Below are 55818 nucleotides of genomic sequence, written 5' to 3' on the forward strand. Positions count from 1 at the left end.
GACCGGACGTACGTCGGCGGCCAGCAGTACGCGCGCCTTCTGGAGTGCCAGGATTACGCGCGCCCCATCACCTGCCGCGAGGACCAGTTCTGGACCGCCGCCCGCAACACCGGCGTGTTCGTCGTCCTGCAGGTGACGACGATGGTCGTCGTCTCGCTGATCACCGCGCTGATCCTGAACCGCGAGATCCGCGGCCGGGGGTTCTTTCGCGCCGTGTTCTTCTTCCCGGTGCTGCTGTCGCCGGTTGTCGTCGGCCTGATCTGGCGCTGGATTCTCCAGCGGCAGGGCCTCCTCAACCTCATCATGGTGAACCTCGGGCTGGAACCCGAGGTCTGGCTGAACGACCGCACCTACGCCTTCGGCGCCGCCATCGGCGTGTCGGTCTGGGCGCACATGGGGTTCTACACGCTGATCCTGCTGGCCGGGCTGCAGGCGATCCCGAAGGACCTCTACGAGGCCGCTCAGATGGACGGGACCGGCCCGGCGCGGGTCTTCCGGCGGATCACGCTGCCGCTGCTGATGCCGAACCTCGCCGTGGTGCTGGTGCTGGCGCTGATCCGGGGGGTGCAGATCTTCGACGAGGTCTACGTGCTGACCGGCGGCGGGCCCGGCACGTCGACGATGTTCCTGACGCAGTACATCTACGAGACCGGTTTCGCGTCGGTCCTGCGCAACCCGGGACTGGCGGCGGCGGCGTCGATCCTGATGGGTCTGGTTCTGGTGGTGCTGACGCTGGCGCAGCTGTGGCTGAGCCGCCGGGCCGAGGGGAGGGGAGTGCGATGATCGCAGCGCTCCGCGCCCCGGCCGCGAGCCGGGGCCCCGCGTCGATCGGGGCGCCTGCGCCCAGCCTCGCGGGGCCCCGGGTCAGGCCCGGGGCGGGGAGCTCCGTCCGCCGCTCGTCTCCACCGGCCGCGAGCCGGCGGGCCCGGCACGTCGACGATGTTCCTCACGCAGTACATCTACGAGACCGGATTCGCGTCGGTCCTGCGCAACCCGGGACTGGCGGCGGCGGCGTCGATCCTGATGGGGCTGGTGGTGCTGATGCTGGCGCAGCTGTGGCTGAGCCGCCGGGCCGAGGGGAGGGGGACGCGATGATCGGAGCGCTTCCCGCCCCGGCCGCGAGCCGGGGCCTCGCGCCGATCGGGGCGCCTGCGCCCAGCCTCCCGGGGCCCCGGGTCAGGCCCGGGGCGGGGAGCTCCGTCCGCCGCTCGTCTCCACCGGTCGCGAGCCGGGGCCTCGCGGAGGTCAGAGAGACGGCCAACAGCCGCGCGAGGCCCCGGGTCGAGCCCGGGGCGGGTGTTCCCGGATCATCGGCGCCGGCGCTTCGCGCCCCGGCCGTGAGCCGGGGCCATGCGGGGACGGGAGGGGTCGCGCCTCGTTCGGCGAGGTCCCGGGTCAGGCCCGGGGCGGGGGGCTCCATCCGCCGCTCGTCTCCACCCGCCCCGGCCCCGAGCCGGGGCCTCGCGGAGGTCAGAGTGACGGCGCACGGCCCGGCGGGGCTCCGGGTCAGGCCCGGGGCGAGGTCGCCAGCAATTCGCCGGGCCGCGCTGCCTGCCGGCGCAGCGTCGTGCCGCGCCGTGGGCTCCGCCCGATGAACCGCCTGACCTTCCTCCTCGCCCGCCGCGGCCGCACCGGCGCCGGCCGTGGCTGGCACTGGACCGACGTCGTCACCTGGGTCTGGCTGATCGGCGGCACGGTCCTGATGTTCGGCCCGGCGCTCTGGCTCGTCTCGTCCTCGCTGAAAGGCCCCGCCCAGCTGGCGGAGTTCCCGCCGACGCTGCTGCCCTACGTGCAGGAGACGGCTCAGGTGGAGGGCTACGACGCCCCCCTCCCGCTCTACCGCGCCACCGCCGAGGACGGCGAGACCCGCGTCCTGGCCGAGATCCGCCGCGTCGGGACGAACGCCCAGATGATCGACCCCGCCGCCCCGGACGAGCGGCTGAACGTGAACATCGCCGACCGGGAGCCGCTCCGCCGTCTCGGCATCGCGGCGGACAACTACGTCGCGCCGCTCGTGGCGAACGACTTCCTGCGCTACCTCTGGAACTCTGTCTTCGTCACCGTGATGGCGACGCTGATCACGCTGGTCACCAATTCCATGGCCGCCTTCGCGCTGTCCAAGTACCGCTTCCGCGGCCGCGACGCGGTGATGCTGCTGATCGTGGCCACGCTGATGGTGCCGCTGTCGGTGATCCTCGTGCCGCTGTACTCGGTCGTGAACGCCACCGGCCTTCTCGGCTCGCTCTGGGGCGTCATCCTGCCCACGGTGGCGACGCCCACGGGCGTGTTTCTCCTGCGCCAGTACATGCTGACGATTCCCGACGAGCTGCTCGAGGCGGCGCGGATGGATCACGCCAGCGAGTGGCAGATCTACTGGCGCATCGTCCTGCCGCTGGCCGCGCCGGCGCTGGCGGTTCTGGCGATCTTCTCGGTCGTGTGGCGCTGGAACGATTTCCTGTGGCCGCTCATCGTGCTCAGCCGGCGCGAGACCTACACCCTGCAGGTCGGCCTCAACACCTATGCCGGTGAGCTCAACGTGCAGTGGCACTACATCCTGGCGATGACGGTGGTGACGATGATCCCGGTGGTGCTGGTCTTCGTGTTCCTGCAGCGCTTCATCACCACGGGGATCGCGGGAGCGGGGATCAAGTAGATGGGACGGATCCAGCTTCACGGCATCACCAGGAGCTTCGCGGGGACGGAAGTGATCCACGGCGTCGACCTCGCGGTCGAGGACGGCGAGCTGGTCGTCTTCGTCGGGCCGTCCGGCTGCGGCAAGTCCACGCTGCTGCGGCTGATCGCCGGCCTCGACCGGCCGACGACGGGCCGGGTGGAGATCGACGGGCGGGACGTCACCCGCGTCAGCGCCGCCGACCGGGGGCTGGCGATGGTGTTCCAGTCCTACGCCCTCTACCCGCACATGACGGTGCGCCAGAACCTCTCCTTCGGCCTGGAGAACACCCGCATGCCGAAGGCCGAGATCGCCGCCCGCGTGGACGAGGCGGCGCGGATGCTGGAGATCGGCGAGCTGCTCTCGCGGCGGCCGACGCAGCTGTCCGGCGGCCAGCGCCAGCGCGTCGCCATCGGCCGCGCCATCGTGCGCGAGCCTCTCGCGTTCCTGCTGGACGAGCCGCTGTCGAACCTCGACGCCGAGCTTCGCGTCTCCATGCGCGCGGAACTGGCGGCGCTGCACGACCGCCTCGGCACCACGATGATTTACGTCACCCACGACCAGGTCGAGGCGATGACGCTCGCCGACCGGATCGTCGTCCTCCGCGCCGGCCGGGTGGAGCAGGTGGACACGCCCCTCGGCCTCTTCAACCGGCCCGGCAACCTGTTCGTCGCCGGCTTCATCGGCGCGCCGAACATGAACCTGTTCCGCACCCGGGCGGAGGGCGGTGTGGCGGAGCTCCCGGGCGGGCTGAAGGTCGACGCCCGCGGGGCAGGAGAGGTGACGGTCGGCATCCGGCCGCAGCACCTGCATCTGGCCGACGGCGGCGAGGCGGCGCTGGAGGGGACGGTGCGGCTGGTCGAGGCGCTGGGGACCGAGACGGTCGTCCATGCCGCGGCGGCGGACGGCACGGCGCTCGTCACGGTCCTCCCCGGTCAGGCCGCCGTCCGGCCCGGCGAGACGATCCGCCTCGCCCCCGACCGCGCGGCGCTGCACCTCTTCGACGCGGACGGGCGGCGCATGGAGTAGACGCCATGTTCGGCCCGCCGCAGGCGGCGGGCCGACCGGGGGACCGGTCCCCCGGACCCCCTGGGATATTTATGGCTCGATGAGAGGGAGGGGCGGTCGACGGCCGGCAAGTCTTGCGACGTCAGCCGAGGCGCGTGCGCCAGCCTGCCAGCCGGTCGCGCACGCCTCGGCCGAGGATCGCGCTGTCGATGTCGACGCCGGTGAAGAGGCTGCCCGCCTCGACCATCTCGGCGACCGCGTCCTGGTCGGCCGACAGGTAGCCGGCGGGCTTGCCCGCCGCCCGGATCCGGCGCATCGCCTCGGCGCAGGTCCTGCGGACCTCGGGATGGCTCGGCTGGCCCGGGTAGCCCATGCTGGCGGCGAGATCGGCGGGCCCGATGAAGAGGGCGTCGATTCCCGGCACCGCCGCGATGTCCTCCAGTACGTCGAGCGCCTGCACCGTCTCGATCTGCACCATCAGCAGGATCTCCTCCCGCGCGCGGGCGACGTAGTCGGCGACCTGACCGTAGCGGTTGGCGCGGGTGTTGGCGGCGACGCCGCGGATGCCTCGGGTCGGGTAGTCCACGGCCGCCGCCGCCAGCTCGGCTTCCCCGACGGTCTGGACATAGGGGATCAGCAGCGACTGCGCGCCGAAGTCGAGCAGGCGCTTGATCTCGGCGACGTCCAGCGAGGTCGGCCGCACGACGGTGGAGACCGGGTAGGGGGCGGCGGCCTGCAGGAGCGACAGGACGGTGAGCGTGTCGACGGCGGAATGCTCGGTGTCGAAGAGGATCCAGTCGTAGCCGGCCCCGGCATACATCTCGGCCGTGGTGACGTCGTTGATCGTGCTCCAGAGGCCGATCTGCTGGCGGCCCGCCAGAAGGGCGGCCTTGAGGGCGTTGCGGGGAAGGTCCATCGGGCAGGCTCCGGGAAATGAGGTCAGTCGGCGCGGGCGAGGCTCAGCAGACGACGGACCGCCGCCTCGTAGCCGTACGTGCCGAGGCCGGCGATCACGGCGTCGGCGCGGGCGGAGACGTAGGAGTGATGCCGGAAGGCCTCACGCTTGTGGATGTTGGAGATGTGCACCTCCATCACCGGGCCGTCGAAGGCGTTCAGCGCGTCGAGGATCGCGATCGAGGTGTGCGACAGGGCGCCGGGGTTGATGACGATGCCGGCGGCCGTCTCGCGCGCCTCGTGGATCCAGTCGACGATCTGGCCCTCCCAGTTCGACTGGAGCGCGCGCAGATCCCACCCGTCCGGCAGCAGCGCCCGGCAGGCCGTCTCGACGTCCGCCAGCGTCTCGCGGCCGTAGATGTCGGGCTGCCGCTGGCCGAGGAGGTTCAGGTTCGGCCCGTTCAGCAGGTAGATCGTCGGCATCCGTCCGGTTCCCCCCGTCGTCCCCGGGATCTGTAACCCGGCCGGCGGGGCGGAGGCGAGCGGAAACCGGGCAGGTCGGCGAGGCGCGTGCTTGGGAGGGGCGTGCTTGGGAGGGGCGTCCGGGGGCTGATGGTAGGTCAGGCCCGCCGCACGCGACCGCCGCCCCGGCCCTGGGCCGGGGCCTCGCCGAGCCGGGCGCTCCATCCCGTCTGGGCCCCGGCTCAAGGCCGGGGCGGGGTCTCTTGACGGCCGGGGCAGCTCAAGGCCGGGGCGGGGTCTCTTGACGGCCGGGGCGGCTCAGGCCGAGGCGGGTTCCTTTTGAAAGCCGGGCCTCCGCCGCCCTCACCCCGGCCGGTAGACCCGGTCCGCCTCGGGGTCGCGGTCGGACGCCGGCAGCGCCAGCAGCTCGTCCCACGCCGCCTGCGGGATCTCCGCCGCGGCCCAGTCCAGCGTCTGCGTCACCCGCTCGGGCCGGGAGACGCCGATGACGGTCGAGGCGATCCGGGGATCGCGCATCGAGAACTGCAGCGCGGCGGCGCCGGGGTCGATGCCGTGGCGGGCGCAGATTTCCTCGATCCGGCGCACCGGCTTCAGCGCCTCCTCGCTGGCCTCCTGGTAGGTCACGCGCTTCATCCGGTCGGCGCCCTTGGCGAGGACGCCGCCGGCGAAGGGCGCGGCGTTCAGGACGGCCATGCCGCGGGCGCGGGCGTCGTCGAACAGCGCCTCGGAGGCACGGTTCAGCAGGGTGAAGCGGTTGTGGTTCAGGATGACGTCGAACGGCCGCTCGCGCACCAGCGGCTCCATGATGTCGAGGCGGCCCATGGCGAGGCCGACGGCCGTCGCCAGCCCCTCCTCCTTCAGCCGGAACAGTTCGTCCAGCGCGCCACCCGTGCGCGTTATCTCGTTCAGATCGCGGGCATGTTCGGGATCGTGCAGGTGCAGCAGGTCGATCCGTTCCACCCCCAGCGCCGTCAGGCTCTCCTCCAGCGACCGGCGCACGCGATCCGCGTCGAAGCGCCCCGTCTCCATGTCGCGGTCGAGCTTGGTGGCCAGCACGAACCCCTCCGGCAGGCCGCGGTCGCGGATCACCGCGCCGATCCGCTCTTCCGAGCGGCCGAGGCCGTAGTTGCGCGAGGTGTCGAGGAAGTTCACCGGGCCGTCGAGGATGGCCTCCACCGTCGCGCGGGCGCGCGCCTCGTCCACGTCGTAGCCATAGGTGCCCGGCATCCCGCCGAGGGCGGAGCCCCCGAAGCAGATGGGCGTGACCTGAAGGCCGGTCCGGCCGAGCGGGTGCTTGTTCATCTCGTCTCCTCCAGTCGGTAGACCTCTGCCGCCGTGCCGCCGAACAGGCGGGCGCGGTCCTGGTCGTCCAGGTGCGACGTCAGCGCCTCGGCCGCCGTCAGCCAGTCGGCGTACTCGCAGCGCAGGCGGACCACGGGCCAGTCCGAGCCCCACATGGTCCGCCGGGGGCCGAACACCTTCAGCAGGTGGTCGACGTAGGGGCGCAGGTCCTCGACCGACCAGTCCGGCCCGGCTTCGGTGACGAGGCCCGACAGCTTCACGGCCGCGTCCGTCTGCTCCGCCAGTCGGGTCATCCCCGCCGCCCAGTCGTCGAAGCCTCCGGAACCGGCGGCGATCTGCGGCTTCAGGCCGTGGTCAAGGACGCAGTGCAGTTCGGGCGTAGCGCGAAGAATGATCAGGAAGTTGACGATATGGATCGGAAATCCCAGTGCGTCGAAGGCGAGATCAGCCTCGGCGACCGCCTCGATCCCGCGCCGCACGTCTGGCCGCAGCATCCAGTCCCGGTCGGGAATGTCCTGGATCATCGGCCGGATGCCGACGAGCTTCGGGTGCGGCGCGAGCCGGTGCAGGTCGCTCAGGTCGCCCTCCAGGTCCACCCAGCCGACCACGCCCGCGACCCACGGCGTCGCGTCGGCGATGCCAAGGAGGTACTCCGTCTCGGCCACCGTGGGCGCGGCCTGCACCAGCACGGTCCGGTCGATCCCGGCGGCCTGCAGCAGCGGCGCCAGGTCCGTCGGTCCGTAGGGTCGCGACAGCACGGGATCGTCCGGCGGCAGCCAGCCGTAGTCGCCGCGCGCGGGGTGCCAGAAGTGCTGATGCGCGTCGATCCGCTCCATCCCGGCATCCTGACCGGCGGTGCGGGCGGGCGCAATCACTCGCGCCAGTGCTCGGCGATCCAGGGGGTCGGGCGGACGTAGTGGCGCAGATGCTTGTCGAGCCGTTCGGTCCGCTCGCCGCGCAGGCCTGCCGCGACATGGGCGAGGGCGCCGCGCACCGGCCCGTCCCCGTTCCACCGTCCGGCCAGCGCGTCGGGCGGATTGAGGCCGCCGGGGAAGATCACGACGCGGGTGGCGGCGGGCAGGCGGGGCGGGCGCATCAGGTTCACCGGGAACGGCGGCACCAGGTGGTGGCGGAAGTGCGCGACCCAGCCCTTCGGCCAGAACGACACGCCGCCCGGCGCGGTGCGGGTCACGTAGCGCTGCTCCCACCGATAGCGGTCGGCGGTGCCCTGCGGGTCGGCGAGGAAGGCGGCCCGCAGGGGCGCCAGCTTGCCGATCGGAAAGCGGAAGATCGAGGTCTGGCCCAGCTTCTCGAACGGGGTATTGGGGTTGCGGGCGAGGATCACGTCGTCCGGCGCGCCCACCTCGAAGAAGGCGTCCAGCGAGCCGGTCACGACGAGGTCGAGGTCGAGGAACAGGACCGGCCCCGACAGGCCGCCGAGCTCCTCCGCCCAGAGGCGCGACTTGCCCCAGATGCCGGGCGTGTTCCTCGGCATCTCGCAGCCGAGGGGCGGCAGCGGGATCACCTCGATCTCCGGCCGCAGGCCGCCCGTGTCGTCCGTCACGCAGTGGAACGAGAAGGGCGGCGTCAGGTGGCGCGCGACCATGCCGTAGAGGCGGTTCACGTACTCGGCGCCGTACTTGGTGCCCCACCGGATGCACAGGACCTGCTTCATGCGCCGCCCCTGACAGACCCGCGCACCCCCCGCAAGTCAGGCCAGGAGGCCGCGCCCCGCGAGGTTGCGCATCAGCGCGCCGGCGCCGAACGTCCATTCCGGCGCTTCGGTCGACAGCCGCACCACGTTGCTGAGTTCGCCCAGCGACGCCTCGCGGATTCGCACCACGTCGCCGACCTTGTGGGTGAAGCCCTGGCCCGGCGCGTCCCGGTCCTGCACCGGCGCGAAGAGCGTGCCGAGGAACAGGACGAGGCCGTCCGGATACTGGTGATGCCGCCCGATCGCCTGGGTAATCAGGTCCGCCGGGTCGCGGCTGATCCGGCTCATCGACGAGCGGCCGTCGAGGACGAAACCGTCCTCGCCCTCGACCCGCAGCGTCAGTTCGGCGCGCCGCACGTCGTCCAGCCCCCAGTCGCCGTCGAACAGGCGCAGGAACGGTCCGATCGCGCCGGAGGCGTTGTTGTCCTTCGCCTTGCCGAGGAGGAGGGCGGAGCGCCCCTCGACGTCGCGCAGGTTGACGTCGTTCCCGAGGGTGGCGCCGAGGATGCGGCCCCGGCTGTCGGCGGCCAGCACGATCTCGGGCTCCGGATTGTTCCAGGTCGAGACGGGGTGCAGTCCGACGGCGGCGCCCCAGCCCACCGCGCTCATCGGCTGGCCCTTGGTGAACACCTCGGCGTCCGGGCCGATCCCGACCTCGAGGTAGGGCGACCAAAGCCCCTCGGCCTGCAGGACGCGCTTCACCTCGGCGGCCTTCTCGGAGCCAGGCACCAGGCCCCGCAGCGAGTCGCCGATCACTTCGGCCACCCGCGACCGGATCGCCTCGGCGGCGGAGGCGTCGCCGGCGGCCCGCTCCTCGATGACGCGCTCGACCATCGAATCCGCAAAGGTCACGCCGCAGGCCTTCACCGCCTGCAGGTCGCAGGGCGCGAGGAGGCGCAGGGAGTCCGCGCCCGCGCCCTCGTTCGAAGCGTCGGCAAGGGCGTCCAGCGTGCAGACCGTCTCGCCGTCCGCACCGGCGACGAACGCCGCCGGATCGTCCAGCTCCAGCAGGTCCCTCATGGTGGGCGCCGCGGCGCCGGTGATGTCCACCACGTCGTCGCCGCGCAGCGTGACCAGCGCGGGGCCGATGCCGGGCCGCCAGATGCGGCCCACGAAGAGGCCCTCGGGCCGGCCGTCGGGAAAGGGTGTGCTCATGTCGCTGCCCAGCCTCCGTCGATGATGTGTGCCTGTCCGGTGGTGAAGGCGCTCTCGTCCGAGGCGAGGTAGACGGCCAGTGCCGCCACCTCCTGCGGGGTGCCGATCCGCCCCATCGGCTGGCGCGCGATGAAGGCCTTGAGCGCCGTGTCGTAGTCGCCCGTCGCCCGCAGCCGGGCGTGCATGGAGGGGGAATCGACGGTGCCCGGGCAGATGCAGTTGCAGCGCACGCCGGTCGTCACGAAATCCACCGCGACCGACTTTGTCAGCCCGATCACCGCCGACTTCGACAGCCCGTAGAGGCAGCGGTTCGGCGCGGCGAGGATGGTCGAGGCGACGGACGCGATGTTGACGATGGAGCCGGTCCCCCGCTCCAGCATCGCCGGCAGCGCCGCCTGGATCGCGTGCATCTGCGCCCGGACGTTCAGGTTCAGCGCGGCGTCGAACGCCTCGTCGGTGATGTCGAGGACGGTGCCCCCGTGCACGATCCCCGCGCAATTGGCGAGGATGTCGGGCGAGGCGCCGCGCACCGCCGCCTGCAGCGCGGCGCGGTCGGTCACGTCGAGGGGATAGGTCGTCGCCTCCAGCCCGTCCAGCAGGTCGGCGTTCACGTCGGTCGCCGTCACCGCCGCGCCCTCGGCCGCAAAGGCCTCGGCGATGGCGCGGCCGATGCCCTGGCCGGCCGCGGTGACGAAGGCTGTCTTGCCGCGCAGTCTCATGGTCCCGTCCTCCCGGGCGGACGATGCGACGGAGGCGGGTCCATGTCCATGCCCCGGCTCGACATCGCGGCCGGAGGGTGCCTTGATGGCGCCGCCGGACGAAGGGGCAGGGCGATGTGCAACCTCTACTCGATGACCCGCACCCAGGATGAGATGCGCCGCCTGTTCGAGGAGTTCGAGGCGGCGGACCACCTCGGCAACCAGGGTCCGCTGGAGGAGATCTATCCCGACCAGCCCGCGCCGATCCTGCGGAACGGCGAGGCGGGCCGGGCGCTGGCCCCCGCGCGCTGGGGGATGCCCTCGCCGAAGATGGCGCTGGAGGGCAAGAAGACCGACCGCGGCGTGACCAACGTGCGCAACACCGCCAGCCCGCACTGGCGGCGCTGGCTGGGGGTCGGGAGCCGCTGCCTCGTCCCCTTCACCCGCTTCGCCGAGCCGCACCACCAGACGAAGAAGAACCACTGGTTCGAGGTCGCCGACGGCCGCCCCGCCGCCTTCGCCGGGATCTGGGTTCCGCAGTGGACGTCGGTCCGCAAGCTGAAGGACGGCGAGACGACGGACGATCTCTACGCCTTTCTCACCACGTCGCCGAACGCCGAGGTGGGCGCCGTCCATCCCAAGGCGATGCCGGTGATCCTGATCGGCGCGGACGCCTGGCGAACGTGGCTCGCCGCGGGCTGGGACGAGGCGGGCGCGCTGCAGCGGCCGCTGCCCGACGGCACGCTCGCGACCATCGCGCCCGAGGAGGCGCCATCGCCGCAGCAGGTGGAGCGTCAGCCGCGCCTTCTCTGACGCCGCGTCCCGAAGGGAACCGGCGGCGGCCGCCCGGGTTGGGCCAGCATGTCCAGCTTCCGACGAGACTACGTCACCAAGCCCGTCTTCCGCTGGGCGCGGAAGGCCCTGCCGCAATTGTCCGAGACCGAGGCCGAAGCCCTCGCCGCCGGCGAGGTCTGGTGGGAGGCGGAGCTGTTCTCCGGCAATCCCGACTGGTCGAAGCTGGCCGCCGTTAAGGCGCCGACGTTGACGGCGGAGGAGCAGGCGTTCCTCGACGGTCCCTGCGCCGAGCTCTGCGGGATGCTGGACGACTGGACGATCAACCAGAAGACGGCCGACCTGTCGCCCGCGGTCTGGGATTTCCTGCGCGAGAAGCAGTTCTTCGGCATGATCATCCCCAAGGAGTACGGCGGCCTCGGCTTCTCGGCCTACGCCCATTCCGAGATCGTCCGCTACATTTCCACCCGCTCCGTCGCCGCCGCAGTGACCGTCATGGTCCCGAACTCCCTTGGCCCCGGCGAGCTGCTCCACCAGTTCGGCACGAAAGAGCAGAAGGACCACTGGATGCCCCGCCTCGCCTCGGGCGAGGAGGTTCCGTGCTTCGGCCTGACGTCCGAGGAGGCGGGATCCGACGCGTCGGCTATGGTTGATCGCGGGATCGTCTGCAGGGGCCAGTGGAACGGCGAGGAGGTGCTGGGCATCCGCCTGACCTGGGCCAAGCGCTACATCACGCTCGCCCCCGTCGCGACCGTGCTCGGCCTTGCCTTCAAGCTGGAGGATCCGGACCGCCTGATCGGCGAGACCGAGCATATCGGCATCACCTGCGCCCTCGTCCCGACCGACCTGCCGGGCGTCGAGACCGGGCGCCGCCACATCCCGGCGGGCACGATGTTCATGAACGGCCCGACGACCGGGACGGACGTGTTCATCCCGCTCGATCACATCATCGGCGGGCCGGACTATGCCGGCAAGGGCTGGATGATGCTGATGAGCGCGCTCGCCGCGGGCCGTGGCATCTCGCTGCCGTCGCTCTCGGCCGCCGCGACCGCGATGGCGACCCACACCACCGGCGCCTACGCCCGCGTGCGCCAGCAGTTCGGCCTGCCGATCGGCCTGTTCGGCGGCGTGCAGGAGGTGATCGCCGGCCTCGCCGGCGACGCCTACTCTCTCGACGCCGCCCGCCGCCTCACCTGCGCAGGGCTGGACGAGGGCAGGGCGCTGGCCGTCATCTCGGCCATCATGAAGGCGCACGCGACCTATCGGATGCGCGACGCGATCAACGCCGCGATGGACGTCCACTCCGGCAAGGCGGTGATCGACGGGCCGATGAACTACCTCTCGCCGCTCTACCGCGCGCAGCCGATCGCGATCACGGTGGAGGGCGCGAACATCGTCACCCGCAACCTCATCATCTTCGGCCAGGGATCGGTGCGCGCGCACCCGCACATGCTGGACGAGATGCAGGCGCTGTCGGAACCGGACGAGGAGAAGAGCCTCACCGAGTTCGACAGGCATTTCTGGAAGCACGTCGCCCACTCGCTGAAGACGTTCGGCCGCGCCGTCGGTCGCGCCTGGACCGGCGCCGCCTTCGCCCCCGCGCCCAAGGGTGCCGGCCGCGTCGCTCGCCACTATCGCCGCGCCGCCCGCTGGTCCGCCGCCTTTGCGCTGACGGCGGATTTCGCCTTCCTCACCCTCGGCGGGGCGCTGAAGCGCAAGGAGATGATCTCTGCCCGCCTCGGCGACGTTCTGTCCGAGCTCTACTTCGTGACGGCCACGCTGAAGCGGTGGGACGACGAGGGACGAAACGAGGCGGACCTGCCGCTGGTCGACCACTCGGCCGAGGTCGCGTTCGACCGCATCGGCCGCTCGCTCGACGCCGTCCTCGCCAACTTTCCCGCCCGTTGGGCCGCCTGGATCCTTCGCGCCGCCACGCTTCCGCGCCGGCACGGCCGCGGCCCTGCCGACGACCTGTCCGAGCGCGTGGCGAAGATCACGCTGGAGCCGTCCGCGGCCCGCGACCGCCTCGTCGGCCGCTGCTACGACGGGTGCGACCGTGACGGCGTCGAGGTGCTCAACCGCGCCTGGCGGCTGGTCGTGAACGCCGAGCCGATCCGCAAGCGCCTCCGCGAGGCCAGGAAGACGCCGCACGAGGCGCTTCACCTCGGCCTGATCTCCGACGCCGAGGCTGCGCAGCTGCGCGAGATGGACGAGGCGGTGCGGGCCACCGTCGCCGTGGACGACTTCACGCCCGAGGCGCTTGCCGAGTACTTCCCGCAACTCGGCACCGGCGCTCACCGGCCGCAGCAGGAGGCCGCCGAATGAGCCGACCCGTCTACCTCGTCGACGGCGCCCGGACGCCGTTCCTCAAGGCCCGCTCCGGCCCGGGCCCTTTCACACCCGTCGACCTCGCCGTGCAGGCCGGCCGGCCATTGCTGGCGCGCCAGCCGCTGCGGCGCGAGGACATCGAACTGGTGGTTCTCGGCTGCGTCAACGTCATCGCGGACGAGATGAACCCGGCCCGCGTCGCCGCCCTGCGCCTCGGCATCCCGGTCGACACGCCGGCCTTCACCGTGCAGATCAACTGCGGCTCGGGCATGCAGTCGATCGACACGGCCTTCCGTTACATCGCCGCCGGCCACCACGACATCATCCTCGCCGGCGGAACCGAGGCGCTGTCGCATTCGCCCCTCGTCCTCTCCGGCGAGGCGACCGAATGGTATGCCGGGTTCGCCCGCGCCAGGGGGCCGATCGACGCCGCCCGGCAGGCGGCAAAGGTCCGACCCGACTTCTTCAAGCCCGTCATCGGGCTGGAGCGCGGTCTCACGGATCCGATCACCGACCTGAACATGGGCCAGACCGCCGAGGTCCTGGCCTACCGCTTCGGCATCGACCGCAAGGCGGCGGACACCTACGCGATGGAAAGCCACCACCGCCTCGCCCGCGCGCAGAAGGAAGGGTGGCTGGAGGACGAGGTGCAGCCCGCCGTCGCCCGCGACGGCCGCGCCTACGACCACGACGACGGGGTCCGGCCGGACAGCGACATGGCCGGCCTCGCCAAGCTCAAGCCGGCGTTCGAGAAGCCCTACGGCAAGGTCACCCCCGGCAATTCGTCGCAGATCACCGACGGCGCGTCCTGGACGCTGCTCGCCTCCGAGGAGGCGGTGGAGCGGCACGGCCTGACTCCCATCGCCCGCATCGTCGACAGCGAATGGGCCGCCCTCGACCCTGCCGTCATGGGCCTCGGCCCCGTCCTGTGCTCCACCCCGCTGGCGCAGCGGCACGGCATCGGGCCGGGTGACGTCCTGTGGGAGCTGAACGAGGCGTTCGCGGCGCAGGTGCTGTCCTGCGTCGCCGCGTGGCAGGACGACGACTTCTGCCGCGAGGTGCTGGGTCTGGACGGCGCCTGGGGCCGCATCGACCGCGACAGCCTCAACGTCGACGGCGGCGCGATCTCCCTCGGCCACCCGGTCGGCACGTCCGGCAACCGGATCGTCCTGCACCTCGCGAACGCGATGAAGCGCCTCGGCCGCCCGCGCGGCATCGCCACCGAGTGCATCGGCGGCGGGCAGGGCGGCGCGATGCTGCTGGAGGTTGCATGAAACCCGGACCCGTTCTTTCGCACCTCGGCTGGCCGCTGGAACTGGGGCCGGCGCAGGACGTCGCCCCCGACGGCGCGTGGCGCTCCGCTACCGATCAGGACGGCATCGCCTGGCTCGTTCTCGACTGCCCGGACAGCGGCACCAACACCGTCTCGGAGCTGGTCCTCACCGGCCTCGCCGAGCGCCTCGACGCGCTGGAGGGGGCGACACCGAAGGCCGTCGTCATCCGCTCCGCCAAGAAGAGCGGCTTCGCCGCCGGGGCCGACATAAAGGAATTCGAGGATCTCGGCCGCGAGGGCGCGGAAGAGCGGCTGCGCATGGGCCACGCCATCCTCGACCGCCTCGCCGCCCTGCCGTGCCCGACCCTAGCCGTCGTCCACGGCGCCGCCCTCGGCGGCGGCCTCGAGATCGCGCTCGCCTGCGACGCCCGGATCGCAATCGACGGTGCCTCCTTCGGCTTCCCCGAGGTGCGCCTCGGCCTGCATCCCGGGCTCGGCGGGACGTTCCGCCTGACTCAGCTGATCGACCCGACCGAGGCGATGCAGATGATGCTCACCGGCTCGTCTGCGCATACCCGCAAGGCGAAGAAGCTGGGGCTCGCCGACGTCGTCACCGAGGAGCGGCACGTGCGCAACGCCGTGCGGGCGCTGGCGGACGATCCGCCATCCCGGTCCTCCGGCCTCATGTCCTCCGCCTTCCGGTTCGAGCAGGCCCGCCGCCTCGCCGCCCGCCGGATGCGGTCGGAGACGGAGAAGAAGGCCCCGAAGGAGCATTACCCTGCGCCCCATGCCCTGATCGACCTGTGGGAAGAGCATGGCGCCGATCCCAAGGCGATGCAGCAGGCGGAGATCGCATCCTTCGCCGATCTGCTGCGCACCGATACCGCGAAGAACCTGATCCGCGTCTTCTTCCTGCAGCAGCGCCTGAAGTCTAAGGCGAGGGGCGACAGCGGCATCTCGCACGTGCACGTCATCGGAGCGGGCGCGATGGGCGGCGACATCGCCGCCTGGGCCGCGCTGAAGGGCGCCCGCGTGACGCTGGGCGACGTGGCGCTGGAGCCGCTGGGCAAGGCGATGAAACGCGCCGAAGAGATCTGCAAGGGTGCCCATCTGGACAGCCTCGGCACCCGCGACGCCCTCGACCGGCTGATGCCGGACCCGAACGGCTACGGCGTCACCTCCGCCGACCTCATCATCGAGGCCGCGCCGGAGAAGCCGGACCTGAAGGCCAAGCTGTACGACGGTCTGAAGGGCCGGATGAGGGACGGCGCGATCCTCGCCACCAACACCTCGTCCCTGCGCCTTTCAGGCCTCCGCGACGGCGTCCCCGACGCCGCGCGGTTCGCCGGCCTGCACTTCTTCAACCCGGTGCCGAAGATGCAGCTGGTGGAAGTCGTCTCCCACGACGGCACCGCGCCGGACGTCCGCGACCGCCTGCTCGCCTTCTGCGGCGACATCGGCAAGCTGCCGGTCCCCGTGGCCGACTATCCCGGCTTCCTCGTCAACCGGGCGCTCACGCCGTACCTGCTGGAGGCGATGCTGCTGCTGGACGAAGGGGTGGAAAAGGAGACGATCGACCGCGCCGCCGTGCGGTTCGGGATGCCGATGGGGCCGATCGCGCTCGCGGACGAGGTCGGCCTCGACATCTGCCTCGACGTGGCCGAGAGCCTGCAGCGCGACCTGGACGAGCCTATCCCCGAGGTGCCCGAGCGCGCCCGCACGCTGGTGGCCGACGGCCACACCGGCGAGAAATCGGGGCAGGGCTTCTACGACTGGTCGAACGGCCGCCCCGACCCCGGCGACGGCGACGTGCCCGACGGTCTGACCGACCGTCTGATCCTGCCGATGCTGAACGCCTGCGTCGAATGCCTGCGCAGGGACGTCGTCGGCGACCCCGACGACGTCGACGGTGCGATGATCTTCGCGACGGGCTTCCCGCCGTTCCGCGGCGGGCCGATGCATTATGCCCGGGCCCGCGGCGTGGGCGAGGTGACGGCGGCGCTGCGCACGCTGGAAGAGCAGCACGGGCCGCGCTTCCGCCCTGATGCCGGCTGGTCCCGGCTCGCCTGACGTGGCGCCGGTCACGTCGCGCGACCCCCGCGCCCTTGTCCGGGAGATCGCCGCCCGCGTCGGTCCCGACATCCGGGTGGCGCTTCCCCTCGGCCTCGGCAAACCGGTCACGCTGCTGAATGCGCTGATCGACGTGGTGCGCGAAGACCGCTCGCTGAACCTCTCGATCTTCACGGCCTTGACGCTGGAGCGCCCCGCCGCGTCCTCGGACCTGGAGCGGCGGTTCCTCGAGCCCGCCGCGGACAGGCTCTTCGGCCGTTATCCCGAGATCGCCTACGCCCGGATGCTCCGCGACGGCACGCTGCCGCCGAACATCGAGGTTCGCGAGTTCTTCCTCATGGCCGGCCGCTGGATGAGCAACGAGACGGTCCAGCAGTCCTACACGCCCGCCGCCTATGTCCACGCATTCGACCGGCTGGTCGAGCGGCGGCCCAACGTCCTCCTCCAGCTCGTCCCGCGCCTCGGCGACGACTTCAGCCTGTCCTGCAACACCGACATTTCCGCCGATCTGTTCCGCCTTCGCCGCGACGGCGCCCTCGACTTCCTCGCCGCCTGCGAGACGAACGCTGCGCTGCCCGCCTTCGGCGGCGCCGCCCGCCTGCCGGCCGAGGATGTCGACCTCCTCCTCACCGGCCACGAGGAGTTCGAGCTGTTCTCCGCCCCGCGCCAGCCGGTCAGCGAGGCACAACACGCCATCGGCCTGCACGTCGCCCGCACGATCCCCGACGGCGGCACCCTGCAGGTCGGCATCGGCGCCCTCGGCGACGCGGTCGCCAACGCGCTGCTCCTGCGCGGCGACGGCCGCTTCCCTGCCATCGCGGAGGCCGATCCGTTCTCCGCCGCCTTCGCCGAGGCCGGCCGCTTCGAGACGGGCCTCTACTGCACGACCGAGATGTTCGTCGCCGGCCTGCTCGCGTTGGTCCAGGCCGGCGTGATCCGCAGGCAGGAGATGGGCGCCGTCCTGCACGCCGGGTTCTTCGTCGAGAGCCGCGACTTCTACGGCAGACTCAAGGCGATGGAGCCCGATCTTCACGGGCGGCTCGAGATGGTCCCGGTCTCCTTCACCAACGCCCTCTACGGCGACGAGGCCGCCAAGCGTGCCGCCCGGCAGGGTGCGCGTTTCGTCAATGCCGCGATGAAGGCGACCCTCCTCGGCGCCGTCTGTTCGGATGCGACGGAGGGCGAGACCACCGTCTCCGGCGTCGGCGGGCAGATGGACTTCGTCCTGCAGGCCTTCGCTCTCCAGGGCGCCCGCTCGGTCCTGACGCTCCCCGCCACCCGCAAGAGCCACGGTCGCACCGAGAGCAACATCGTCTGGAGCTACGGCCACACCACGATCCCGCACTTCCTGCGCGATCTGATCGTGACCGAATACGGCATCGCCGACCTGCGCGGAAAGACGGATGCGCAGGCCGCGGCCGCGATGGTCTGCATCGCCGACGCCCGCTATCAGGACGACCTGACCGAGGCCGCGAAGAAGGCCGGCAAGCTGCCGAGGGACTGGCAGGTGCCGCCGGCCCGTCGCAACAACACGCCGGAGGCCGTGACACACTGGCTGGACAGGTTCCGCGACGACGTGCCGGCCTTCCCCCTCGGCACCGACTTCACCGAGATCGAGCAGCGGCTTCTCCCCGCTCTGGCCCGCCTGAAATCCGCCTCCGGCCGCCGCCTCGGCATTCCGTCGCTGATCGCGCGGACCCTCGGCCGCCCGGCGGTGGAGGGAGAGGACGCCGCGCTCGCCAGGTTGGATCTCGCGCAACCGAAGGGTCTGAAGGATCGCCTGACCGCCCGCGCCGTGCGCGCCGCGCTGCGCGCCTAGGACAGCACCTCGTCCACCAGCCCCGGCAGCGCCTGCCAGTCGTCGAACGTCGCCCGGTGCGGCAGGTCCTCCACCGGCGCCTTGCGGTAGCCTTCGGTGAACAGCAGGAGCGGCACGCCTGCGGCCGCCGCCGTTTCGGCGTCGACGTCGCCGTCACCCACATAGACCTCCGGCCCGGAGCCCAGCCTCTCGAACACCGCCCGCAGCGCGCCGGGGTCGGGCTTGCGCACCGGCAGGCTGTCGCCGCCGAGGACCGCCCCGAACAGATCGGCGATGCCGAAATGCGCCAGCGCCGCCTTCGTGGGCGAGATCGGCTTGTTGGTGCAGACGCCCAGGGCGTGCCGCCCGGCCAGCGCCTCCAGCGCCTCGCGCACGCCGGGATACAGCCGCGTCTCGCCCAGCGCGTCGTCGTAGCCGGCGAGGTAGCCGTTCAGCAGCCGCTCCTGCGCGCTGTCGGGAATGCCGCGCGCCTCGCGCATCCTGCGGATGAAGGCCGGCGCGCCGTCGCCGACGAAGCCTCTCGCCTCGTCCATCGTCAGCGGCTCCGCCCCCTCCTGCGCCAGCAGCCCGTTCGCAAGCTTGCGGATGTCCGGCAGGCTGTCGATGAGCGTGCCGTCGAGGTCGAAGACGATCCGCGCCCTCACGCCGCCTTCCACTTGATCGAGCAGCCCATCGACGGCACCTGGTCCGCCGGGCCGCGGCCGGTCTCGGCCACCAGTTTCATCGCCTCATAGAGTTCGCGCTGCGCGTCCGGCGCCGCCGGCCGATTGCGCGATTCGTCAAGCCGGCCGCGATATTGCAGGCCGTCGCTTGCGTCGAAGCCGAAGAAGTCGGGCGTGCAGGCCGCGTCATAGGCGCGGGCGACCGACTGGTCCTCGTCGTGCAGGTACGGGAACGGAAAGTCCCGCTCCTCCGCCATCTTCTTCATGTTCTCGAAGCTGTCCGCCGGGTGGCTGTCCGCGTCGTTCGAGCAGATCGCCGCGACGCCGATCCCCAGCGCCTGCAGGGCCGTCGCGTCGCGGATGATCCGGTCGAGGACGGCGAGCACGTAAGGGCAGTGGTTGCAGATGAACATGACCAGCGTGCCGTTCGGCCCGCGGATGTCGGACAGGGCGTAGGTCCGGCCATCCGTGGCCGGCAGCGTGAAGTCCGGGGCGGTCCAGCCGAAGTCGCAGACGGGGGGTGTGGCGGCCATGGGCTCTCTCCTTCGTGCGGACGACGGGACAGCTAGTCCCGCCGCCGGCCCGGACCACTCAGGCCCCGATGATCCGCGCCATCGCGGCGAGCAGGCTGCGCACCTCGGCGAGGCTGTTGTAGTGCCCGAACGAGACCCGCACGCAGTCGGCGAGGCCGAGCGGCGTCAGCACGTTGCCGGAATAGACGTCGGCGTTGCGCGAATGGACGCGGATGCCCTCGTCCGCCAGCGCACGCACGATCTCGCCCGCCGGCCGGCCCGCCACGTCGAACGAGACAACGCCCTCCCGGCGGCTGACGTCCTCGCCGCCGACCAGCGTCACGCCCGGCAGATCGCGCAGGCCGGCGAGGTTGCCCGAGCCTTCGATCAGCGCCTGTGCCAGTCCGCGCTCGTGCGCCCCGATCGCCTCGGCCGCAGCCTCCAGCCGCGCCCGCGGCTCGCCAGCGTCCGACACGGTGCCGCCGAGCCAGTCCAGATAGGCGACGACGTCCGACCACGTGGCGTAGGAGCCGGTGTCCCGCGTCCCGTGCTCCCACTTGCCGCCGATGCCCTCGCGCGGCAGCGCGGACAGCCGGTCCGAGGCCCAACCGATGCCGTAGCCGTGGCGCGAGAAGACCTTGTAGGGCGAGACGGCATAGCCGTCGGGCCGCGCCTCGGACAGGTCGACGGCGCCGTGGCTGGCATGCTGAATGCCGTCGACGATGATGAGCGCCTCCGGCGCCACCTCGCGGATCGTCGCGCAGATGGCCGCGAGATCCACCGACTGCCCGGTGACGGGCGAGGTGTGGATGACGCTCGCCACCCTTACCTCCGGCGTCAGGTGGGTGCGCCAGGCGTCCGCCGTCACGGTGCCGGTCGCGTCGTCGTGCGGCACCATCACGTGCGGCCGCCCCGTCACCTTCGCCCAGTGCGCCATCGCCTCGCGGCTGGCCGGATGCTCCAGTGTGGTGCCCAGCATCACGCCGCCCTCGGCCGCGCCGACGGCGGCGGTGCGCACGAGGCGGTACAGCACCTCGGTTCCGCTCTCGCCGAAGAAGATCTCGCCGCCGGGCGCGTTCAGGAACATCCGCGCGTCGTCCTTGCCCTTCGCGATCACCTGCATCAGCGCTGCCGAGGCGGGGTTGTCGCGGCCCTGGTTGTCGGGGATCGCCGCGAATCTCGCCGAGGTCTCCGCCACGGCATTCAGGTGCAGCGCGCCGCCCGCGCTCTCGAAGAAGATGCGGGGGCCGGAGAAGGGGCACGCCTCGACATGGGCGAAGCGGGAGCGGATATCTGTGAGGAGGGCGTCGGAGAACATGGGGGGAGCCTGTCTGGGAATCGGCGCGACCCTAGCGGCGTCGCGTGCGGACCGGAACAGGGAGTTGACGTCCGGCGCGGCAGACGGAAGTGTACGGCCCGATAGGGGGCGGGAACGGGCCCCCGGGGAGGATCCATGCATCTGTCACAGGTTCGCCGGGGCGGGGCCACCGCCGTGATCCGGCGCGAGGGAGAGACCGCGACCGTCGTGCCGGGCGCCGACAGCACGTACGCCCTGGCGATGGAGGCCGCGTCAGGCGGCGGCACGCTGGCCGGGGTGGTGGGCGCCCGTGGCACAGGCGAGGCGGTGGACCTTGCGGCGCTGGCCGCCGAAGGTGCGCTGCTGCCGCCGCTGACCCATCCCGATCCGGCGCACCTGCACCTCACGGGCACCGGCCTCACGCACCTTGGCAGCGCCGCGACCCGCGACGCGATGCACACCAAGAGCGACGCGGAACTCACCGATTCGATGAAGATGTTCCGGATGGGCCTCGAGAACGGCAAGCCGGCGCAGCTGCCCGGCGCCCAGCCCGAATGGTTCTACAAGGGCAACGGCCACGTCCTCGCCGCGCCGGGGGGCGACTTGGAGATGCCCGCCTTCGCCGAGGATGGCGGCGAGGAGCCGGAGATGGCCGGCCTCTACGTCATCGCCCCCGACGGAACGCCCGCCCGCGTCGGCTGGGCCCTCGCCAACGAATTCTCCGACCACGTGACCGAGCGCGTGAACTACCTCTGGCTCGCCCATTCCAAGCTGCGGATGGCGGCGATCGGCCCCGAGATTCTGGTGGGCGCGCTGCCGCAGGACGTGCGCGGCACCAGCCGCATCCGCCGGGGCGGCGACGTGATCTGGGAGAAGCCGTTCCTGTCGGGCGAGGCGAACATGTCCCACAGCTTCGCCAACCTCGAGCACCACCATTTCAAGTATCCGCTGTTCCGGCAGCCCGGCGACGTGCATGTGCACATGTTCGGCACCGCGACCCTGTCCTTCGCCGACGGCGTCTCGACCGAAGAGGGCGACGTCTTCGAGATCGAGGCGCCGGACTTCGGCCTGCCGCTGTCCAACCGCCTGAAACGCGCGTCCGATCAGGGCGTTGCGACCGTCCGTTCACTCTGAGGAAGAGCAATGTCCTTCAAGCCCGCCAAATGGCCCCGCAAACTCCGCTCGCAGGAATGGTTCGGCGGCACGTCCAAGGACGCGATCTACCACCGCGGCTGGATGCGCAACCAGGGCTTTCCGGTCGACCTGTTCGACGGCCGCCCGGTCATCGGCATCCTCAATACCTGGTCGGAACTGACGCCATGCAACGCGCACCTGCGCGACCTGGCCGAGCGGGTGAAGCACGGTATCTACGAGGCCGGCGGCTTTCCGGTCGAGGTTCCCGTCTTCTCGGCGTCCGAGAGCGCGTTCCGACCGACCGCGATGATGTTCCGCAACATCGCCGCGATGGCGGTGGAAGAGCAGATCCGCGGCCAGCCGATGGACGGCGTCGTGTGCCTCGTCGGCTGCGACAAGACCACGCCGTCGCTGCTCATGGGGGCCGCCTCCTGCGATCTGCCGACGATCATGGTGTCGGGCGGGCCGATGCTGAACGGCTACTTCAACGGCGAGCGCGTGGGTTCGGGTACACACATCTGGCGCTTCAACGCGGCGGTGAAGGCCGGCGACATGTCGATCGAGGAGTTCACCGCCGCCGAGGCCTCGATGTCCCGCTCGGCGGGGTCGTGCAACACGATGGGCACGGCGTCGACGATGGCGTCGATGGCCGAGGCGCTCGGCATGGCGCTGTCGGGCAACGCCGCGATTCCGGCCGTCGATTCCCGCCGTCGCGTGATGGCGCAGATGTCGGGCCGGCGCATCGTGCAGATGGTGAAGGACGACCTCAAACCCTCTGACGTGCTTACGAAAGAGGCGTTCGAGAACGCGATCCGCACCAACGCCGCCATCGGCGGATCGACGAATGCCGTGATCCACCTTCTCGCCATCGCCGGCCGGGTCGGCGTCGATCTCTCCCTCGAGGACTGGGACCGCTGCGGCCGCGACGTGCCGACGATCCTGAACCTGATGCCGTCGGGCGAGTACCTGATGGAGGAGTTCTTCTACGCCGGAGGCCTGCCCGTCGTCATCAAGCGCCTCGGCGAGGCGGGTCTGCTGCACAAGGACGCGCTCACCGTCTCGGGCGAGAGCGCGTGGGAGCAGGTCAAGGACGTGGTGAACCACAACGAGGAGGTGATCCGCCCCGCCGACCGCCCGCTGACCCAGTCCGGCGGCGTCGCGGTGCTCAAGGGCAACCTCGCCCCCCTCGGCGCGGTGCTGAAGCCCTCTGCCGCCACGGCCACGCTGATGGTGCACCGGGGCCGGGCCGTCGTGTTCGAAGACATCGACGACTACAAGGCGCGGATCGACGATCCCGACCTCGACATCGACGAGACCTGCGTGATGGTGTTGAAGAACTGCGGACCCAAGGGCTATCCCGGCATGGCCGAGGTCGGGAACATGGCGCTGCCGGCGAAGGTGCTGAGGAAGGGCATCACCGACATGGTGCGCATCTCGGACGCGCGGATGTCCGGCACCGCCTTCGGCACCGTGGTCCTGCACGTCTCGCCCGAGGCGGCGCAGGGCGGGCCGCTCGCCGTCGTCCAGTCCGGCGACTTCATCGAGCTGGACGTGCCGAACCGGCGCCTGCACCTCGACATCCCCAACGAGGAGCTGGCGAAGCGAGTCGCCGCCTGGGTCTCGCCCATCGAGCGGCCGACTTCGGGCTACGCGATGCTGCACCACGACCACGTGGAGGGCGCGGATTCCGGCGCCGACCTCGACTTCCTCAAGGGTTGCCGGGGCGCGCCGGTGGGGCGGGACAGCCACTGATGCGGGACATCGCCCTCGTCGGCATCGGCAAGATCGCGACCGACCAGCACGTGCCCGCGCTGGCGGCGTCGGAGGACTGGCGGCTCGTCGCGACCGTCTCCCGCTCGGGCACGGTGGAGGGCGTCGAGGCGTTCACCGACTTCGACGCGTTCCTCGAGGGACGGCCGGAGGTCGGCACCGTCTCGCTCTGCCTGCCGCCGGTACCGCGCTACGCCTATGCCGAGGCGGCGCTGCGGGCGGGCCGGCACGTCATGCTGGAGAAGCCGCCGGGCGCGACGCTGGCCGAGGTGCAGGCGCTGGCGCGGCTGGCGGACGAGGCGGGGCTGACGCTCTACGCCACGTGGCACAGCCGCATGGCGCCGGGCGTCGCGCCGGCGCGGGACTGGCTGGCGGACAAGCGCATCGAGCGGGTCGCCATCGACTGGCGCGAGGACGTGCGGCGCTGGCATCCCGGGCAGGAATGGGTCTTCGAGCCCGGCGGCATGGGCGTGTTCGACCCCGGCATCAACGCGCTGTCCATCCTGACCGCGATCCTGCCCTTCGACATCCACGTGCAACAGGCCACGCTGGAGGTACCGGAGAACCGGCAGACCCCCATCGGGGCCGAGATCGCCCTCTCGGGCAACGTCCGCGCGGTCTTCGACTGGCGGCACGAGGGCGAGCAGACCTGGAGGATCGAGGTCGATACCGACGCAGGCCGGCTGACGCTGAGCGAGGGCGGTCACCGGCTGACCATCGACGGGGCGGAGCAGGGGCCGGCGGCGGGCGGCGCGCCGATCCCGGGTGAGTACCCCGCCCTCTACGCCCGCATGGCCGAGCTGGTCGGGGCCGGGGCGTCGGACGTCGACCTCGCGCCGATGATCCATGTCGCCGACGCCATGACCCTCGGCCGCCGCGAGACGGCCCGGCCGTTCGAGTTCTGAGCGGGGGCTTGGGCCGTCCCGCCCCATCCGGGAGACCGACATGACCATCGTGACCTTCATCGGCGCCGGCAGCACCGTCTTCGCCAGGAACCTCGCCGGCGACATCCTGCAGCGGCCGGCGCTGCGGGACGCCACGATCCGGCTGATGGACATCGACCGCAAGCGGCTGGAGGAGTCCGAGATCGTGGTGGGCAAGATGGCCCGCACCCTCGGCGGCCATGCCACGGTCGAGACCTACACCGACCGGCGCCGCGCACTCGACGGGGCGGACTTCGTCATCTGCTGCTTACAGGTCGGCGGGTACGAGCCCTGCACCGTGACCGACTTCGAGATCCCGAAGAAGTTCGGTCTGCGCCAGACCATCGCCGACACGCTCGGCATCGGCGGCATCATGCGGGGACTGCGCACGGTGCCGGTCCTGTGGGACATCTGCGCCGACATGCGCGAGGTCTGCCCCGACGCCCTGATGCTGCAGTACGTGAACCCGATGGCGATCAACACCTGGGGCATCGGGGCGAAGTTCCCGGACATCCGCCAGGTCGGCCTCTGCCACTCGGTCCAGGGCACGGCGGAGGAGCTGGCGCGGGATCTGGAGATCCCCATCGGCGAGATCCGCTACCACTGCGCCGGCATCAACCACATGGCCTTCTACCTGAGGTTCGAGCATCGCCAGCCGGACGGCAGCTACCGCGACCTCTACCCCGCGCTGCGGCAGGGCTACCGCGAGGGCCGCTTCCCCAAGCCGTCCTCGTGGAACCCGCGCTGCCCCAACAAGGTGCGCTACGAGATGCTGATGCGCCTCGGGCACTTCGTCACCGAAAGCTCCGAGCATTTCGCCGAGTACGTGCCCTACTTCATCAAGCGGGACCGCCCCGACCTGATCGAGCGGTTCGGCATCCCCCTCGACGAGTACCCCAAGCGCTGCGTCGAGCAGATCGCCCGGTGGGAGAGCGAGGCGCAGGCCTACCGCGAGGCGGACGAGGTCGTGGTGAAGCCGTCCCACGAATACGCGTCCGAGATCGTCAACTCGGTTGTCACGGGCGCGCCCTCCGTGGTCTACGGCAACATCCCCAACCGCGGCTACATCCCGCAGCTGCCTCAGGGCGCCGCCGTCGAGGTGCCGGTGCTGGTGGACGCCAACGGCCTGCAGCCGACAATGGTTGAGGGCATCCCGCCGCAGCTGATCGCGCTCATGCGGACCAACGTGAACGTGCAGGAGCTGACGGTGGCCGCGCTGGTGGAGGAGAAGGTGGAGCACCTCTACCACGCCGCCATGCTCGACCCCCACACGGCGGCCGAGCTGGACCTCGACCAGATCTGGGAGCTGACGGGGGAGCTGCTCGCGGCGCACGGGGAATGGGTGCCGGAATGGGCGCGGGTGGGGGTGAAGGGGGCGGCCTAATGCTTGAAGGCCGGTCGAGGTCCCGGGTCAAGCCCGGGACGGGCGGTCCCAGCCGGAGCCTCCCGCCCCGGCCTTGAGCCGGGGCCTCGCCCACTTCACGGGATCCTGCTTCCGCCCGGTCAACAACCCAAGGACTGAGGCGGCGCCTACCGCGCCCCCTCGATCAACCCGTACAGCTTCTCCGCGTCCGCGTGGAACTTGCGGATGCCCTCGCTCAGCTTCTCGGTCGCCATGGCGTCCTCGTTCAGCTGCCAGCGGAAGGTCGGCTCGTCGAGGCTGCCGGGTTCGGTGCGGGAGGCGGCCTTGGGGGACAGCTTGCGTTCCAGGGGCGTGTCGTCCTCGGACAGCTCCTTGAGGAGGTCGGGCGAGATGGTGAGGCGGTCGCAGCCGGCCAGCGCGGCGATCTGGCCGGCGTTGCGGAAGGACGCGCCCATGACGATCGTGTCGATGCCGGCGCCCTTGTAGTAGGCGTAGATCTCGCGCACCGACTTCACGCCCGGATCGTCCTCGGGGTCGTAGCCGTCGACGCCCTCGCTCGCCTTGTACCAGTCGGTGATCCGCCCCACGAAGGGCGAGATCAGCGTCACCCCGGCATCGGCGCAGGCCACCGCCTGGGCCATCGAGAACAGCAGCGTGAGGTTGCAGCGGATGCCCTCCTTCTCCAGCTTCTCGGCGGCGCGGATTCCCTCCCAGGTGGAGGCGAGCTTGATGAGGATGCGGTCCTTGCCGACGCCCTGCTGCCCGTAGGCCTCGATCAGCGAGTGCGCCTTGGCGATGGACCCGTCCACGTCGAAGGACAGGCGCGCGTCCACTTCGGTCGAGACGTACCCGGGCACGATGCCGGCCAGCGCGGAGCCGACGCGGATCACGAGGTCCTGGGCGATGTCCTCGACCGAGCCGCCCTTGGCCACCGCCTCCTTGAAGGTGTCCTGGAACCCTTCGTCCTGCACCGCCTTCAGCACCAGCGAGGGGTTGGTGGTGCAGTCCTGCGGCTGGTGACGCTTCACCGCCTCGATGTCGCCGGTGTCGGCGACGACGATGGTCATGTCTTTCAGTTGCTGCAGCCGGCTCGCCATGGCGTCCTCCATCCTTTGTCGAGGGCAGGAATGGGCCGGGCGGGGCGTCAGGTCAACCGCCGCGCCACGCGCCCTGTGACAAGACAAGCCCGAGCCTCTATCTGACGTTCCATGGACATCGCCGTCGCCACCGCGGTCGTCGCCGGGCTGTTCCTGGTGATCGGCCTGGCCGAGCCGCTCGCGGCGCGGATGCGGCTGCCCTATTCGGTGATGCTGGCGATCCTCGGCATCGGCCTCGGCATCGGCGCGGCGTTCTTCCTGCGCACCGAGCTGACGGACGCGCTGAACCCGGTGGCCGAGGCGATCCTCGGCCTGCCGATCCGGTCGAACGTGTTCCTGTACCTGTTCCTGCCGACGCTGCTGTTCCAGGTGACGCTGGGCCTGAACCTGCGGCGGATGTGGGACGACTGGGTGCCGATCCTGACGCTGGCCATCGTTGCGGTCGTCGCGGCGACGCTGTCGGTGGGCTATGCCCTCTACTGGGTCGGCGCGATGCCGCTGATGGCGTGCCTGCTGCTGGGGGCCATCGTGTCGACGACCGATCCCTCGGCCGTCGTCTCGATCTTCCGCAACATCGCGGCGCCGCAGCGCCTGAGCCGCATCGTCGAGGGCGAGAGCCTGCTGAACGACGCGGCCGCGATCGCGCTGTTCGGCCTGTTCATGGGCTTCGTCAGCCGCGGCGTGCCGAACCCGACGCTGGGCGGCGCGCTGGCGCAGTTTCCGTACCTTCTGGCCGGTGGCGCGGTGGCGGGGCTGGTGGCGGGCCGGGTCGCGGCGATGCTGATGGGCGCGCTCTGGCGGTTCCCGCTGGCGCAGCTGTCGATCTCGGTCGCGCTGCCGTACCTCGCCTATATCGGGTCCGAGCAGATCGCGGGCGCCTCGGGCGTGATCGCGGTCGTGACGGCAGGCCTGACGCTGAACATCGTCGGGCCTGGGCGCCTGACGCCCGCCGCCTGGGCGAACCTGCGCGAGGTGTGGGACCTGCTGGCGCACTGGGCCGGGGCGCTGATCTTCGTGCTCGCGGCGCTGCTGATCCCGCGCCTTCTCGGCACCATGACGCTGACCGACCTGTTCTACGTCGGCGTCGTCACGGCCGCCGCCCTGGCCGCGCGGGCGGCGATCCTGTTCGTCCTGATGCCGCTTCTGGACCGCGCCGGCCTCAGCCCGCATGTCGAGCGGCCGTACCGCGTGGCGATCCTCTGGGGCGGCCTGCGCGGCGCGGTGACGCTGGCGCTGGCGCTGGCGGTGACCGAGAGCCTGCGGGTGCCGCCGGACATCCGGCGCGAGGTCGGCATCTTCGCCACCGGGTTCGTGCTGTTCACGCTCATGGTCCAGGGCACGACGCTGCGCTGGGTCATCACCCGCCTCGGCCTGGACCGGCTGTCGCCGCTGGACGCCGCGCTCGCCAACCAGGTGGTCGCCGTCGCGATGCAGTCGGTGCGCGAGCAGGTGAGCCAGACGACCGAGACATACGACCTCACGCACGAGACGGTCCGCGCCGAGGCCAAGCGCTTCGGCGACCGGCTGGAGGAGGCGGTGCGCCGCGCCGACGATTCGGGCGAGATCCTCGACCGCGACCGGGTGACGCTCGGCCTCATCGCGCTGGCGGCGGCCGAGCGCGAGCTGATCCTCGCGCGGTTCCGCGAGCAGGCGATCTCGAACCGCACGGCCGAGCTGGCGCTGGCGGACGCGGACCGGCTGATCGAGACGACGCGGACCGCGGGCCGGATGGGCTATCGCAGCGCGGCGCGGCGGCACGTGGGGCAGGGCGGGGTCTACCGGCTCGCCGCGTGGCTGCACGCACGGCTGCGGCTGTCCGCGCCGTTCGCGCGGATGACGGCGGACCGGTTCGAGCGGCTGCTGATCGAGCAGCTTGTGCTGCGCGACCTCGACGGCTTCATCGACGCGCGGATCCGGCGGATCCACGGCAAGCGGGTCGCGAACCTGCTGCACGACCTGCTGGATTCGCGGGCGGGCGAGGTGCGCAAGGCGCTGGACGGGCTGCGGCTGCAGTACCCGGGCTACGCCGAGGAGCTGGAGCGGCGGTTCATCCGCCGTACCGCGCTGCGGCTGGAGGAGCGGGAGTACGAGACGCTGCGCGAGGATGGCCTGATCGGGCCCGAGCTGCATGCCAGCCTCGCCACCCAGATCGCCCGCAACCGCGCGCAGATCGAGCGTCGCCCGCCGCTCGACCTCGCCGTGCGAAAGGCCGAGCTGATCCGCCAGATGCCGCTCTTCGCCGAGATGAAGCCGCGGGTTCAGCGCCGCCTCGCCCGGGCGCTGCGCAGCCGCTACGTGCAGGACGGCGAGGTGATCGTGGGCCGCGACGTGCCGGCGCGGTCCGTCTACTTCATCGCCTCGGGCGCGGTGGAGGTGCGCACCGCCGGGCAGGTCCACCGCCTCGGCCGGGGCGAGATGTTCGGCCAGCTCGCGATCCTGTCGCGCCGGCCGCGCCGGTCCGAGGTGCGCGCGATCAGCCACGGCGTGCTGCTGGTCCTCGACGAGGCGCGGTTCGTGAAGCTGCTGCGCGCCAGCGCACCGCTGCGCCGCGCGGTCCGGGAGAGCGCGGAGAGGCGGGGCGTGCCGCTCGACGCGCTGGACAGCGTCGTGGCGGAGGGCGCGGTCCCGACGCCGAAGGCCGGGCCGGAGGCGACGCCGCCGGAGAGGGAGGTCGCCGTGACGGCGGAGGAGCTGGCGGACGAGCTGGAGGCGGAGATCCTGCGGGACGAGTCGGAGGCCCCGCGCCACGAGGAGAAGCCGGAGACGTCCACGCGGGCGGCCGAGTAGTCCTCAGGCGACGCCGGCCTCGTAGGCGGCGAACTCCTCGGGCCGCTTCTCGCGCAGCCGCGCCTCGGTCGAGGGGGCGAGGTCGAGCGGCATGTCGGGCGAGACGTTGAGCCGGTCGAGCGCGATACGCGTGCCCAGCCGCTCCTCCAGGAAGGCGACCAGCTTGTCGTGCGCCTCGTAGCGAAAGAGGTGGGTCACGCCGATCGCCGCCTCCTGCCCGCGCAGGAACCGCGCCTGGCTGCCGACGGCGGCATAGGGCGCGGGCTTGCCGCGGGCGTACTCGGCGACGAACCGGTCGAAGGTGACGCCGCGGGTGGAGTTGGGATGGCCGACGAGGTCGTCCCGATGGCGGTACCGGTACCAGCTGCCCAGCCAGTCCACCGGATGCCGCACGGCCGCCACCGTGTCGAACACCTTGTCGCCGGCGAGGGCGAGATAGGGGGCCAGAAAGCGCCGGTATCGGTAGACGGGCGTGTGTTTCACGATCGGAGGATCGCGCAGGACGAGGGCGGCGCGGGGCGCGAGGTGGCCCTCGAGCGCGGTCGTGCCGGTCTTGGGCACGGCGAAGAGGACGAGGCTTTCCTTCCAGAAAACAAGCATTTGGATGCCTTCCCTCCCGTCGTCTTGGCCGGTCCGCCGATTATCGCCATGCCGGTAAACTACTCCTTAACCAAAGTGCGGCGAAAGTGCGGGTGAGAGAGAATTCGCTTGAAATGTTCGCTCTTTGGTCTCATTAACCGTGAGAACAAGAGGCGAACGAAGCAGACATTTGCCGCCCGGACAGGGGTGTGGAATAAGGAGCCGACAGGCATGGCACTGGCAGACCTTCTGAGCATGAAAGACGACAAGAAAACCGCCGACAAGCAGAAGGCGCTCGACTCGGCGCTGGCCCAGATCGAACGCCAGTTCGGCAAGGGCTCCATCATGAAGCTCGGCGGCGACAACGCGCTGCCGGACATCGAGGCGACCTCGACCGGCTCGCTCGGCCTCGACATCGCGCTCGGCATCGGCGGCCTGCCCAAGGGGCGGATCGTGGAGATCTACGGGCCGGAATCGTCGGGCAAGACGACGCTGACGCTGCATTGCGTCGCCGAGGAGCAGAAGAAGGGCGGCGTCTGCGCCTTCGTCGACGCCGAGCATGCGCTCGACCCGCAGTACGCCCGCAAGCTGGGCGTGAACCTCGACGAGCTTCTGATCTCGCAGCCCGACACCGGCGAGCAGGCGCTGGAGATCGTCGATACGCTCGTCCGCTCGGGCGCCGTCAGCATGGTGGTGGTCGACTCCGTCGCCGCCCTGACGCCGCGGTCCGAGCTGGAAGGCGACATGGGCGACTCGTCCGTGGGCGTCCATGCCCGCCTGATGAGCCAGGCGATGCGCAAGCTGACCTCGTCGATCGCGCGGTCCAACTGCATGGTCATCTTCATCAACCAGATCCGGATGAAGATCGGCGTCATGTTCGGCTCGCCCGAGACGACGACCGGCGGCAACGCGCTGAAGTTCTACGCCTCCGTCCGCCTGGATATCCGGCGCATCGGTTCGATCAAGGACCGGGACGAGGTGGTGGGCAACACGACCAAGGTGAAGGTCGTGAAGAACAAGGTCGCGCCGCCGTTCAAGCAGGTCGAGTTCGACATCATGTACGGCGAGGGCATCTCCAAGACCGGCGAACTGCTCGACCTCGGCGTGAAGGCCGGCGTGGTCGAGAAGTCGGGCGCCTGGTTCAGCTACGGCGACCAGCGCATCGGCCAGGGCCGCGAGAACGCCAAGAATTTCCTCAAGGAGAACGGCGACATCGCCTGGGAGATCGAGGACAAGATCCGCGCGGCCCACGGGCTGGAGTTCGGCATGTCCGACGAGGGCGAGGGCGACGGCGAGGATCTCGTCGACATGTGACGCAGACGGCGACTGCTGCAAACGCCCCCGCTGCAGTGGCTGTGGCGGAGAATATCCCGGGAAGGGTGCGGCCAGGGCCGCACCCTTTTCGTTTACGGACGGTCGCGGCCGAGGGCCACGTCCTGCCGGACGTCCGACAGACGGATGTCGGCGAACCGCGCCAGCAGCGACTCCCGCGCCGCCGCCACCTCGGCGCCGAGCACGCCGTTGACCGCCCGCTCCACAAGGCAGTCGGGCGCAGGGTTCGACAAACCGAACGCGAATAGCTCCGGCTCGTCCAGCGAGCGGTAGACGTCGAGCAGCGTCATCGCCTCCAGCGGCCGCGCCAGCCGCCACCCGCCGCCGTGTCCGCGCTCGGCCGCGACGAAGCCGCCCTCGCGCAGGCCCGCCATGATCCGCCGCACCACCACGGGGTTGGAGCCCAGCATCGCCGCGATCCGCTCGGACGTCAGCGGCGCGTCGGTCTCGGCCATGTGCAGCAGCACATGAAGAAGGCGGGACAGGCGGGTGTCCTGACGCATTGCCGGGCTCCATTTCTCGTAACCTATGGCATTACATGAGTTGACCGCGCCGGCCAATCAAGTTACCTAAGAAGTTACGAATGAACGCGAGGTTGCCATGCAGACCACCGATATGCCGACGGATGCCGTCGCCCACTGGGACGATTTCTACCGCACCCGGCGCACCAGCCCCTCGGGTCGCCCCACCGGAGCGCTGGAGACCCGTGCCACGAGCCTGCCGCCCGGCCGGGCGCTGGATCTCGGCTCCTCGAACGGCGACGACGTGCTGTGGCTGGCCGCCCGGGGGTGGGACGCGCTCGGCCTCGACATCTCGTCCGTGGCGGTGATCCGGGCAGCTGGCCGGGCGGCGGAGCTGGGGCTGCCCGGGGCCCGGTTCGAGGCGTGCGATCTCGCCACCGCGATGCCGGATGGCCCCTTCGACCTCGTCACCGCGCTCTACCTGCTGTCGCCCGTCGCCGGCTTCCCCCGCGCAGACATCCTGCGGCGCGCTGCCGCGACCGTCGCGCCGGGCGGACATATCCTTTCCGTCGCCCATGCCGCGCCGCCGCCGTGGTCCGAGCATCGCCATTCCGACACCTCGTTCCCGACGGTGGAGGAGGACCTCGCCGCGCTGGCCCCGGGCGGCGCGGACTGGGACGTCCTCGAGGCGCGGGTGATCGAGCGGCCGGGCAAGGGTCCGGACGGGCAGGAGGCGATGCTGCAGGACACGGTCGTCTTCCTGCGCCGGCGCTGAGGCCGCACCGGTTCCGGTGGACAGGGCGGGGGCGCTGGCATACATCGCTCTCGCCCTTGTCCAGCCCCCGACCGAAAGCGCCTGAGATGACGAGCCTCTCCGACATCCGCTCCACCTTCCTCGGCTTCTTCGAGAGGAACGGCCACCGGGTCGTGGACTCCTCGCCGCTGGTGCCGCGGAACGATCCCACGCTCATGTTCACGAACTCGGGCATGGTCCAGTTCAAGAACCTCTTCACCGGGGTCGAGACGCGCGACTACGTCCGCGCCACCACGGCGCAGAAATGCGTCCGCGCCGGCGGCAAGCACAACGACCTCGACAACGTCGGCTACACCGCACGGCACCTGACGTTCTTCGAGATGCTCGGCAACTTCTCGTTCGGCGACTACTTCAAGCGCGAGGCGATCCCCTTCGCGTGGGAGCTGATCACGAAGGACTTCGCCCTCCCGGTCGAGAAGCTGAGCGTCACCGTCTACCACACCGACGACGAGGCGGCCGACATCTGGAAATCCGTCGGCATGCCCGAGAGCCGCATCATCCGCATCGGCGACAAGCCGGGCGGCGGGTCGGACAATTTCTGGCAGATGGGGCCGACCGGGCCCTGCGGGCCGTCCTCCGAGATATTCTACGATCACGGGCCGGAGTTCTGGGGCGGCCCGCCCGGCTCCCCCGAGGAGGATGGCGACCGCTTCATCGAGATCTGGAACCTCGTCTTCATGCAGAACGAGCAGTTCGAGGACGGCTCGATGCGGGTGCTGGACGCGCAGTCGATCGACACCGGCATGGGGCTGGAGCGGTTCGCGGGCGTGCTGCAGGGCACGAACAACGTGTTCGAGACCGACCTGCTGAAGGCGCTCGTCGAGGCGTCGGCCCATGCGACGAACACCGACCTCGGCGAGGGGCACATCACTCACCACCGGGTGATCGCCGATCACCTGCGCTCGACCTCGTTCCTGATCGCGGAGGGCGTGCTGCCGTCGAACGAGGGCCGGGGCTATGTTCTGCGCCGGATCATGCGCCGCGCGATGCGGCACGCGCATCTGCTGGGGGCGAAAGACCCCGTGATGCACCGCCTGGTGCCCGAGCTGGTGCGTCAGATGGGCGACCACTACCCCGAGCTGGTCCGTGGCAAGGCCGTCATCGAGGAGACGCTGAGGGCCGAGGAGACGCGCTTCAGGCAGACGCTCGATCGCGGCCTCAGGCTGCTGGACGAGGAACTGTCGGCGCTGCCCGAAGGGACCGACCTGCCGGGCGAGACGGCGTTCAGGCTCTACGACACGTTCGGCTTTCCGCTGGACCTCACGCAGGACGCCCTGCGCGAGCGCGGGCGCGGCGTGAACACCGAAGGTTTCACAAGCGCGATGGCCGAGCAGAAGGCGAAGGCGCGCGCCGCCTGGACCGGCTCGGGCGAGGTGGCGGACCAGGGGCACTGGTTCGATATTGCCGATCGCGACGGCATCACCGAATTCCTCGGCTACGAGACCGAGACGGCCGAGGGCCAGATCCTCGCCCTCGTCACCGGCAACGACGCGGTGGACGAGGCGGACGGCCCCGTGCAGATCGTGGTGAACCAGACCCCGTTCTACGCCGAGGCCGGCGGCCAGGTGGGCGACACCGGCTGGGTCACGACCGAGACCGGCCGGGCGGAGATCACCGACACGAAGAAGGTCGCGGGCGTCTTCATCCACTACGCGACGGTGACCGAAGGGACGCTGAAGCGCGGGCAGGGCGCCCGGCTGGAGGTCGACCATGCCCGCCGCGCGGCGATCCGGGCCAACCACTCCGCCACGCACCTGCTGCACGAGGCGCTGCGCGAGCGGCTCGGCGATCACGTGGCGCAGCGCGGCTCGCTGAACGCGCCGGACCGGCTGCGGTTCGACTTCTCCCACGGCGCGGCGCTGAGTCTGGAGGACATCGCCGAGGTGGAAGCGGAGGTGAACCAGTTCATCCGCCAGAACACGCCCGTCGAGACGCGGATCATGACGCCGGACGACGCCCGCGCCATCGGCGCGCAGGCGCTGTTCGGCGAGAAGTACGGCGACGAGGTGCGCGTCGTCTCGATGGGCCGCGCGCCGACGGGCAAGGGGCCCGGCGGCGAGACCTGGTCGATCGAGCTGTGCGGCGGCACCCATGTCGTCCGCACCGGCGACATCGGCGCCTTCGTGATGCTGGGCGACAGCGCCTCGTCCGCGGGCGTGCGCCGGATCGAGGCGCTGACCGGGCAGGCCGCGCTCGCCTACCTCGCCGGGCAGGACCGCAAGCTGGCCGAAGCCGCGCTGGCGCTGAAGACCTCCGCCGCCGACGTGCCGGCCCGGGTCCGCGCGCTGGTGGAGGAGCGGCGGCGGCTGGAGAACGAGGTGGCGCAGCTGCGCCGCGAGCTCGCCATGGGCGGCGGCGCCCGGACCGAGGAGAAACCGCGCGAGATCAACGGTATCGCCTTCCGGGCGCAGGTGCTGTCCGGCGTCACGGGCAAGGACCTGCCGTCGCTGATCGACGAGATGAAGGCGCAGATGGGCTCCGGCGCCGTGCTGCTGATCGCCGATACCGGCGACAAGGCGGCGGTGGCGGCTGGCGTGACCTCCGACCTCGTGGGCCGCGTGTCGGCCGTCGACCTCGCCAAGGCCGCGGTGGCCGAGCTGGGCGGCAAGGGCGGCGGCGGCCGCCCCGACCTCGCCCAGGGCGGCGGCGCCTCGGCCGCGAATTCCGACGCGGCGATCCGCGCCGCCGAAACCGTGCTGAAAGGAGCCGCCTGATGCCCAAGGCCCTGTGGATCGCCCACGTTACCGTCACCGACGAAGCCGCCTACGGCGAATACGCGAAACGCGCCGGCCCGGCGATCGCGGCGCATGGCGGCGAGTTCCTGGCCCGCGGCGGGCGCTACGAGATCCTCGAAGGCAAGGAGCGGGCGCGCAACGTCGTCGCCCGCTTCCCGTCGCTGCAGGCGGCGCATGACTGCTACTACTCGGACGCCTACCAGGAGGCGCTGAGCTTTGCGAAAGGCGCGTCGGAGCGGGATCTGATGATCCTCGAGGAATCGGGCGACTGAGCGACCTCGCCGCCATGATCGCCCGCCACGCGCGGGCGGGGCAGGTGGCCTGGATCGGCGTCCGGCCCGAGCGGCTCGCGCCGATGGTCGCGGTGCCGGCCGCGGAGCTGCGGCCGGACGGGCTGGAGGGCGACCACGCCCGGCCGGGCAAGCGGGCGCTGACGCTGATCCAGGCGGAGCATCTGCCGGTGATCTCGGCGCTCGCAGGAACGGAGGCGACGCCGGAGCTGTTGCGGCGGAACCTCCTCGTCTCCGGCCTCAATCTTCTGGCGATCCGCAAGGGGCGGCTGCGGATCGGCGGGGCGCTGGTGGAGATCACCGGGCCCTGTGCGCCCTGCAGCCGGATGGAAAAGGCGCTCGGTCGCGGCGGCTTCAACGCGATGCGCGGGCATGGCGGGTGGTGCGCCGAGGTGGTGGAGCCGGTGCCGATTGCGGTGGGGGATGCGGTGGCGCCGTGACCCGCGCGGCGGACCCCGTCCTGCGGCTGTAGGGTGGGTGAAACCCGCCGCTCCCGGATCGATGGGTTTCACCCACCCTACCGGCACCCACCCGGAATCACCCGCGCAAGCGGCCCGGGCCGCGTCCAGCCGCCCCCCGGCCAGACGCTTCGGAGCAGCCAGAGCGACGAAACACGTCTCACGGGACGTCGCCATAAATCGCGGATGGTCATCGTTCGGAGCGTCTGCCCGCGGCCAGACGCCGCCCTGGCGTCGGTGAGAGTGCGGCGTCGCATGGATGTTGGTCCAACCGTTCGTCGGGACGACGACAGCGGACACCCCGTCTAAGCGAGAATCGCCACGCCCTCCCACGGCGCAAGTGTCACCGTCCCGTCCAGTGCCTCCCGCTCCCCCGCCGTCATGGCGAGGCACCGGCCCCGGATCGCCAGCTCCGGCGGCACCTCTAGCGTCACTTCGCGGGACGAAACGTTGCCGATCACCGACAGCCGACTGCCCTCCAGCGTGCGGGTGTAGGACAGCACTTCGTCGTGGTCGGCGAGGCACGGCTCGTACCGACCGTGGACGATGACCGGATGCTCCCGCCGCAGCGCGACGAGGTGGCGGTAGAAGTCGAACACCCCGTCCGGCTGGCTGCGATCCGCCTGCGCGTTGATCTCGGCGAAGTTCCGGGCCGGCGGCAGCCAGGGCGTGCCGGTGGTGAAGCCGGCGTTCGGCCCCGCGGTCCACTGCATCGGCGTGCGCGCGTTGTCGCGGGAGTTCCGCGCCGCGCCGGCGAGGAAGTCGGCCTCGCTCATCCCCTGGTCCATCTGCTCGGCGTAGAAGTTCAGCGTCTCGACGTCGCGGTACTGGCCGATGGTGGTGAAGCCGGCGTTGGTCATGCCGATCTCCTCGCCCTGGTAGATGTAGGGCGTGCCCTTCATCAGGTGCAGGACGAGGCCGAGGAGTTTTGCCGAGCGCACCCGCCACGTCCCCTCGTCGCCGAAGGACGACACCGCCCGCGGCAGGTCGTGGTTCGACCAGAAGAGCGCGTTCCAGCCGTCCTCGCTCAGCGCCTGCTGCCAGTCGTTGAGGACGCCCTTCAGGACCGGCAGGCTGAACTCCCTGGGCTTCCACTTGCCGTGGGTCTCGTGCCAGTGGGCGGTGATGTGGGCGAACTGGAACAGGGTCTGCAACTCGCCGCGGTCACGGCCGACGTAGGAGAGGGCATTCGCGGTCGTCGCGCTCCACGCCTCGCCGACGGTGAGGAGGTCGCTGCCCGCCAGCACCTCACGGTGCATCTCCTGCAGATGGTCGTGCAGCGTCGGTCCGTCCGCCACGATGCCGGCATCGACGTCCTTTCCGATCAGGTCGATCACGTCCATCCGGAAGCCGCCGATGCCACGCGCCTTCCACCAGTTCATCATGTCCCAGAGCTCCGCCCGCATGGCGGGATTGGTCCAGTCGAGGTCGGGCTGCTGCGGGGTGAAGAGGGCGAGATAGTACTGCCCCGACCCTTCGTCCCAGTGCCACGCCGGCCCGCCGAACATCGAGCGCAGGTCCGACGGCGGCCCGCCGTCCGGGCCCGGATCGCGCCAGACGTAGAAGTCGCGCGTCGGCGCGGCGCGGTTGCCGCGGGCCGCTTCGAACCACGCGTGCCGGTCGGAGGTGTGGTTGACCACGAGGTCCATCACGATGCGCATGCCGCGGTCGCGTCCCTCGGCGATCAGCCGGTCCATGTCGTCCAGCGTGCCGAATTCCGGCGCGATGTCGCGGTAGTCGGAGATGTCGTAGCCGTTGTCCGCCATCGGCGAGCGGTAGACCGGCGAGAGCCAGATGAAGCCGACGCCGAGGTCGGAGAGGTGATCCAACCGGGCGAGGATGCCGGGAAGGTCGCCGATCCCGTCGCCGTTGGAATCCTGAAAGCTGCGCGGATAGATCTGATAGCCGACCTTGTCGGCCCACCACGGGTCTGACATCGCTGCGCTCCTGTCGTCTGGGGTATCAGGGGTCGAGCGGACCGTCGGCCTCGGGATCGACCTTGGCCTGCCGCTCCATCTCGCTGTCGAACTCGGCGCCGAGCAGGACGATGAAGGCGGACAGCCACATCCAGGTCAGCAGGATGATGACGCCGCCGAGCGAGCCGAACGTCTCGTTGTAGCTGCCGAAGTTGGACACGTAGACGGTGAAGGCGACGGTGCCGGCGATCCAGATCGCGGTGGCGAGCGCGGCGCCGGGCGTGATCCAGCGCCACGAGACGTGGCGGTCGGGGCCGAACCGATAGAGGATCGCGAGGCCGATCACGACGATCAGGATCATCAGCGGCCAGCGGATGATCTGGACCCAGAACTCGGTCGTGTCGCCGAGCGGCAGGATCGCCAGCGCGGCCGGCAGCAGCGCGCCGATGGCGGCGATCAGCAGGACGCCGACGATCAGCCCGATCGTCAGCGCGAACTGGACGAGGTAGCGGCGCACGAAGCCGCGGCTCTCGTCCGTCTCGAAGGCGACGTTCAGCCCCTCCATCAGGCTCTGGATGCCCTTCGAGGACGAGTAGAGGGCGATCAGCACACCGAAGATCGCGGCAAGGCCCAATCCGCCCTCGCGGCTGCCGGCGACGGCGGTGGCCTGGTCCATGATGATCTCGGCCGCGCCCTGCGGGAGCATGGAGGCGAGGGACTCCAGCTGGTCGACCAGCATCTGCGGCGAGGTCACGAGGCCTGCGACAGCGAGCGCCGCGACGATGCCGGGAAAGATCGCGAGAAGGCCGTAGAAGGCGCAGCCGGCGGCGATCAGGCTGACATGGTCGTTGCCGATCTCGGCGAAGACGCGCTTCAGCGTCGCCCACCAGCCCTGCTTCGTGATGTCCGTGGGGTGGGCGGCCGGATCGTCGGGGATCGGCTCGCGGGTGTCGTCGGTCACGCTCATTCGTCTTGCCTTCGCGGGAACTTCGGCGGGCCAACGCCGCGCGAACGAGCGCCGTTCCGAAACGCTGGTCAGACGTCGGCCGGGAGGCGATGCTGCGAGCGCACGTCAACCCCGGAGACAGCCCATGTTCCGAACCCTGCTGCCCGTCCTCGCCTTTCTGCCCGCCGCCGCGTTCGCGCAAGGGAACGAGACCGACGTCACCTTCCTGTCCGGCGGTCAGGAGGTGATCGGCACGCTCGCCCTGCCGGAGGGCGAGCCGGCGCCGGTGGTCCTGCTGCTGCACGGCTTCACCGGCACCCGGGACGAGCTGGCCTCGGACGCGGTGCCGGGCGGCGTCTTCGGTCACGCCGCCGCGGTGCTGGCGGAGGCGGGGTACGCGTCGCTGCGGATCGACTTCCGCGGCTCGGGCGAGTCGCTGGCCGACCTGACCTTCGCCGACACCACGTTCGAGGGGCAGGTTCAGGACGCGCTGGCCGCGATCGACTACCTGCGCACGCTGGACAGCGTTGCGACGGACGACCTCTACCTCGTCGGGTGGAGCCAGGGCGGCCTCGTCGCCACCGCCACCGCCGGCCGCTCGCAGGCGTTCGACGCGGTCGCTCTGTGGGCCGCGGTGGCGGACCCCGCTGTGACCTACGGCGGCATCCTGGGGCCGGAGGCGATGGACGCGGCGGCCGCCGCCGCGCCGGGCGAGGAGGTGGAGGTGACGCTGCCCTGGGCCGCGATCACGATGCGGCGGGAGTTCTTCGACGGCATCGCGATCTTCGACCCGCAGGCCGAGATCGCGGCCTATGCCGGGCCGCTCTTCGTTGCGCAGGGGACGCTCGACGACACGGTGGCCCCGGCCTCCGCCCAGCTTCTGATCGACGCCCACGAAGGCCCGGAGGAGCTGTGGATGGCCGAGATGGACCACGTCTTCAACGCCTTCGCCACGGTCGAGACGCTGGACGAGATGCTGGACCGGACCATCGCATTCTTCGACGCGCACGCCGACTAGGCGGCGCTCCGGCCGCTGTCACGAAACCTTCGCGGGAGTGCGACCGGAGCGTCATGCAAAGACCCTACGCGCTCCCCCAGGACAACACCTTGGGGAGCTACCGCCATGAAGGACACCGACACCCGCCACCTCAGCTGGGACGAGTGGGACGAGCTGCGCCGCCCGGCGCCGGGCGAGACCGACTTCGACCGCGTCGTCGCCGGCGCGATCAGCCGCCGCGGCTTGCTCGGCGGCGTGCTCGCCTTCGGCTCGGGCGCGGCCGCGATGGGCCTCGGCACGCTGAAGGGCACCACAGCGATGGCGCAGAGCAGCCGCTTCGCCTTCGCGCCCATCGCCGCGCAGACCGATTACGACGTTCACGTCCCCGAAGACTACGAGTGGGGCGTGCTGGTGCGCTGGGGCGATCCGCTCTTCTCGGACGCGGCCGAGTTCGACGCCGCCCAGGGCGGCGATCCGGCGACAGCCGACCGGGTGTTCGGCGAGAACACCGACGGGATGGAGCTGTACGAGATCGACGGCGCCCAGGTGATCGCGGTCAACCACGAGTACGTCAACGAGACGATCAACCTTCCGAACGCGCCCGCCGAGTCGGGGAGCGTCGTGAACTCGGAAGAGGACGCCACGAAGCTGATGATGCTCCAGGGCGTCACCGTCATGGAGGTCCGTGACGGCGCGACTGGCTGGGAGGTCGTGGTCGACAGCCCCTACAACCGCCGGATCACCCACCAGACGCCGATGACGCTCTCCGGCCCCGCCGCCGGCACGCCGCTGATGCAGACCGTGGCCGACCCCTCGGGCACCGAGGTGAAGGGCACGCTGAACAATTGCGGCGCCGGGCGGACGCTCTGGGGCACGTACCTGACCTGCGAAGAGAACTTCAACGGCTACTTCGGCTCGACCGACCCCGAGGTCGAGATCACCGAAGGCTGGGCGCGCTACGGCATCGGCGCCGAAAGCCGGTATGCGTACGAGCAGTACGACAGCCGCTTCGACATCTCGGTCGACCCGAACGAGCCGAACCGCCACGGCTGGATCGTCGAGATCGATCCCTCGGACGCGCAGTCGGTGCCGGTCAAGCATACCGCCCTCGGCCGCTTCAAGCACGAGAACGCGGCGATGGTGCAGGCGGCGGACGGCCGGATCGTCGTCTACATGGGCGACGACGAGCGGGGCGAGTTCCTGTATCGCTTCGTCTCCAACGGCGTCTGGGAAGAGGGCACGAACGGCTCGGCCCTGCTGGAGGACGGCACGCTCTCCGTCGCGCGCTTCACCGAGGACGGCACGGGCGAGTGGTTGCCGCTGACGCCCGAGAGGACGGGCATGGAGATGGCCGAGATGCTGGTCCACGCCCGGATGGCCGGCTCGGCCGTGGGCGCGACCACGATGGACCGCCCCGAATGGGTCGCCGTGAACCCGGTCGCGGCCGAGGCCTACTGCGCGCTCACCAACAACTCGCGCCGCGAGGCGGGGGCGACCAACGCCGGCGGCGACGCGATGGAGCCGGCGGGCCCGAACCCGCGCCCGACCAACGAGTACGGCCAGATCGTGCGCTGGCGGCCCGAAGGCGGCGACCACGGCGCGGACACCTTCGCGTGGGACCTGTTCGTGATGGCGGGCAACCCGCAGGTCTACGACAACGAGTATGGCGGCTCGCCGAACGTGACGCCGGGCAACATGTTCAATTCGCCGGACGGCATGCAGTTCTCGTCCGACGGCCTGCTCTGGATCCAGACCGACGGCGACGACAGCAACGAGGGCGACTTCGCCGGCATGGGCAACAACCAGATGCTCGTCGGCGACCCCGAGACGGGCGAGATCGCGCGTTTCCTGACCGGCCCGAACGGGTCGGAAGTGACCGGCCTCACCTGGTCGGCGGACCGCACGACGGCGTTCGTCGGCATCCAGCACCCCGGCGGCTCGTGGCCGGGCGAGGACGGGATGCCGCCGCGCTCGTCGGTGATCTGGGTGCGCCGCAACGACGGCCAGCCGATCGGCTGAGCCGGAAGCGGATCAGCGGAAGGGGGCGGTCCTCCGGGCCGCCCCCCCCCTTTCCGGATGTCGGTGTGGCGGCGATCACGGTGACGCGATGCGATGGACGGGGGGCGACCCCGCCCTAGAACGTTGGCGATGTTGGATCTCTGGTACAAGAACGCCGTCTTCTACTGCCTCGACGTGAAGACCTTCATGGATTCGAACGGCGACGGGATCGGCGACTTCCGCGGTCTCACCGACCGGCTGGACCATCTCGAGGCGCTCGGCGTCACGACGGTCTGGTTGAACCCGTTCTATCCCTCGCCCGGCCGCGACAACGGCTACGACATCACCGACTTCTACGGGGTCGATCCTCAGTTCGGCACGCTCGGCGATTTCGTGGAGTTCAGCCGCGCGGCGCGTGAACGGGGGCTGAACATCCTCGTGGACCTTGTGGTGAACCACACCTCGACCGATCACCCGTGGTTCCAGGAGGCCCGCAAGAAGGGCTCGCGCCGGCGCGACTGGTACGTCTGGAGCGAGGAGAAGCCCGAGGACATGTCCGAAGGCATCATCTTTCCCGGCGTGCAGGAGGCGGTCTGGACCTACGACCGCAGCGCGCAGGCGTGGTACCTGCACCGGTTCTACAAGCACCAAGCCGACCTCAACATCGCCAACCCCGAGGTCCGCGAAGAGATCATGCGGATCATGGGCTACTGGCTGGAACTCGGCGTGTCCGGCTTCCGGGTCGATGCGGTGCCGTTCCTGATCGAGTACAAGGGCCTGAAGGACATCCCCGAGCGCGATCCGATGATCCTGCTGTCCGAGATCCGCGACTTCCTGTCCTGGCGCCGCGCGGGAACCATCCTTCTGGCCGAGGCGAACGTGACGCGGGATCTGGCGCCCAGCTACTTCGGCGGCCGCGAGTTCGACCGCGACGAGCGGATGCACATGGTCTTCGACTTTCCGCTGAACCAGGCGATCGCGCTGTCGCTGGTCCGCGGCACGGCCGGGCCTATCGCCAAGGCGCTGGAGTCGCGGCCACAGCCGTCGCCCGATCAGGCGCAATGGACCGTGTTCCTGCGCAACCACGACGAACTCAGCCTGGACAAGCTCACGGAGGACGAGCGGCAGGAGGTGTTCGAGGCGTGGGCGCCCGAGGACGGGATGCAGATCTACGGCCGTGGCATCCGCCGCCGTCTGGCGCCGATGCTCGGCGGCGATCCCGCGCGGCTCAAGCTCGCCCACGCGCTGCTCTTCGCGCTGCCGGGCACCCCGGTCATGTGGTACGGCGACGAGATCGGCATGGGCGAGAACCTTGACCTGTCCGAGCGCAACGCCGTCCGCACGCCGATGCAATGGTCCGAGGGGCGGAACGGCGGCTTCTCCGAGACGATGGGGGACCTGATCCGGCCGATGGCGACCGAGGGGCCCTACGACCACAAGGCGGTCAACGTCGCGCGGCAGCGCGACAGCCACGGCTCGCTCCTCGACGAGGTGCGGCGCCTGATCCGCACCCGCCGGTCCTGTCCCGAGATCGGCTGGGGCGACACGCGGGTGCTGGACGACCTGCCCGAGGGCGTCCTCGGCCTGTGCTCGACCTGGCAGGGCAACAGCGTGGTGACCTTCCACAACCTCGCCGACCGCAAGATCGCGATCGTTCCCCGCTTCGAGGCGCCGCTGCAGCCGCTCCTGCGCTGCGGCGGCCCGCTGGAGCCGGGCGAGGGCTTCTCGCTCGATCCACATGATTACCGCTGGTACCGGATCGGCGGCGAGCGCCGCTGAATGTGTCGTTCGTGAACGTCCAGCTGGTGGAGTCGGTGTTGCCCGAACACGGGGACAGGCCGGACGGCGAGATCGGCAAAGGCGCCGGGTCGGGGCCGGGGCGGACCGGTGTCAGCGGACCGGGCGCACGCCGGGCAGGGTGATCCGCGCGACCTGTTCGGCGATCGGCTCGACGGACAGCGGATGGGTCTCGGCGCGGTAGGCCTCGGGGCGGGTCACCCGCTCCCAGCGTCCGCCGCGGTGCACTTCGAGGCCGGAGAAGCCGGCCTTGTAGCCCATCTTGGGCGAGCCGGGGACCCAGTAGCCGAGGTAGACGTACGGCAGCCCCAGCTCGCGCGCGATCCGCACGTGATCGAGGATCATGTAGGTCCCGGGCGAGCGGTTCGACATCTCGGGCGCGAAGAAGGAATAGACCATCGACACCCCGTCATCGAGGATGTCGGTCAGGCTGACTGCGCGCAGGTGCGCGGTCCGCTCCGCCTCCTCGCGGTACTCGATGACGCGGGTGCGGATCGGCGTCTCCTCGACCATCGCGGCGAATTCGAACATGTCCATGTCGGCCATGCCGCCCGTCGCGTGGCGGCTGTCGAGATATTCGCGGAACAGGTCGTACTGCTCTTCCGTCGCCCAGGGGCTGGTCGCGCGGCGCGTCAGCCCCGCGTTCCGCCGCAGGGTGCGGCGCTGGCTGCGCGTCGGCTCGAACTGCGAGACGTCGATGCGGGCCGACAGGCACGCGGCGCAGTCGGCGCAGGACGGGCGGTACAGCACGTTCTGCGACCGCCGGAACCCCTGCTTGCTCAGCGCGTCGTTCAGCTGCTCGGCCTGCTCGCCCTGCAGGGCGGTGAACAGCTTTCGCTCCATCCGGCCGGCCAGGTAGGGGCACGGCTGGGGCGCAGTCACGTAGAACTGCGGCGCGAGGGGCAGGGTGTGGCGCATGAGCGTGACGGCAGCGGTGGCGTTGAGGTCTCCCGTCCCGGAACCTAGCAACCGATCGCGCGTCCGCAAACCCCCCGAATGGAGGGAGGCTGCGGATCGCCGCTCCGTCAGCGCCGCAGGAGCGGCCGGTTCATCGCCGCCGTGCCGAGGATCATGTCCGTCAGGCCCTGGCCGCGGGGCGTGACCAGCATCAGGATCGCCGAGATCAGCTGCGCCGGCGCCGCGAGGACCGACACGGTGTAGCCGGCGGTGTGCAGCAGCGCGGTCTGCGAATCCAGCCGCTCGCCGGTGCGGTCGCGGATCTCGATCCCCATCAGCCGCATCCCCCACGTCGCCGACCCGCCGGACAGCGTCAGCCAGCGGTAGACGAAACCGAGGACGAGCATCAGCATCGGAAAGAAGAACAGGCCGGTGAAGGCGGTGAAGGGCAGGACGAGGACCGCCAGGATCGCGATCAGCGTCACGTCCAGCACCCAGGCGATCGCCCGCTTCACCGCGGTGCCGCGGTAGAATTCGGGCCGGGTCTCGGGGTCGGGCAGGCCGATCAGGGGGGAGTAGGTCGTCACGTCGGGTCTATCTCCGGTCGAGAGGGAAGGGGGCGCGGCCCGGAGGGCAGGGCCGCGGGGAAGGGGCCGTCAGTCGCCGCGCGCCTCGCGGGCGCGTCGGGCGCGGTCCTCCATGAACTGGTCGAACTCGCGGGAATCCTTGGCGGCGCGCAGCCGCGCCAGGAAGCCCTCGAACTGCGCACGCTCGTCCTCGAGCCGTTGCAGCATGTCGGTGCGGTAGGCGTCGAACGCCTCGTTGCCGGTCGGCCGCAGCGCCGCCTCGGGCGTCCGCGGCGCCACCTGCTCGGCCGCCGCGCCGGCGCCGAACCGGCCGAAGCCGCGCCACAGGAACAGCGCGGCGAGCGCGAAGCCGAGCGGGGGCGCGTGGACGAAGCCCATGATCGTCGCGATGACCGCGAAGGCGGCGAAGAACACCATCGACAGCGCGCGCAGGGCGAAGCTCCGGTAGGGCCCGTAGACCCCCTCGAACCCCAGCCAGGCCACCATGCCGGCCAGGACGAAGCCCGCGGGCATGAAGAACACGAAGCCCAGGATCGTGGCGACGATGCCGAAGCCCGAGAACAGGACGATCTTGAGCGCGGTCAGCGCGAAGGCGTCGTCCTCGGGCGGGGCGACGAGTGCGGAGGCGTAATGGGCCATGGCGGGCTCCGGAAAAGGGGCGGGGTGAAAAGGACCCGGGCCGGCCGCGTGGCCGGCCCGGACGGGGCGTCAGGCGTTGGAGCGGGGCGGCTCGTAGCCGCGGACCGGGCTGTCGCCGTCATCGCTGCGGTCGTCGTCGCCGCGGCGCGAGCGTTCGTCCATGAACTGGTCGAACTCGGCCTTGTCGCGGGCGGAGCGGAGCCGCTCGAGGAAGGCCTCGAAGGCGTCCTGCTCGTCCTCGAGCCGGCGCAGCGTTTCCGACCGGTAGCTGTCGAAGGCGCTGTTGCCCGAGGTGCGGAAGCCGTGCTTGCGGTGCATCCGCTTGGCCGAGTGCTGCCCGCCGCGGCGGGCGCAGGAACCGTTGAACATGCGCTTGCTCCAGATCATGTAGGCGAGAAGGGCCAGGCCGATCGGCCAGAAGGCGATGAAACCGAGGATCATGGCGGCGATCCAGGCGCCCTTGCCGCGATCGTCCAGCCAGCCCTCGGCGCGGGCGAGCAGGTTGTCCCGCTCTCCGCCGCGCCAGTCGGTCGATTGCGGGTGGATGTCGGTGGTGCTCATCTGCGTGCGGCCTCCTTGTGCCGGGGTTGCGATGTGAATGCCTTTCACATGACCCTAGATGAGCGTGGGGCGCGGTTCTCGCAAGAGGGGATGTGAAGGTTTTTCACATTGAGGGGCAGGCAATGGCGTAAGCCCCTGATTCGGGCCGGAAGAAAGCGGCGCCTCCGGCCTCAGGCGGCAAAATCGGACTTCTGCGCCCCCGTCAGCCGCGCCAGCTCGTCCGGCGCGATCGGAAAGACGTGTCGCGGCGTGCCGGCGGCGGCCCAGACCTCGGCGAAGTCGAAGAGCCGCGGATCGAGCCAGACCCGCGCCGGCCCGGTCAGCCCCAGGGGCGCCACGCCTCCGATGGCGAACCCGGTGCGCGTCCGCACCTCGGCCGCATCGGCGCGGGCCAGAAGTTCGCCGGCCACTGCCTCGGCCCGATCCGCCTGCACCTGCCGGCCGCCGGCGGTGAGGAAGAGGTGAGTCTCGCCGCTGTCGTGGCCAATGAAGATCAGCGACTTCACGATCTGGTCGAGCTCGCACCCGACCGCAGCCGCCGCCTCATCGGCGGTGCGGGTGCCCTCGCTCATCTCCACCGGCCGGGCGGTCAGCCCCGCCTCTTCCAGCGCCGCTGTCACGCGTTTCAGGCTCTTGCTCATGGCCGGACCTTGGCCCGCCCGCGTGCGATTGACCAGAGGCGCGCGTGCACCCAAGGTCGCGCCGATGTCGATCGCCGCCCGCCAGTCCCGCTCGCCCCGTCCCTTCGATCCCGAGAGGGGGGCCGACGCGTCCGCCGCCTTCGCCGACCAGCCGCCGGAGGTGCGCGAGCTGATCGCCGGAGCGGCCGGATGCAGCCCCTACCTCGCCGGCCTTCTGTCGCGCGAGGCGGAGTGGATCCGCCCGGCTCTGGAGGCGCCCGAGGATGCGCTGGCGGACGAACTCGTCCGCATCGCGGAGTTGCCCGCCGGCGACCTGCCGGACGGCCTGCGCCAGGCCAAGCGCCGCGCCGCGCTGCTGGCCGCGCTCGCCGACCTTGCGGGGGCCTGGCCGCTGGAGGAGGTGACCGGAGCGCTCACCCGTTTCGCCGACGCCGCGGTGGGCGCGGCGCTGAGGGCCTACATCGCCGAGGGCATCTCCCGCGGCCGCCTGCCGGGGCTGGCCGAGGAGGACGCCTCGTCCGGCGGCGGCCTCGCCGTCTATGCCATGGGCAAGATGGGCGCGTTCGAGCTGAACTATTCCTCCGACATCGACCTGATCTGCCTGTTCGACGAGACCCGCTTCACCCGCGACGACTATCCCGAGGCGCGCGCCGGCTTCGTCCGCGTGGTGCGCAAGCTGGCGCAGACGCTGTCGGACGTCACCGCCGAGGGCTACGTCTTCCGCACCGACCTGCGGCTGCGGCCCGACGCGGCGGTGACGCCGGTCGCGATGGCGATGACGGCGGCGGAGTCCTACTACGAGAGCGTCGGCCGCACGTGGGAGCGCGCCGCCTGGATCAAGGCCCGCGTCGCGGCGGGGGATGAACAGGCAGGCGCGGCGTTCCTGAAGACGTTGCGCCCCTTCGTCTGGCGCAAGCATCTGGACTTCGCCGCCATCCAGGACGCCCACGACATGCGGCTGCGGATCCGCGACCACAAGGGCCTCGGCGGGCCCCTATCGCTGCCGGGGCACGACATGAAGCTCGGCCGGGGCGGCATCCGCGAGATCGAGTTCTTCACCCAGACCCGGCAGCTCATCGCCGGCGGGCGCGATCCGTCCCTGCGGGTGCGCGGCACGGTCGAGGGGCTGGCCCGCCTCGCCGCAGCGGGCTGGGTGCCGCAGGACGTGGCGGATACGCTGACCGGGCATTACCGCGCCCACCGCGAGGTCGAGCACCGGCTGCAGATGGTGAACGACGCCCAGACCCAGGCCCTGCCGCAGAACGCCGAAGGGTTCGAGCGGCTGGCCGCCTTCATGGGCATGGATCGCGCAACGTTCGAGAAGGACCTGAAGGCGCGGCTGGAGGAGGTGCACGAGCTGACCGAGGGCTTCTTCGCCCCCGGCGAGGCGGCGCCGGTGCCCGAGGCGTTCGGCAAGGAGGTCACCGCCCGCTGGCCGGGCTACCCCGCGCTCCGCAGCGCCCGCGCGGGCGAGATCTTCCGCCGGCTGCTGCCGGACATCCTGACCCGCCTGCAGGAGGCGGCGAAGCCGGACGAGGCGCTGCACGCCTTCGACGCCTTCCTCGCCGGACTGCCGGCGGGGGTGCAGCTGTTCTCGCTGTTCGAGGCGAACCCCCGCCTGACCGAGCTGATCGTCGAGATCAGCGCCACCGCCCCCGCGCTCGCGCGCTACCTGTCGCACAACGCCGCCGTGTTCGACGCGGTGATCGGCGGCAGCTTCTTCGCGCCGTGGCCGGGGACGGCGGATCTGACCGAGGCTTTGTCGAAGGCGCTCGCCGCCGCGCCGGACTACGAGACGCGTCTCGACACCGCGCGACGCTGGATGAAGGAATGGCACTTCCGCGTCGGCGTCCACCACCTGCGCGGCCTGATCCCGGCGACCGAGGCGGGGGCGCAGTACGCGCAGCTCGCCGAGGCGGTCGTGGCCGGCCTCTGGCCCGTCGTGCAGGCCGACTTCGCCGAGCGGCACGGGGCCCCGCCCGGACGCGGCGCGATGGTCCTGGCGATGGGCTCGCTGGGTGCGGGGCGGCTGAACGCGATGTCGGACCTCGATCTCATCGTGATCTACGACGCAGGAGGGGTGGAGACGTCGGAGGGCCGTCGCCCGCTCGCGACACGCACCTACTACGCCCGGCTCACGCAGGCTCTCCTGACCGCGCTGACGGCGCCGACGGCCGAGGGGCGGCTCTACGAGGTGGACATGCGCCTGCGGCCGTCGGGCAAGCAGGGGCCGGTCGCCACCTCGCTGGCGTCGTTTCGCGACTACCAGAAGACGCAGGCCTGGACGTGGGAACATCTGGCCCTGACCCGCGCCCGCCCGATCGCGGGCGCCGAAGGCCTCTGCGCCGAGGTCGAAGCGTTCCGGCGCGAGGTGCTGGCGGACAAGGCGGAGGGGCCGGGCGTGCGCGCCGAGGTGGCCGAGATGCGGGCGCGGATCACGGCCGCGAAGCCGCCGCAGGGCGAGTGGGACGCCAAGCTGGGGCCCGGGCGGCTGATGGAGGTGGAGCTGGCGGCGCAGACCGCGGCGCTGCTGGCAGGGGCGCCCGACCGGCAGGTCGCGGCGCAGATCGGGGAGGGCGAGCGTGCCGGCTACCTCGACCCCGGCCAGCGCGACGCCCTCTGCCGCGCCTCCGACCTGTTCTGGCGCCTTCAGGCCGCCGCGCGGCTCTTGACCGGCGGGGCGCTGCGGCCGCAAGACTTGGGCGAAGGCGGCCGCCGCTTCGTCCTGCGCGAGACGGGGCACGCCGACATGGACGCGTTGCGCGCCGCGATGGACGAGGCCGGGCAGGACGCCGCGGCCGCGTTCGACCGGCTTCTGGAGAGCTGAGACGATGGCCAAGGGCGACGCCCACGATCCCACCGGCGTGATCGCCGAAGCCTACCGTATGGAGGGGATCGGCGCGCCCGAGTGCCGCTCGATCTTCCTCGACTGGGCGCTGGCCCTGCCGGCGGGCACAGACCAGCGGGCGGCGATCGAGGCGAACCTCGCCGAACATCGCCCCGGCGCCGAGGGCCACCCGATGACCGGAGTTCTGGAGGCCGGCCTTGCCGCCCCGCCGCCGGCCCGCCGCCGCGGCGGACGGAGGCGCTAGGCGTGAGGCTCGCCGCGCTCCTCGCGCTCGCGGCCGCGCCCGCGCACGCCGCACTGCCCTGCGACGTCTACGACGAGCTGGTGGCCGAGGCGGTGATGGTGATGCAGATCGCCGACATCGCGGTTGTGGCGCCCGAAAGCGGCAGCGCCTGCACGGTGCGGGGCACGGTCGTGCGGACCTTTGCGGGGCCGCACCCGCCGGGGACGCGCATCCAGACCAGCATTCCCTGCGACGGCTATCCGCTGCCGCCGGGCGTGGTGCCCGACATCGAGATCGGCGCGACGCTCTACTGGGATTTCGACGCGCTGTCGTCCGCGGCGGTGATCGAGCTGCACATCGCGCCCGAGGGCGGGCCCGCTGGCTATGGTGCCGGCGTCGCCGTTCTGGCGGAGCCGACCGAGGCGCCGGCCCGGGCGCCGACCTGCGGCTAGCGCGGCAGCGCCGCCGCCTCGGCCGCGAGCCGGGCGATCCCCTCCCAGTCGCCCGCCTTCACCTTGTCGGGCGGCGCGACCCAGCTGCCGCCGACGCACATCACGTTCGGTAGCGCGAGGTAGGACGGCGCCCGGGCGAGGTCGATGCCGCCCGTGGGGCAGAACCGCACCTGCGGGATCGGTGCGCCGATGGCCTTCAGGGCCGGCACGCCGCCGTTCACCTCGGCGGGGAAGAACTTCATCACCGAGTAGCCCCGCTCCAGCAGGCGCATCACCTCGGACGGGGTGGCCGCGCCCGGCAGCAGCGGCAGGTCGTTGGCCTCGGCCGCGTCGAGGATGCGGTCGGTCGCGCCCGGCGAGACGCCGAAGGTCGCGCCCGCCTCCTTCGCCGCCTCGACGTCCTTCTCGGACATCAGCGTGCCAGCGCCGACGACCCCGCCTTCGACCGTCGCCATCTCGCGGATCGCGTCCAGCGCGGCGGGTGTGCGCAGCGTCACCTCCAGGGCGGGCAGACCGCCCGCGACGAGCGCGCGGGCGAGGTCGGCGGCCGAGGATGCGTCCGAGACGACGAGGACGGGGATGACCGGGGCGAGGCCGCAGAGTTCGGCGTTCAGCTGGGAGGCATGTTCTGGGGTCAAGGAAGCGGCTCCGGATTAAGAAATGTTAACGACGCGCGGCGGGTTTCGAGTCACAAGGCAAGGGTCGGCGGGGCAGGGCGAAGGGTAGCGGTCGACGAGTGGTACGGCATTTCCCTCCCCGCACGACGCCATCCTCTCAGACCACAACCGCCGCGCCGGCCGAACTGAGGCCGACGTTCTGGCGGAACACCTCGAACAGCTCGCGCCCGACGCCGGTGCCGTTGCCGGTCAGGTCCGGCGTCGCCGGCTCGCGGCCCGACAAGTCGGCCGTCGTCTCCAGCGTGCCGCGCGTCGCGTCCAGGCGCACCACGTCGCCGTCGCGCAGGTACGCCAGCGGCCCGCCGTCCGCCGCCTCGGGCGAGACGTGGATCGCCGCCGGCACCTTGCCCGACGCGCCCGACATCCGCCCGTCGGTGACAAGCGCCACCTTCAGCCCCCGGTCCTGCAGCACCGCGAGCGTCGGCGTCAGCGAGTGCAGCTCGGGCATGCCGTTCGACTTCGGCCCCTGGAAGCGGACGACGACCACGCAGTCCGAGGTGAACTCGCCCCGGCGGAAGGCGGCCTTCACGTCCTCCTGCTCATGGAAGATGCGGACCGGCGCCTCGATCACGTGCCGCTCGGGCGCGACGGCCGAGACCTTGATGACCCCGCGGCCGAGATTGCCGGTCAGCTGGACGAGGCCGCCGGTCTTCTGGAACGGGTCCGCGGCGGGGCGCAAAATCTTGTCGTTCTGGCTGACTCCGGCGCCGTCCTCGTAAGTAATGCGGCCGTCCTTCAGCTTCGGCTCCTGCGTGTAGCGGGCGAGGCCGTCGCCCGCGACGGTCTTGACGTCGTCGTGCAGCAGGCCCTCCGACAGCAGCTCTCCGATCATGTAGCCGAGCCCGCCGGCGGCGTGGAAGTGGTTCACGTCGGCGAGGCCGTTGGGGTAGACCTTGGCCATCAGCGGCACGACCGCGCTGATCTCGGCGAAGTCCTCGAGGTCGAGGACCACGCCCGCCGCCCGCGCCATCGCCGGCAGGTGCAGCACCAGGTTCGTCGATCCGCCCGTCGCCATCAGCCCGACGATGCCGTTCACGAACGCCTTCTCGTCGAGGATCTCGCTGACCGGGCGATAGTCGTTGCCGAGGGCCGTGATCTCCGCCGCCCGCTCGGTCCCGGCGACGGTCAGCGCGTCGCGCAGCGGCGTGTTCGGGTTCACGAAGGAGGCGCCGGGCAGGTGCAGGCCCATGAACTCCATCAGCATCTGGTTGGAGTTCGCGGTGCCGTAGAAGGTGCAGGTGCCGGGGCCGTGGTAGGAGGCCATCTCGGCCTCCATCAGCGCGTCGCGTCCCACCTCGCCGGCGGCGAACTTCTGCCGGACCCTGGACTTCTCGTCGTTGGGCAGGCCGGAGGTCATCGGACCGGCGGGGAGGAAGACGCTCGGGATGTAGCCGAAGGTCGCCGCGGCCATGACGAGGCCGGGGACGATCTTGTCGCAGACGCCAAGCCACAACGCGGCGTCGAAGGCGTTGTGCGACAGGCCGACGGCGGCGGCGAGCGCGATGACGTCGCGGGAGAAAAGCGACAGCTCCATCCCGGTCTGCCCCTGGGTGACGCCGTCGCACATGGCGGGCACGCCGCCCGCGACCTGCGCCGTGGCGCCGGTCGCGCGGGCGGCTTGGCGGATCAGCTCGGGATAGCGCTCGAACGGCTGATGCGCGGACAGCATGTCGTTGTAGGCGGTGATGATGCCGAGGTTCGGGGCGCGGCCGTCGGCCAGCGCCGCCTTGTCCTCGCCCATCGCGGCGTAGGCGTGGGCCTGGTTGCCGCAGGCGAGGTGCGCCCGGCGCGGCCCTTCGGCGGCGGCGCGGGCCATCCGATCGAGATAGGCGGTGCGCAGCGGCGCGCTGCGCTCCACGATCCTCTGGGTGACGTCGTTCAGGCGGGGGTGCAGACTCATCGGGTCCTCCGGGGGCAGGGCCGCGTCGCAGCCGCTCTAGCACGGGCACGGGAGGAGCGACAACCGTTAGCGCTATCGGAAACGCGTGCCGGTTGAGGGGGCGGCGCCGAGGCTTCCGCCCGCCCGCGGAACGTCCTAAAGGCGGGCCATGCAGCCGCCCTTTCCGCCCCAGCCCTATCCGACCGTCCGCCTGATGCCGAAAGCCGAGGCGCGGGCGATCCGCCACGGCTTTCCTTGGGTCTACGCCAACGAGCTGGTCCTCGACCGCCGGACGAAGGGCCTGCCTGCCGGGGCGCTGGCGGTGCTGGAGGATGCCGAGCGGCGGCCGATGGCGGTCGTGACCGTCAACACCGCCAGCAGGATCGCCGCGCGGGTGCTGGACGGCGACCCCGAGGCGCGGATCGACGGCGGCTGGCTGCGCGCGCGGCTGGCGCGGGCGCGGGATCACCGGGAGAGGTTGTACGACGCGCCCTTCTACCGCCTCGTCCATGCCGAGGCGGACGGCCTGCCGGGCCTCGTGATCGACCGGTTCGGCGACGCCGCCGTGGTGCAGCCGAACGCCGCCTGGACCGAGACCGCGCTGCCCGAGATCGCGGAGGCGCTGGCGGAGGTCTGCGGCGTGACCACCGTCGTCAAGAACGCGTCCGGCCGGTCGCGGACGCTGGAGGGGCTGGACGAGGAGACGGTCGTCATCCGCGGCCCGGCGCCGGACGGGCCGGTGCGGGTGGAGATGAACGGCGCGGTCTACTTCGCCGACCTCCTCGGCGGGCAGAAGACGGGGCTGTTCTACGACCAGCGGCCGAACCACGCCTTCGCCGCCAGCCTCGCCAGGGACGCCCGCGTCCTCGACGTCTTCTCCCACGTCGGCGGTTTCGGCCTCGCCGCGCTGGCGGGCGGGGCGCGGGACGTGACTGCAGTGGACAGCTCCGCCGCCGCGTTGGGGCTGGCGACGAAGGGCGCCGAGGCGATGGGCCGGGCGGCGGACTTCGACACGCGGCAGGGAGATGCGTTCGACACGCTGGCGGCGCTGGCGCCGGAAGGGCCGGCCTTCGGCCTCGTCGTCTGCGATCCGCCGGCCTTCGCGCCGTCGAAGTCCGCGCTGGAGGCCGGTCTGCGGGCCTACGAGCGGATCGCGCGCCTCGCCGCGCCGCTGGTGGAGGAGGGGGGCTACCTCGTCCTCTGCTCCTGCTCCCACGCCGCCGATCTGGCGAAATTCCGCGGCGCCTGCGCCCGCGGCATCGGCAAGGCGGGCCGCCGGGGGCAGATCGTCTGGACGGGCTTCGCGGGCCCGGACCACCCGGTGCTGCCGCACCTCGCCGAGTCGGGCTACCTCAAGGCGCTGGCCTTCCGCCTCTGATGCGCGTCCTGATCGACGCGAACGTCCTCTATCCCACCGTCATGCGCGAGATCGTCCTCGGCTGCGCCGCCGCCGGCCTGTTCCAGGCGCGCTGGACCGAACGGATCGAGGAGGAATGGGCGCGCGCCACCCGCCGCCTCGGGCCGGAGGCGGAGGCCGTGGCGCGGGGCGAGATCGCGGCGCTGTCGCTGGCGTTTCCGGACGCGCGGGTGCGCGGGTGGGAGGGGCGGGAGGGCCGGCTGTGGCTGCCGGACCCGGACGACGTGCATGTGCTGGCGGCGGCGATCCACGGTTCGTGCGATGCGATCCTGACGCAGAACGCGCAGGACTTCCCCAAGGACGCGCTGGCGGCCGAGGGGCTGGTGCGGCTCGACCCGGACGGGTTCCTGCGCGACCTGTGGGCCCGGGAGCCGGAGGTGGTGCAGAGGGTGGCCGAACAGGTGGTGGAGAAGGCGCGGGCGCTGTCGGGCGAGGCCTGGACAGTGCGCCGGCTGCTGAAGAAGGCGCGGCTTAATCGTCTGGGACGGGCTCTGGACCCGGCGTGAGCGGCCCCGCTGCCGAGCGCGCAAGATCCTCCCCGTCCCGGGCTTGCCCGGGACCTCGCGCCGTCTTCCGCGAACCGGCTCGGAGGCCGGGGCGGGTGGAGGAGGGGGCAGGCGTCTGCCCAAGGGCTTCCGCGTCCCGGGCCTGACCCGGCGGGGCGTGCGGGGGCCGGGGGCGTGGGGGCAGCCGACTGCGCGTCCCGGGCCTGAACCGGCAACTGTAACCTCAGGGGTTGGCTGTCGCGTAGTCCTTGGCGTCGCGGAGCATGGCGTTGAGGACGGTGAGGAGCTTGCGTGCGACGGCGATGATGGCCTGCTTGGGACGCTTTCCGGCGGCCTCGAGGCGGGCGCGGAAGGCGGCGAAGGCAGGGTCCCGGCGCGAGGCCTGCAGGCCGGCGAGGTAGAGCAGCGAGCGGATC

The 55818-nt window shown here is 71.2% G+C and carries 49 protein-coding genes and 1 pseudogene (1 of these 50 running past the window's edge); 27 read left to right on the forward strand and 23 right to left on the reverse strand.

Going from position 1 to position 55818, the window contains the following annotated elements:
- The 4 genes from A37W_RS0101665 to A37W_RS0101680 form a co-directional block, all read left to right on the forward strand.
- Window positions 1-783: the 3' portion of a carbohydrate ABC transporter permease gene (locus A37W_RS0101665; protein ID WP_018301290.1), read on the forward strand. It extends 228 nt beyond the left edge of the window; only the last 783 of its 1011 coding nucleotides appear in the window; the start codon falls outside the window, past its left edge; the stop codon is at window positions 781-783.
- A gap of 156 nt (window positions 784-939) precedes the next feature.
- The gene (locus A37W_RS23625) at window positions 940-1095 is read left to right on the forward strand and encodes a hypothetical protein (protein ID WP_018301291.1); all 156 of its coding nucleotides are present in this window, start codon (window positions 940-942) and stop codon (window positions 1093-1095) included.
- 496 nt (window positions 1096-1591) lie between these two features.
- Window positions 1592-2653, forward strand: coding sequence for a carbohydrate ABC transporter permease (locus A37W_RS0101675; RefSeq protein ID WP_018301292.1), 1062 nt, complete (start codon window positions 1592-1594; stop codon window positions 2651-2653).
- Window positions 2654-3700, forward strand: coding sequence for an ABC transporter ATP-binding protein (locus A37W_RS0101680; protein ID WP_018301293.1), 1047 nt, complete (start codon window positions 2654-2656; stop codon window positions 3698-3700). It begins immediately after the preceding gene.
- A 121-nt stretch (window positions 3701-3821) separates the two neighbouring features.
- Here the strand turns inward: A37W_RS0101680 and A37W_RS0101685 are convergent, their stop codons facing one another.
- The 7 genes from A37W_RS0101685 to A37W_RS0101715 form a co-directional block, all read right to left on the reverse strand.
- On the reverse strand, window positions 3822-4595 hold the full coding sequence (locus A37W_RS0101685) for an HpcH/HpaI aldolase family protein (protein WP_018301294.1): 774 nt from the start codon (window positions 4593-4595) through the stop codon (window positions 3822-3824).
- A 23-nt stretch (window positions 4596-4618) separates the two neighbouring features.
- Window positions 4619-5056: a type II 3-dehydroquinate dehydratase gene (aroQ, locus tag A37W_RS0101690; RefSeq protein WP_018301295.1), complete on the reverse strand. Its 438-nt coding sequence runs from the start codon at window positions 5054-5056 to the stop codon at window positions 4619-4621.
- A 342-nt stretch (window positions 5057-5398) separates the two neighbouring features.
- Window positions 5399-6358 (reverse strand): aldo/keto reductase, encoded by a 960-nt coding sequence (locus tag A37W_RS0101695; RefSeq protein WP_018301296.1) that lies wholly within the window; start codon window positions 6356-6358, stop codon window positions 5399-5401.
- Window positions 6355-7233: an amidohydrolase family protein gene (locus A37W_RS0101700; protein ID WP_229666010.1), complete on the reverse strand. Its 879-nt coding sequence runs from the start codon at window positions 7231-7233 to the stop codon at window positions 6355-6357. The genes A37W_RS0101695 and A37W_RS0101700 overlap by 4 nt, the downstream gene beginning before the upstream one ends.
- The gene (locus A37W_RS0101705) at window positions 7230-8033 is read right to left on the reverse strand and encodes a hypothetical protein (protein ID WP_018301298.1); all 804 of its coding nucleotides are present in this window, start codon (window positions 8031-8033) and stop codon (window positions 7230-7232) included. The genes A37W_RS0101700 and A37W_RS0101705 overlap by 4 nt, the downstream gene beginning before the upstream one ends.
- Window positions 8034-8069: 36 nt before the next feature.
- Complete coding sequence (locus A37W_RS0101710; RefSeq protein WP_018301299.1) at window positions 8070-9227, reverse strand: fumarylacetoacetate hydrolase family protein; 1158 nt, start codon at window positions 9225-9227, stop codon at window positions 8070-8072.
- Window positions 9224-9946, reverse strand: a complete 723-nt coding sequence (locus tag A37W_RS0101715) for an SDR family oxidoreductase (RefSeq protein ID WP_018301300.1) — start codon at window positions 9944-9946, stop codon at window positions 9224-9226. The genes A37W_RS0101710 and A37W_RS0101715 overlap by 4 nt, the downstream gene beginning before the upstream one ends.
- 114 nt (window positions 9947-10060) lie before the next feature.
- Here A37W_RS0101715 and A37W_RS20705 point away from each other — a divergent pair, with 114 nt between their 5' ends.
- Genes A37W_RS20705 through A37W_RS0101740 form a run of 5 tightly spaced genes read left to right on the forward strand, consistent with a single transcriptional unit; the run spans window position 10061 to window position 18207 of the window.
- Window positions 10061-10738, forward strand: a complete 678-nt coding sequence (locus A37W_RS20705; protein ID WP_018301301.1) for an SOS response-associated peptidase — start codon at window positions 10061-10063, stop codon at window positions 10736-10738.
- 48 nt (window positions 10739-10786) lie between these two features.
- The gene (locus A37W_RS0101725; RefSeq protein WP_018301302.1) at window positions 10787-13042 is read left to right on the forward strand and encodes an acyl-CoA dehydrogenase; all 2256 of its coding nucleotides are present in this window, start codon (window positions 10787-10789) and stop codon (window positions 13040-13042) included.
- Complete coding sequence (locus A37W_RS0101730; protein ID WP_018301303.1) at window positions 13039-14319, forward strand: acetyl-CoA C-acetyltransferase; 1281 nt, start codon at window positions 13039-13041, stop codon at window positions 14317-14319. The genes A37W_RS0101725 and A37W_RS0101730 overlap by 4 nt, the downstream gene beginning before the upstream one ends.
- Window positions 14316-16388, forward strand: a complete 2073-nt coding sequence (locus A37W_RS0101735; protein WP_018301304.1) for a 3-hydroxyacyl-CoA dehydrogenase NAD-binding domain-containing protein — start codon at window positions 14316-14318, stop codon at window positions 16386-16388. Before A37W_RS0101730 ends, A37W_RS0101735 begins: the two co-directional genes overlap by 4 nt.
- Entirely contained in the window at window positions 16363-18207 is a 1845-nt protein-coding gene (locus tag A37W_RS0101740; protein ID WP_018301305.1) for an acetyl-CoA hydrolase/transferase C-terminal domain-containing protein, read from the forward strand. Before A37W_RS0101735 ends, A37W_RS0101740 begins: the two co-directional genes overlap by 26 nt.
- Here the strand turns inward: A37W_RS0101740 and A37W_RS0101745 are convergent.
- From A37W_RS0101745 to A37W_RS0101755, 3 genes are read right to left on the reverse strand one after another with little or no spacing between them, the layout of a single operon-like run.
- The gene (locus tag A37W_RS0101745) at window positions 18204-18851 is read right to left on the reverse strand and encodes an HAD-IA family hydrolase (protein ID WP_040753278.1); all 648 of its coding nucleotides are present in this window, start codon (window positions 18849-18851) and stop codon (window positions 18204-18206) included. The two genes, A37W_RS0101740 and A37W_RS0101745, sit on opposite strands and share 4 nt — an antisense overlap.
- The gene (locus A37W_RS0101750) at window positions 18848-19402 is read right to left on the reverse strand and encodes a thioredoxin family protein (RefSeq protein ID WP_018301307.1); all 555 of its coding nucleotides are present in this window, start codon (window positions 19400-19402) and stop codon (window positions 18848-18850) included. Before A37W_RS0101750 ends, A37W_RS0101745 begins: the two co-directional genes overlap by 4 nt.
- 58 nt (window positions 19403-19460) lie before the next feature.
- Window positions 19461-20699, reverse strand: a complete 1239-nt coding sequence (locus tag A37W_RS0101755) for an aminotransferase class V-fold PLP-dependent enzyme (protein ID WP_018301308.1) — start codon at window positions 20697-20699, stop codon at window positions 19461-19463.
- A gap of 135 nt (window positions 20700-20834) precedes the next feature.
- Here A37W_RS0101755 and araD1 point away from each other — a divergent pair, with 135 nt between their 5' ends.
- The 4 genes from araD1 to A37W_RS0101775 are packed head-to-tail and all read left to right on the forward strand — an operon-like array spanning window position 20835 to window position 25889.
- The gene (araD1, locus tag A37W_RS0101760; RefSeq protein WP_018301309.1) at window positions 20835-21812 is read left to right on the forward strand and encodes an AraD1 family protein; all 978 of its coding nucleotides are present in this window, start codon (window positions 20835-20837) and stop codon (window positions 21810-21812) included.
- Between the two features lie 9 nt (window positions 21813-21821).
- Window positions 21822-23564, forward strand: a complete 1743-nt coding sequence (gene araD, locus A37W_RS0101765; protein WP_018301310.1) for an L-arabinonate dehydratase — start codon at window positions 21822-21824, stop codon at window positions 23562-23564.
- On the forward strand, window positions 23564-24487 hold the full coding sequence (locus A37W_RS0101770; RefSeq protein ID WP_018301311.1) for a Gfo/Idh/MocA family protein: 924 nt from the start codon (window positions 23564-23566) through the stop codon (window positions 24485-24487). The genes araD and A37W_RS0101770 overlap by 1 nt, the downstream gene beginning before the upstream one ends.
- Before the next feature lie 40 nt (window positions 24488-24527).
- On the forward strand, window positions 24528-25889 hold the full coding sequence (locus A37W_RS0101775; protein ID WP_018301312.1) for an alpha-glucosidase/alpha-galactosidase: 1362 nt from the start codon (window positions 24528-24530) through the stop codon (window positions 25887-25889).
- Window positions 25890-26035: 146 nt separating this feature from the next.
- On the opposite strand, the gene tal is transcribed toward A37W_RS0101775, so the two are convergent.
- A complete protein-coding gene (gene tal / locus A37W_RS0101780) occupies window positions 26036-26977 on the reverse strand; it encodes a transaldolase (RefSeq protein ID WP_367834141.1) in 942 nt (313 codons plus the stop codon).
- A gap of 99 nt (window positions 26978-27076) precedes the next feature.
- Between tal and A37W_RS0101785 the strand changes: the two genes are divergently transcribed.
- Window positions 27077-29752 (forward strand): cation:proton antiporter domain-containing protein, encoded by a 2676-nt coding sequence (locus tag A37W_RS0101785; protein WP_018301314.1) that lies wholly within the window; start codon window positions 27077-27079, stop codon window positions 29750-29752.
- 3 nt (window positions 29753-29755) lie between these two features.
- Here the strand turns inward: A37W_RS0101785 and A37W_RS0101790 are convergent, their stop codons facing one another.
- Window positions 29756-30352, reverse strand: a complete 597-nt coding sequence (locus tag A37W_RS0101790; RefSeq protein WP_018301315.1) for a hypothetical protein — start codon at window positions 30350-30352, stop codon at window positions 29756-29758.
- Window positions 30353-30562: 210 nt separating this feature from the next.
- Between A37W_RS0101790 and recA the strand changes: the two genes are divergently transcribed.
- Window positions 30563-31645, forward strand: coding sequence for a recombinase RecA (gene recA, locus A37W_RS0101795; RefSeq protein WP_018301316.1), 1083 nt, complete (start codon window positions 30563-30565; stop codon window positions 31643-31645).
- Window positions 31646-31737: 92 nt separating this feature from the next.
- Here recA and A37W_RS0101800 read toward each other — a convergent pair whose 3' ends face one another.
- Entirely contained in the window at window positions 31738-32166 is a 429-nt protein-coding gene (locus A37W_RS0101800) for an Rrf2 family transcriptional regulator (RefSeq protein WP_018301317.1), read from the reverse strand.
- Between the two features lie 97 nt (window positions 32167-32263).
- Here A37W_RS0101800 and A37W_RS0101805 point away from each other — a divergent pair, with 97 nt between their 5' ends.
- The 4 genes from A37W_RS0101805 to A37W_RS0101820 all read left to right on the forward strand — a co-directional run bounded on the left by A37W_RS0101805 (window position 32264) and on the right by A37W_RS0101820 (window position 36403).
- Complete coding sequence (locus tag A37W_RS0101805; protein ID WP_018301318.1) at window positions 32264-32899, forward strand: class I SAM-dependent methyltransferase; 636 nt, start codon at window positions 32264-32266, stop codon at window positions 32897-32899.
- Window positions 32900-32985: 86 nt separating this feature from the next.
- Window positions 32986-35652, forward strand: a complete 2667-nt coding sequence (gene alaS, locus A37W_RS0101810) for an alanine--tRNA ligase (protein WP_018301319.1) — start codon at window positions 32986-32988, stop codon at window positions 35650-35652.
- The gene (locus A37W_RS0101815) at window positions 35652-35945 is read left to right on the forward strand and encodes a DUF1330 domain-containing protein (RefSeq protein ID WP_018301320.1); all 294 of its coding nucleotides are present in this window, start codon (window positions 35652-35654) and stop codon (window positions 35943-35945) included. Before alaS ends, A37W_RS0101815 begins: the two co-directional genes overlap by 1 nt.
- A 14-nt stretch (window positions 35946-35959) precedes the next feature.
- Entirely contained in the window at window positions 35960-36403 is a 444-nt protein-coding gene (locus A37W_RS0101820; RefSeq protein WP_018301321.1) for an MOSC domain-containing protein, read from the forward strand.
- A gap of 323 nt (window positions 36404-36726) precedes the next feature.
- Here A37W_RS0101820 and A37W_RS0101830 read toward each other — a convergent pair whose 3' ends face one another.
- Both A37W_RS0101830 and A37W_RS0101835 read right to left on the reverse strand, forming a co-directional pair.
- Window positions 36727-38358, reverse strand: a complete 1632-nt coding sequence (locus A37W_RS0101830; RefSeq protein ID WP_018301322.1) for an alpha-glucosidase — start codon at window positions 38356-38358, stop codon at window positions 36727-36729.
- A 25-nt stretch (window positions 38359-38383) separates the two neighbouring features.
- Complete coding sequence (locus A37W_RS0101835) at window positions 38384-39304, reverse strand: YihY/virulence factor BrkB family protein (protein ID WP_018301323.1); 921 nt, start codon at window positions 39302-39304, stop codon at window positions 38384-38386.
- A 124-nt stretch (window positions 39305-39428) separates the two neighbouring features.
- Here A37W_RS0101835 and A37W_RS0101840 point away from each other — a divergent pair, with 124 nt between their 5' ends.
- The 3 genes from A37W_RS0101840 (at window position 39429) to A37W_RS0101850 (ending at window position 44057) form a co-directional block, all read left to right on the forward strand.
- A complete protein-coding gene (locus A37W_RS0101840) occupies window positions 39429-40301 on the forward strand; it encodes an alpha/beta hydrolase family protein (protein WP_018301324.1) in 873 nt (290 codons plus the stop codon).
- Between the two features lie 105 nt (window positions 40302-40406).
- Window positions 40407-42299: a PhoX family protein gene (locus A37W_RS0101845; protein WP_018301325.1), complete on the forward strand. Its 1893-nt coding sequence runs from the start codon at window positions 40407-40409 to the stop codon at window positions 42297-42299.
- 129 nt (window positions 42300-42428) lie between these two features.
- On the forward strand, window positions 42429-44057 hold the full coding sequence (locus tag A37W_RS0101850) for an alpha-amylase family protein (RefSeq protein WP_018301326.1): 1629 nt from the start codon (window positions 42429-42431) through the stop codon (window positions 44055-44057).
- Between the two features lie 111 nt (window positions 44058-44168).
- Here A37W_RS0101850 and A37W_RS0101855 read toward each other — a convergent pair whose 3' ends face one another.
- From A37W_RS0101855 to A37W_RS0101875, 5 genes are all read right to left on the reverse strand, one after another.
- On the reverse strand, window positions 44169-44993 hold the full coding sequence (locus A37W_RS0101855) for an arginyltransferase (RefSeq protein ID WP_018301327.1): 825 nt from the start codon (window positions 44991-44993) through the stop codon (window positions 44169-44171).
- Between the two features lie 107 nt (window positions 44994-45100).
- Window positions 45101-45559 (reverse strand): RDD family protein, encoded by a 459-nt coding sequence (locus A37W_RS0101860; RefSeq protein ID WP_018301328.1) that lies wholly within the window; start codon window positions 45557-45559, stop codon window positions 45101-45103.
- A 69-nt stretch (window positions 45560-45628) separates the two neighbouring features.
- Window positions 45629-46198, reverse strand: a complete 570-nt coding sequence (locus tag A37W_RS23105; protein ID WP_018301329.1) for a DUF2852 domain-containing protein — start codon at window positions 46196-46198, stop codon at window positions 45629-45631.
- A 69-nt stretch (window positions 46199-46267) separates the two neighbouring features.
- Window positions 46268-46759 (reverse strand): DUF2852 domain-containing protein, encoded by a 492-nt coding sequence (locus A37W_RS0101870; protein WP_018301330.1) that lies wholly within the window; start codon window positions 46757-46759, stop codon window positions 46268-46270.
- A gap of 170 nt (window positions 46760-46929) precedes the next feature.
- Window positions 46930-47400: a YbaK/EbsC family protein gene (locus A37W_RS0101875; protein WP_018301331.1), complete on the reverse strand. Its 471-nt coding sequence runs from the start codon at window positions 47398-47400 to the stop codon at window positions 46930-46932.
- A gap of 64 nt (window positions 47401-47464) precedes the next feature.
- Here A37W_RS0101875 and A37W_RS0101880 point away from each other — a divergent pair, with 64 nt between their 5' ends.
- The 3 genes from A37W_RS0101880 to A37W_RS0101890 are packed head-to-tail and all read left to right on the forward strand — an operon-like array spanning window position 47465 to window position 50923.
- Complete coding sequence (locus A37W_RS0101880; RefSeq protein WP_018301332.1) at window positions 47465-50227, forward strand: [protein-PII] uridylyltransferase family protein; 2763 nt, start codon at window positions 47465-47467, stop codon at window positions 50225-50227.
- Window positions 50228-50231: 4 nt separating this feature from the next.
- Complete coding sequence (locus tag A37W_RS0101885) at window positions 50232-50492, forward strand: hypothetical protein (RefSeq protein WP_018301333.1); 261 nt, start codon at window positions 50232-50234, stop codon at window positions 50490-50492.
- A gap of 2 nt (window positions 50493-50494) precedes the next feature.
- Window positions 50495-50923 (forward strand): hypothetical protein, encoded by a 429-nt coding sequence (locus A37W_RS0101890; RefSeq protein WP_018301334.1) that lies wholly within the window; start codon window positions 50495-50497, stop codon window positions 50921-50923.
- Here A37W_RS0101890 and eda read toward each other — a convergent pair.
- Together eda and edd are read right to left on the reverse strand one after the other, a co-directional pair.
- On the reverse strand, window positions 50920-51561 hold the full coding sequence (gene eda / locus A37W_RS0101895; RefSeq protein ID WP_018301335.1) for a bifunctional 4-hydroxy-2-oxoglutarate aldolase/2-dehydro-3-deoxy-phosphogluconate aldolase: 642 nt from the start codon (window positions 51559-51561) through the stop codon (window positions 50920-50922). The genes A37W_RS0101890 and eda overlap by 4 nt on opposite strands.
- Before the next feature lie 136 nt (window positions 51562-51697).
- Complete coding sequence (gene edd / locus A37W_RS0101900; RefSeq protein ID WP_018301336.1) at window positions 51698-53500, reverse strand: phosphogluconate dehydratase; 1803 nt, start codon at window positions 53498-53500, stop codon at window positions 51698-51700.
- A 148-nt stretch (window positions 53501-53648) separates the two neighbouring features.
- On the opposite strand from edd, the gene A37W_RS0101905 reads away from it, so the two are divergent.
- Window positions 53649-54857: an RSP_2647 family RNA methyltransferase gene (locus A37W_RS0101905; RefSeq protein WP_018301337.1), complete on the forward strand. Its 1209-nt coding sequence runs from the start codon at window positions 53649-53651 to the stop codon at window positions 54855-54857.
- On the forward strand, window positions 54857-55402 hold the full coding sequence (locus A37W_RS0101910; RefSeq protein ID WP_018301338.1) for an RSP_2648 family PIN domain-containing protein: 546 nt from the start codon (window positions 54857-54859) through the stop codon (window positions 55400-55402). Before A37W_RS0101905 ends, A37W_RS0101910 begins: the two co-directional genes overlap by 1 nt.
- 223 nt (window positions 55403-55625) lie before the next feature.
- Here A37W_RS0101910 and A37W_RS0101915 read toward each other — a convergent pair.
- Window positions 55626-55818: pseudogene (locus tag A37W_RS0101915) on the reverse strand (hypothetical protein); the annotation flags it as partial.

The sequence above is a fragment of the Wenxinia marina DSM 24838 genome, from assembly GCF_000379485.1.
Taxonomy (GTDB): Bacteria; Pseudomonadota; Alphaproteobacteria; order Rhodobacterales; family Rhodobacteraceae; genus Wenxinia; species Wenxinia marina.

Coding starts and splice junctions, on each gene's coding strand:
- tal (WP_367834141.1), bottom strand. CDS start 26,977: ATGGAGGACGCCATGGCGAGCCGGCTGCAGCAACTGAAAGACATGACC.
- A37W_RS0101880 (WP_018301332.1), top strand. CDS start 47,465: ATGTCGATCGCCGCCCGCCAGTCCCGCTCGCCCCGTCCCTTCGATCCC.
- A37W_RS0101840 (WP_018301324.1), top strand. CDS start 39,429: ATGTTCCGAACCCTGCTGCCCGTCCTCGCCTTTCTGCCCGCCGCCGCG.
- A37W_RS0101855 (WP_018301327.1), bottom strand. CDS start 44,993: ATGCGCCACACCCTGCCCCTCGCGCCGCAGTTCTACGTGACTGCGCCC.
- A37W_RS23625 (WP_018301291.1), top strand. CDS start 940: ATGTTCCTCACGCAGTACATCTACGAGACCGGATTCGCGTCGGTCCTG.
- recA (WP_018301316.1), top strand. CDS start 30,563: ATGGCACTGGCAGACCTTCTGAGCATGAAAGACGACAAGAAAACCGCC.
- alaS (WP_018301319.1), top strand. CDS start 32,986: ATGACGAGCCTCTCCGACATCCGCTCCACCTTCCTCGGCTTCTTCGAG.
- A37W_RS0101755 (WP_018301308.1), bottom strand. CDS start 20,699: ATGTTCTCCGACGCCCTCCTCACAGATATCCGCTCCCGCTTCGCCCAT.
- A37W_RS23105 (WP_018301329.1), bottom strand. CDS start 46,198: ATGGCCCATTACGCCTCCGCACTCGTCGCCCCGCCCGAGGACGACGCC.
- A37W_RS0101805 (WP_018301318.1), top strand. CDS start 32,264: ATGCAGACCACCGATATGCCGACGGATGCCGTCGCCCACTGGGACGAT.
- A37W_RS0101820 (WP_018301321.1), top strand. CDS start 35,960: ATGATCGCCCGCCACGCGCGGGCGGGGCAGGTGGCCTGGATCGGCGTC.
- A37W_RS0101870 (WP_018301330.1), bottom strand. CDS start 46,759: ATGAGCACCACCGACATCCACCCGCAATCGACCGACTGGCGCGGCGGA.
- A37W_RS0101775 (WP_018301312.1), top strand. CDS start 24,528: ATGACCATCGTGACCTTCATCGGCGCCGGCAGCACCGTCTTCGCCAGG.
- A37W_RS0101815 (WP_018301320.1), top strand. CDS start 35,652: ATGCCCAAGGCCCTGTGGATCGCCCACGTTACCGTCACCGACGAAGCC.
- A37W_RS0101875 (WP_018301331.1), bottom strand. CDS start 47,400: ATGAGCAAGAGCCTGAAACGCGTGACAGCGGCGCTGGAAGAGGCGGGG.
- A37W_RS0101715 (WP_018301300.1), bottom strand. CDS start 9,946: ATGAGACTGCGCGGCAAGACAGCCTTCGTCACCGCGGCCGGCCAGGGC.
- A37W_RS0101800 (WP_018301317.1), bottom strand. CDS start 32,166: ATGCGTCAGGACACCCGCCTGTCCCGCCTTCTTCATGTGCTGCTGCAC.
- A37W_RS0101785 (WP_018301314.1), top strand. CDS start 27,077: ATGGACATCGCCGTCGCCACCGCGGTCGTCGCCGGGCTGTTCCTGGTG.
- A37W_RS0101725 (WP_018301302.1), top strand. CDS start 10,787: ATGTCCAGCTTCCGACGAGACTACGTCACCAAGCCCGTCTTCCGCTGG.
- A37W_RS0101680 (WP_018301293.1), top strand. CDS start 2,654: ATGGGACGGATCCAGCTTCACGGCATCACCAGGAGCTTCGCGGGGACG.
- A37W_RS0101835 (WP_018301323.1), bottom strand. CDS start 39,304: ATGAGCGTGACCGACGACACCCGCGAGCCGATCCCCGACGATCCGGCC.
- A37W_RS0101685 (WP_018301294.1), bottom strand. CDS start 4,595: ATGGACCTTCCCCGCAACGCCCTCAAGGCCGCCCTTCTGGCGGGCCGC.
- A37W_RS0101735 (WP_018301304.1), top strand. CDS start 14,316: ATGAAACCCGGACCCGTTCTTTCGCACCTCGGCTGGCCGCTGGAACTG.
- aroQ (WP_018301295.1), bottom strand. CDS start 5,056: ATGCCGACGATCTACCTGCTGAACGGGCCGAACCTGAACCTCCTCGGC.
- A37W_RS0101675 (WP_018301292.1), top strand. CDS start 1,592: ATGAACCGCCTGACCTTCCTCCTCGCCCGCCGCGGCCGCACCGGCGCC.
- A37W_RS0101885 (WP_018301333.1), top strand. CDS start 50,232: ATGGCCAAGGGCGACGCCCACGATCCCACCGGCGTGATCGCCGAAGCC.
- A37W_RS0101695 (WP_018301296.1), bottom strand. CDS start 6,358: ATGAACAAGCACCCGCTCGGCCGGACCGGCCTTCAGGTCACGCCCATC.
- A37W_RS0101910 (WP_018301338.1), top strand. CDS start 54,857: ATGCGCGTCCTGATCGACGCGAACGTCCTCTATCCCACCGTCATGCGC.
- araD (WP_018301310.1), top strand. CDS start 21,822: ATGTCCTTCAAGCCCGCCAAATGGCCCCGCAAACTCCGCTCGCAGGAA.
- A37W_RS0101845 (WP_018301325.1), top strand. CDS start 40,407: ATGAAGGACACCGACACCCGCCACCTCAGCTGGGACGAGTGGGACGAG.
- A37W_RS0101750 (WP_018301307.1), bottom strand. CDS start 19,402: ATGGCCGCCACACCCCCCGTCTGCGACTTCGGCTGGACCGCCCCGGAC.
- edd (WP_018301336.1), bottom strand. CDS start 53,500: ATGAGTCTGCACCCCCGCCTGAACGACGTCACCCAGAGGATCGTGGAG.
- A37W_RS0101905 (WP_018301337.1), top strand. CDS start 53,649: ATGCAGCCGCCCTTTCCGCCCCAGCCCTATCCGACCGTCCGCCTGATG.
- A37W_RS0101705 (WP_018301298.1), bottom strand. CDS start 8,033: ATGAAGCAGGTCCTGTGCATCCGGTGGGGCACCAAGTACGGCGCCGAG.
- A37W_RS20705 (WP_018301301.1), top strand. CDS start 10,061: ATGTGCAACCTCTACTCGATGACCCGCACCCAGGATGAGATGCGCCGC.
- A37W_RS0101790 (WP_018301315.1), bottom strand. CDS start 30,352: ATGCTTGTTTTCTGGAAGGAAAGCCTCGTCCTCTTCGCCGTGCCCAAG.
- A37W_RS0101850 (WP_018301326.1), top strand. CDS start 42,429: ATGTTGGATCTCTGGTACAAGAACGCCGTCTTCTACTGCCTCGACGTG.
- araD1 (WP_018301309.1), top strand. CDS start 20,835: ATGCATCTGTCACAGGTTCGCCGGGGCGGGGCCACCGCCGTGATCCGG.
- A37W_RS0101770 (WP_018301311.1), top strand. CDS start 23,564: ATGCGGGACATCGCCCTCGTCGGCATCGGCAAGATCGCGACCGACCAG.
- A37W_RS0101830 (WP_018301322.1), bottom strand. CDS start 38,358: ATGTCAGACCCGTGGTGGGCCGACAAGGTCGGCTATCAGATCTATCCG.
- A37W_RS0101740 (WP_018301305.1), top strand. CDS start 16,363: ATGCCGGCTGGTCCCGGCTCGCCTGACGTGGCGCCGGTCACGTCGCGC.
- A37W_RS0101710 (WP_018301299.1), bottom strand. CDS start 9,227: ATGAGCACACCCTTTCCCGACGGCCGGCCCGAGGGCCTCTTCGTGGGC.
- A37W_RS0101730 (WP_018301303.1), top strand. CDS start 13,039: ATGAGCCGACCCGTCTACCTCGTCGACGGCGCCCGGACGCCGTTCCTC.